General features: G+C 70.9%; 57 protein-coding genes (2 of these 57 only partly in view). 28 read left to right on the top strand and 29 right to left on the bottom strand.

The genetic code is table 11. From position 1 onward, the window contains the following. The 4 genes in view from ACWED2_RS12165 to ACWED2_RS12150 are tightly spaced (at most 42 nt apart) and all read left to right on the top strand, a layout consistent with a single transcriptional unit that may run on beyond the window. Positions 1-199, top strand: partial view of a hypothetical protein gene (locus tag ACWED2_RS12165; protein WP_449690489.1) — the 3' portion only. The gene continues 98 nt to the left of window position 1, outside the view; the window shows 199 of its 297 coding nt (coding positions 99-297); its start codon lies off the left edge, out of view; the stop codon is at positions 197-199. Between the two features lie 6 nt (positions 200-205). Beyond that, the gene (locus tag ACWED2_RS12160) at positions 206-1,225 is read left to right on the top strand and encodes an Acg family FMN-binding oxidoreductase (RefSeq protein WP_449690488.1); all 1,020 of its coding nucleotides are present in this window, start codon (positions 206-208) and stop codon (positions 1,223-1,225) included. 42 nt (positions 1,226-1,267) lie between these two features. Then, positions 1,268-1,477 (top strand): wax ester/triacylglycerol synthase domain-containing protein, encoded by a 210-nt coding sequence (locus ACWED2_RS12155; protein ID WP_449690487.1) that lies wholly within the window; start codon positions 1,268-1,270, stop codon positions 1,475-1,477. 14 nt (positions 1,478-1,491) lie between these two features. Continuing rightward, positions 1,492-2,265: a WS/DGAT domain-containing protein gene (locus ACWED2_RS12150; RefSeq protein ID WP_449690486.1), complete on the top strand. Its 774-nt coding sequence runs from the start codon at positions 1,492-1,494 to the stop codon at positions 2,263-2,265. Here the strand turns inward: ACWED2_RS12150 and ACWED2_RS12145 are convergent. Both ACWED2_RS12145 and ACWED2_RS12140 read right to left on the bottom strand, forming a co-directional pair. Then, entirely contained in the window at positions 2,215-2,628 is a 414-nt protein-coding gene (locus tag ACWED2_RS12145) for a hypothetical protein (RefSeq protein WP_449690485.1), read from the bottom strand. The two genes, ACWED2_RS12150 and ACWED2_RS12145, sit on opposite strands and share 51 nt — an antisense overlap. Beyond that, positions 2,625-3,035: a hypothetical protein gene (locus ACWED2_RS12140; protein WP_449690484.1), complete on the bottom strand. Its 411-nt coding sequence runs from the start codon at positions 3,033-3,035 to the stop codon at positions 2,625-2,627. The genes ACWED2_RS12145 and ACWED2_RS12140 overlap by 4 nt, the downstream gene beginning before the upstream one ends. 130 nt (positions 3,036-3,165) lie before the next feature. Between ACWED2_RS12140 and ACWED2_RS12135 the strand changes: the two genes are divergently transcribed. Both ACWED2_RS12135 and adhP read left to right on the top strand, forming a co-directional pair. After that, positions 3,166-3,774, top strand: coding sequence for an Rv1733c family protein (locus ACWED2_RS12135; protein WP_449690483.1), 609 nt, complete (start codon positions 3,166-3,168; stop codon positions 3,772-3,774). 73 nt (positions 3,775-3,847) lie between these two features. After that, positions 3,848-4,858, top strand: a complete 1,011-nt coding sequence (gene adhP / locus ACWED2_RS12130; RefSeq protein ID WP_449690482.1) for an alcohol dehydrogenase AdhP — start codon at positions 3,848-3,850, stop codon at positions 4,856-4,858. Between the two features lie 58 nt (positions 4,859-4,916). Here adhP and ACWED2_RS12125 read toward each other — a convergent pair whose 3' ends face one another. The 9 genes from ACWED2_RS12125 to ACWED2_RS12085 form a co-directional block, all read right to left on the bottom strand. Then, positions 4,917-6,509: a bifunctional 3-(3-hydroxy-phenyl)propionate/3-hydroxycinnamic acid hydroxylase gene (locus ACWED2_RS12125; protein ID WP_449690481.1), complete on the bottom strand. Its 1,593-nt coding sequence runs from the start codon at positions 6,507-6,509 to the stop codon at positions 4,917-4,919. Next, positions 6,506-7,357, bottom strand: coding sequence for an alpha/beta fold hydrolase (locus tag ACWED2_RS12120; RefSeq protein ID WP_449690480.1), 852 nt, complete (start codon positions 7,355-7,357; stop codon positions 6,506-6,508). Before ACWED2_RS12120 ends, ACWED2_RS12125 begins: the two co-directional genes overlap by 4 nt. Positions 7,358-7,361: 4 nt before the next feature. Beyond that, a complete protein-coding gene (locus ACWED2_RS12115) occupies positions 7,362-7,964 on the bottom strand; it encodes an amino acid synthesis family protein (protein ID WP_449690479.1) in 603 nt (200 codons plus the stop codon). 17 nt (positions 7,965-7,981) lie between these two features. Then, on the bottom strand, positions 7,982-8,440 hold the full coding sequence (locus ACWED2_RS12110; RefSeq protein ID WP_449690478.1) for a VOC family protein: 459 nt from the start codon (positions 8,438-8,440) through the stop codon (positions 7,982-7,984). An 11-nt stretch (positions 8,441-8,451) separates the two neighbouring features. Next, positions 8,452-9,465 (bottom strand): WD40/YVTN/BNR-like repeat-containing protein, encoded by a 1,014-nt coding sequence (locus ACWED2_RS12105; protein WP_449690477.1) that lies wholly within the window; start codon positions 9,463-9,465, stop codon positions 8,452-8,454. A 25-nt stretch (positions 9,466-9,490) separates the two neighbouring features. Further along, positions 9,491-10,285 carry an SDR family NAD(P)-dependent oxidoreductase gene (locus tag ACWED2_RS12100; protein WP_449690476.1) on the bottom strand — a complete coding sequence of 265 codons (795 nt, stop codon included), beginning with the start codon at positions 10,283-10,285 and terminating at the stop codon, positions 9,491-9,493. Continuing rightward, positions 10,282-11,763, bottom strand: a complete 1,482-nt coding sequence (locus tag ACWED2_RS12095; protein ID WP_449690475.1) for an aldehyde dehydrogenase family protein — start codon at positions 11,761-11,763, stop codon at positions 10,282-10,284. The genes ACWED2_RS12100 and ACWED2_RS12095 overlap by 4 nt, the downstream gene beginning before the upstream one ends. A gap of 23 nt (positions 11,764-11,786) precedes the next feature. After that, positions 11,787-13,337 carry an acetolactate synthase large subunit gene (locus tag ACWED2_RS12090; protein ID WP_449690474.1) on the bottom strand — a complete coding sequence of 517 codons (1,551 nt, stop codon included), beginning with the start codon at positions 13,335-13,337 and terminating at the stop codon, positions 11,787-11,789. A gap of 171 nt (positions 13,338-13,508) precedes the next feature. Beyond that, entirely contained in the window at positions 13,509-14,219 is a 711-nt protein-coding gene (locus tag ACWED2_RS12085) for an IclR family transcriptional regulator (RefSeq protein ID WP_449690473.1), read from the bottom strand. Between the two features lie 131 nt (positions 14,220-14,350). On the opposite strand from ACWED2_RS12085, the gene ACWED2_RS12080 reads away from it, so the two are divergent. The 9 genes from ACWED2_RS12080 (at position 14,351) to ACWED2_RS12040 (ending at position 22,173) form a co-directional block, all read left to right on the top strand. Then, a complete protein-coding gene (locus ACWED2_RS12080) occupies positions 14,351-15,829 on the top strand; it encodes an aldehyde dehydrogenase family protein (protein ID WP_449690472.1) in 1,479 nt (492 codons plus the stop codon). A gap of 30 nt (positions 15,830-15,859) precedes the next feature. Next, on the top strand, positions 15,860-16,486 hold the full coding sequence (wrbA, locus tag ACWED2_RS12075) for an NAD(P)H:quinone oxidoreductase (RefSeq protein ID WP_449690471.1): 627 nt from the start codon (positions 15,860-15,862) through the stop codon (positions 16,484-16,486). A gap of 10 nt (positions 16,487-16,496) precedes the next feature. Beyond that, positions 16,497-17,165 (top strand): DsbA family oxidoreductase, encoded by a 669-nt coding sequence (locus tag ACWED2_RS12070; RefSeq protein WP_449690470.1) that lies wholly within the window; start codon positions 16,497-16,499, stop codon positions 17,163-17,165. Then, positions 17,162-17,479 carry an NIPSNAP family protein gene (locus ACWED2_RS12065; protein WP_449690469.1) on the top strand — a complete coding sequence of 106 codons (318 nt, stop codon included), beginning with the start codon at positions 17,162-17,164 and terminating at the stop codon, positions 17,477-17,479. Before ACWED2_RS12070 ends, ACWED2_RS12065 begins: the two co-directional genes overlap by 4 nt. Continuing rightward, complete coding sequence (locus ACWED2_RS12060; RefSeq protein ID WP_449690468.1) at positions 17,476-17,874, top strand: carboxymuconolactone decarboxylase family protein; 399 nt, start codon at positions 17,476-17,478, stop codon at positions 17,872-17,874. The genes ACWED2_RS12065 and ACWED2_RS12060 overlap by 4 nt, the downstream gene beginning before the upstream one ends. Positions 17,875-17,915: 41 nt before the next feature. Continuing rightward, positions 17,916-18,221 carry a hypothetical protein gene (locus tag ACWED2_RS12055; protein ID WP_449690467.1) on the top strand — a complete coding sequence of 102 codons (306 nt, stop codon included), beginning with the start codon at positions 17,916-17,918 and terminating at the stop codon, positions 18,219-18,221. Further along, a complete protein-coding gene (locus ACWED2_RS12050; RefSeq protein WP_449690466.1) occupies positions 18,218-19,513 on the top strand; it encodes a flavin monoamine oxidase family protein in 1,296 nt (431 codons plus the stop codon). Before ACWED2_RS12055 ends, ACWED2_RS12050 begins: the two co-directional genes overlap by 4 nt. 165 nt (positions 19,514-19,678) lie before the next feature. Further along, positions 19,679-21,244, top strand: coding sequence for an APC family permease (locus ACWED2_RS12045; RefSeq protein ID WP_449690465.1), 1,566 nt, complete (start codon positions 19,679-19,681; stop codon positions 21,242-21,244). 17 nt (positions 21,245-21,261) lie between these two features. After that, positions 21,262-22,173: an LLM class F420-dependent oxidoreductase gene (locus tag ACWED2_RS12040; RefSeq protein ID WP_449690464.1), complete on the top strand. Its 912-nt coding sequence runs from the start codon at positions 21,262-21,264 to the stop codon at positions 22,171-22,173. 91 nt (positions 22,174-22,264) lie between these two features. Here the strand turns inward: ACWED2_RS12040 and ACWED2_RS12035 are convergent, their stop codons facing one another. The 3 genes from ACWED2_RS12035 to ACWED2_RS12025 all read right to left on the bottom strand — a co-directional run bounded on the left by ACWED2_RS12035 (position 22,265) and on the right by ACWED2_RS12025 (position 25,486). Beyond that, entirely contained in the window at positions 22,265-23,146 is an 882-nt protein-coding gene (locus tag ACWED2_RS12035; RefSeq protein WP_449690463.1) for a S1 family peptidase, read from the bottom strand. A 125-nt stretch (positions 23,147-23,271) separates the two neighbouring features. Continuing rightward, positions 23,272-23,925 carry a response regulator gene (locus ACWED2_RS12030; RefSeq protein WP_449690462.1) on the bottom strand — a complete coding sequence of 218 codons (654 nt, stop codon included), beginning with the start codon at positions 23,923-23,925 and terminating at the stop codon, positions 23,272-23,274. A 4-nt stretch (positions 23,926-23,929) separates the two neighbouring features. Further along, complete coding sequence (locus ACWED2_RS12025) at positions 23,930-25,486, bottom strand: sensor histidine kinase (RefSeq protein ID WP_449690461.1); 1,557 nt, start codon at positions 25,484-25,486, stop codon at positions 23,930-23,932. 179 nt (positions 25,487-25,665) lie between these two features. Here ACWED2_RS12025 and ACWED2_RS12020 point away from each other — a divergent pair, with 179 nt between their 5' ends. After that, complete coding sequence (locus ACWED2_RS12020) at positions 25,666-26,097, top strand: nitroreductase/quinone reductase family protein (RefSeq protein WP_449690460.1); 432 nt, start codon at positions 25,666-25,668, stop codon at positions 26,095-26,097. Between the two features lie 299 nt (positions 26,098-26,396). Here the strand turns inward: ACWED2_RS12020 and ACWED2_RS12015 are convergent, their stop codons facing one another. Further along, positions 26,397-26,921: a dihydrofolate reductase family protein gene (locus ACWED2_RS12015; RefSeq protein WP_449690459.1), complete on the bottom strand. Its 525-nt coding sequence runs from the start codon at positions 26,919-26,921 to the stop codon at positions 26,397-26,399. A gap of 71 nt (positions 26,922-26,992) precedes the next feature. Beyond that, entirely contained in the window at positions 26,993-29,413 is a 2,421-nt protein-coding gene (locus ACWED2_RS12010) for a LuxR C-terminal-related transcriptional regulator (protein ID WP_449690458.1), read from the bottom strand. A gap of 285 nt (positions 29,414-29,698) precedes the next feature. Between ACWED2_RS12010 and ACWED2_RS12005 the strand changes: the two genes are divergently transcribed. Beyond that, a complete protein-coding gene (locus tag ACWED2_RS12005; protein ID WP_449690457.1) occupies positions 29,699-30,304 on the top strand; it encodes a hypothetical protein in 606 nt (201 codons plus the stop codon). A gap of 152 nt (positions 30,305-30,456) precedes the next feature. Here the strand turns inward: ACWED2_RS12005 and ACWED2_RS12000 are convergent, their stop codons facing one another. From ACWED2_RS12000 to ACWED2_RS11990, 3 genes are read right to left on the bottom strand one after another with little or no spacing between them, the layout of a single operon-like run. Then, on the bottom strand, positions 30,457-31,002 hold the full coding sequence (locus tag ACWED2_RS12000; protein WP_449690456.1) for a nuclear transport factor 2 family protein: 546 nt from the start codon (positions 31,000-31,002) through the stop codon (positions 30,457-30,459). Between the two features lie 10 nt (positions 31,003-31,012). Beyond that, positions 31,013-32,362 (bottom strand): cytochrome P450, encoded by a 1,350-nt coding sequence (locus ACWED2_RS11995; protein WP_449690455.1) that lies wholly within the window; start codon positions 32,360-32,362, stop codon positions 31,013-31,015. After that, the gene (locus ACWED2_RS11990) at positions 32,359-33,144 is read right to left on the bottom strand and encodes an SDR family oxidoreductase (protein ID WP_449690454.1); all 786 of its coding nucleotides are present in this window, start codon (positions 33,142-33,144) and stop codon (positions 32,359-32,361) included. Before ACWED2_RS11990 ends, ACWED2_RS11995 begins: the two co-directional genes overlap by 4 nt. A 91-nt stretch (positions 33,145-33,235) precedes the next feature. Between ACWED2_RS11990 and ACWED2_RS11985 the strand changes: the two genes are divergently transcribed. Beyond that, the gene (locus ACWED2_RS11985; RefSeq protein WP_449690453.1) at positions 33,236-34,462 is read left to right on the top strand and encodes a hypothetical protein; all 1,227 of its coding nucleotides are present in this window, start codon (positions 33,236-33,238) and stop codon (positions 34,460-34,462) included. Beyond that, positions 34,459-36,087 (top strand): acyl-CoA synthetase, encoded by a 1,629-nt coding sequence (locus ACWED2_RS11980; protein ID WP_449690452.1) that lies wholly within the window; start codon positions 34,459-34,461, stop codon positions 36,085-36,087. The genes ACWED2_RS11985 and ACWED2_RS11980 overlap by 4 nt, the downstream gene beginning before the upstream one ends. A 21-nt stretch (positions 36,088-36,108) precedes the next feature. Here the strand turns inward: ACWED2_RS11980 and ACWED2_RS11975 are convergent, their stop codons facing one another. Further along, on the bottom strand, positions 36,109-36,687 hold the full coding sequence (locus ACWED2_RS11975) for a TetR/AcrR family transcriptional regulator (protein WP_449690617.1): 579 nt from the start codon (positions 36,685-36,687) through the stop codon (positions 36,109-36,111). A 51-nt stretch (positions 36,688-36,738) separates the two neighbouring features. After that, the gene (locus ACWED2_RS11970) at positions 36,739-37,644 is read right to left on the bottom strand and encodes an NAD(P)-dependent oxidoreductase (protein ID WP_449690451.1); all 906 of its coding nucleotides are present in this window, start codon (positions 37,642-37,644) and stop codon (positions 36,739-36,741) included. A gap of 88 nt (positions 37,645-37,732) precedes the next feature. On the opposite strand from ACWED2_RS11970, the gene ACWED2_RS11965 reads away from it, so the two are divergent. Next, positions 37,733-38,914 carry a cytochrome P450 gene (locus ACWED2_RS11965; protein ID WP_449690450.1) on the top strand — a complete coding sequence of 394 codons (1,182 nt, stop codon included), beginning with the start codon at positions 37,733-37,735 and terminating at the stop codon, positions 38,912-38,914. Here the strand turns inward: ACWED2_RS11965 and ACWED2_RS11960 are convergent. Genes ACWED2_RS11960 through ACWED2_RS11950 form a run of 3 tightly spaced genes read right to left on the bottom strand, consistent with a single transcriptional unit; the run spans position 38,911 to position 41,515 of the window. Then, positions 38,911-39,282: a carboxymuconolactone decarboxylase family protein gene (locus ACWED2_RS11960; protein ID WP_449690449.1), complete on the bottom strand. Its 372-nt coding sequence runs from the start codon at positions 39,280-39,282 to the stop codon at positions 38,911-38,913. The genes ACWED2_RS11965 and ACWED2_RS11960 overlap by 4 nt on opposite strands. Further along, the gene (locus tag ACWED2_RS11955; RefSeq protein ID WP_449690448.1) at positions 39,279-40,028 is read right to left on the bottom strand and encodes an SDR family oxidoreductase; all 750 of its coding nucleotides are present in this window, start codon (positions 40,026-40,028) and stop codon (positions 39,279-39,281) included. Before ACWED2_RS11955 ends, ACWED2_RS11960 begins: the two co-directional genes overlap by 4 nt. 11 nt (positions 40,029-40,039) lie before the next feature. Continuing rightward, positions 40,040-41,515, bottom strand: coding sequence for an aldehyde dehydrogenase (locus ACWED2_RS11950; RefSeq protein WP_449690447.1), 1,476 nt, complete (start codon positions 41,513-41,515; stop codon positions 40,040-40,042). Positions 41,516-41,576: 61 nt separating this feature from the next. On the opposite strand from ACWED2_RS11950, the gene ACWED2_RS11945 reads away from it, so the two are divergent. From ACWED2_RS11945 to ACWED2_RS11930, 4 genes are all read left to right on the top strand, one after another. Next, positions 41,577-42,773 (top strand): cytochrome P450, encoded by a 1,197-nt coding sequence (locus ACWED2_RS11945; protein ID WP_449690446.1) that lies wholly within the window; start codon positions 41,577-41,579, stop codon positions 42,771-42,773. After that, positions 42,773-44,374: an FAD-binding protein gene (locus ACWED2_RS11940; RefSeq protein WP_449690445.1), complete on the top strand. Its 1,602-nt coding sequence runs from the start codon at positions 42,773-42,775 to the stop codon at positions 44,372-44,374. The genes ACWED2_RS11945 and ACWED2_RS11940 overlap by 1 nt, the downstream gene beginning before the upstream one ends. Positions 44,375-44,720: 346 nt before the next feature. Next, entirely contained in the window at positions 44,721-44,918 is a 198-nt protein-coding gene (locus ACWED2_RS11935) for a ferredoxin (RefSeq protein ID WP_449690444.1), read from the top strand. A 187-nt stretch (positions 44,919-45,105) separates the two neighbouring features. Further along, positions 45,106-46,077: an NAD(P)-dependent alcohol dehydrogenase gene (locus ACWED2_RS11930; protein WP_449690443.1), complete on the top strand. Its 972-nt coding sequence runs from the start codon at positions 45,106-45,108 to the stop codon at positions 46,075-46,077. Positions 46,078-46,359: 282 nt separating this feature from the next. Here the strand turns inward: ACWED2_RS11930 and ACWED2_RS11925 are convergent, their stop codons facing one another. Together ACWED2_RS11925 and ACWED2_RS11920 are read right to left on the bottom strand one after the other, a co-directional pair. Next, a complete protein-coding gene (locus ACWED2_RS11925; protein WP_449690442.1) occupies positions 46,360-46,920 on the bottom strand; it encodes a flavin reductase family protein in 561 nt (186 codons plus the stop codon). After that, a complete protein-coding gene (locus ACWED2_RS11920; RefSeq protein ID WP_449690441.1) occupies positions 46,917-48,155 on the bottom strand; it encodes an acyl-CoA dehydrogenase family protein in 1,239 nt (412 codons plus the stop codon). The genes ACWED2_RS11925 and ACWED2_RS11920 overlap by 4 nt, the downstream gene beginning before the upstream one ends. Before the next feature lie 232 nt (positions 48,156-48,387). Here ACWED2_RS11920 and ACWED2_RS11915 point away from each other — a divergent pair, with 232 nt between their 5' ends. Next, a complete protein-coding gene (locus ACWED2_RS11915; RefSeq protein WP_449690440.1) occupies positions 48,388-49,293 on the top strand; it encodes a LysR family transcriptional regulator in 906 nt (301 codons plus the stop codon). 79 nt (positions 49,294-49,372) lie between these two features. Here ACWED2_RS11915 and ACWED2_RS11910 read toward each other — a convergent pair whose 3' ends face one another. The 3 genes from ACWED2_RS11910 to ACWED2_RS11900 form a co-directional block, all read right to left on the bottom strand. Continuing rightward, positions 49,373-50,461 (bottom strand): alpha/beta hydrolase, encoded by a 1,089-nt coding sequence (locus tag ACWED2_RS11910; RefSeq protein ID WP_449690439.1) that lies wholly within the window; start codon positions 50,459-50,461, stop codon positions 49,373-49,375. A gap of 104 nt (positions 50,462-50,565) precedes the next feature. Further along, positions 50,566-52,326, bottom strand: coding sequence for a sensor histidine kinase (locus tag ACWED2_RS11905; protein ID WP_449690438.1), 1,761 nt, complete (start codon positions 52,324-52,326; stop codon positions 50,566-50,568). After that, the gene (locus ACWED2_RS11900) at positions 52,316-53,002 is read right to left on the bottom strand and encodes a response regulator transcription factor (RefSeq protein ID WP_449690437.1); all 687 of its coding nucleotides are present in this window, start codon (positions 53,000-53,002) and stop codon (positions 52,316-52,318) included. The genes ACWED2_RS11905 and ACWED2_RS11900 overlap by 11 nt, the downstream gene beginning before the upstream one ends. A 250-nt stretch (positions 53,003-53,252) precedes the next feature. On the opposite strand from ACWED2_RS11900, the gene ACWED2_RS11895 reads away from it, so the two are divergent. The 3 genes in view from ACWED2_RS11895 to ACWED2_RS11885 are tightly spaced (each overlapping or abutting the next) and all read left to right on the top strand, a layout consistent with a single transcriptional unit that may run on beyond the window. Then, positions 53,253-53,723, top strand: coding sequence for a hypothetical protein (locus ACWED2_RS11895; RefSeq protein WP_449690436.1), 471 nt, complete (start codon positions 53,253-53,255; stop codon positions 53,721-53,723). Continuing rightward, on the top strand, positions 53,713-54,786 hold the full coding sequence (locus ACWED2_RS11890; protein ID WP_449690435.1) for a peptidoglycan-binding protein: 1,074 nt from the start codon (positions 53,713-53,715) through the stop codon (positions 54,784-54,786). Before ACWED2_RS11895 ends, ACWED2_RS11890 begins: the two co-directional genes overlap by 11 nt. Beyond that, positions 54,783-55,278, top strand: partial view of an ABC transporter ATP-binding protein gene (locus ACWED2_RS11885; RefSeq protein WP_449690434.1) — the 5' portion only. It continues 188 nt past the right edge of the window; 496 of the gene's 684 nt are visible here — the first part of the coding sequence; the start codon lies at positions 54,783-54,785; its stop codon lies off the right edge, out of view. Before ACWED2_RS11890 ends, ACWED2_RS11885 begins: the two co-directional genes overlap by 4 nt.

Here is a 55,278-nt window from a genome sequence, read left to right as displayed (position 1 = left end):
GGAGTCCTCACTCGGCGGTGAGCTCGTGCCGGCGCCGTCCCGCGTCCGCCGCTTCGTGGCCGGTATCCACTCCACCGGCAGGCCCGTCTCCGCGCCGGTTCCGGTGGATCTGTGCGGCGACCCGGGCGAACTGGCGGCCCGTCTGCTGCGCTACCGCCGCGACGAGTGGTCCGCGTCTTTTCTGGGCCGGACCGGGTGACTCGGCATGTCCACTGTGGAGGAAAGGCCCTGGAAGGCGGCCGAGACCGAACTACTGCTCCGGTCGATGATGAGTGCGCCGTCAGTGCACAACACCCAGCCGTGGCTGCTGGAGGTCGAGCCGGACGAGCTGCGGGTGCGCGAACGCGCCGAACCGGCCCTCCCACACCACGACCCACACGGCCGCGACCGCGCCGCGTCGTGCGGCGCGGCGGTGGCCAACCTCGAACTCGCCGTACGAACCCTCGGCCGGGCCGCGGAGACCGCGTTACTGCCCGACGCGGACGATCCGGGCCTGGTGGCCCGGATCGCCGTCGGCGCCGAGGCCGCACCCAGCCCAGAAGAACTCCGCCGGTACGGGGCGATCGCCCGCCGGGCGAGCCACCGGGCGCCGTTCGACGGGGTGGCTGTGCCGGCACCGGTGGTGCACAAGCTCGTCGACGCGGGCGGGTCGCCGGGCGTCGAAGCACGTCCCGTCCGGCCCGGCAGTGAGGTCGCCGTCGTCGCCCGGTTGCTGCACTTCGCCGCGGAGCACTTCCGGACCGACCGCGGCTACCAGCGCGAGCTGTCTCTCTGGACGATCCGGGACGAAGATGCCCACCGGCACGGCGTGGGAATCCCCGCCAGCCGGGTGCCGTCGGGTTCGGTGCCGTGGGCCGGGCTGGTCCGGCGCGCCACGGAGGTCCCGGACACACCGGAACTCGAGCGTCGCCTCACCGGTGAGACCCTGCTGGTTTTCGTCACGGTGGCCGACGCCCGGCTCGACCACATCCGCGCCGGGTATGCGCTGGAACGAGCCTGGCTCGCCGCGGTCGACCTCGGCCTGGCGGCGGGGGTGCTGACGCAGCCGCTGCACCTGGAGCCGGTGCGTTCTGCGCTGTGCGAGGACCTCGATCTCACGGGCTTCCCGCAGGCTCTCCTGCGCATCGGATACGCCGCGGAGACCGACCCGCCTTCGCCACGGCGGGGGGAGCAAGAGGTCCTGCGCGGCGGACCGGGATCGGCCGTCCGCCCACCGGGACGATGACCCCGCACATCGCGGCCGGCCGTCGAACGCGCCAATTCCGCGGTGTGTGCGCCGCCGGGGGACCGGCAGGCGGTCTTGGACGCGGCGCTGTCGCTGGTCTCGACTCCGCTGCCGCGTGATGCCCCGTTGTGGTCCGTGGTCTTGGTGACCGGGTTGGCCGACGGGGAAGCCGCGCTGGTGGTCGTGCTTGACCACGTGCTCGCGGACGGCGTCGGCCGCTGGCCGCGTTCGGCGGCTACCGCTGGTACCTGAATCACCAGCACCGGATGCACACGCTCGTCAGCCACGTGCGGGGTCCCGCTGAGCCGGTCACCTTCGGCGGTGCGCCGGTCCGGGCGGCCATCCCGCTCAGCGTGGGCGAAACCGGGAACCTGACCGTCGTCTTCGAAGTGCTCTCGTACGCGGGCACCCTGACTATCTCGATGCTCGCCGACCGCAGCCGGTGTCCGGACCTCGAGGCACTCGCCGAGGGCCTGAGCGCCGAGCTGGACCTGGTGCGCGGCGAAGCTGAACGGCGGCCTTTCGGCTCTCCACTCGTGGACCCAGGACCCTGCCCCACGCGGGACCGCGGGCCGATGCTCGAGGCAGGAACGGAGGTCACCATGACAACCAGCGTGAAAACCCGCCCGCCCGTCCGGTCCCGGCGTGCCGGTTACCTCGTGGGGGTGGTGCTCAACGGCGTTCTGCTGGCCCTGGTCAACGGCCGGCCGGGCTGGGAAGCCGTGCCGTTCCTGACCCCGGGATTCTCCTCGGTGGTGGGCCTGGTCGACCTCGCCCTGGTGGCCGGCCTGGTCACCGGTCTCGTCCACATCTGGTACGACCCCGCGTGGCTCGTCGCGCTCAACGGCGTCGTTACGTCCTGTGCTGGTCTGGCCGCACTGGTCCGACTCTGGCAAGTCTTTCCGCTCGATTTCGCGGGAGCGTCGTTCGACTGGGCGCTGGTGGCCCGGATCGTGCTGATCGTCGGGCTCGCCGGGACCTCGATCGGGCTACTGGTCCAGCTGCTGACCCTGGCCCGGGCCGGCGTGCGGCGGCACTGAGGGCAGATACCGCGGATGTGTTCGGGGGAGTACTCCGCTGCCGGGGATGGCTGCCGCTGGGTGAGACCTCGGGTCGCGAGCTCGCTGTTCCTCGGCGAGTCGCCGTCCGTGGTCGCGGTGGTGGGTGCGCGCGGTTTCCAGCTCGCGCCGCGTTCCCGCGGACAGCACGGGCAGGCCGGCGACCTGGGAATGCGGGTGCTGCCGGGAGATCCCGGCCGCAAGACCGTGGTTGCGGAACACCACGACCTGGGCGGCCGCGGGCCGCAACGCGTGCAGCCGGTGCTGCCACGCCGTCAGCACATCGGTGACCTCCGCTTCGGTGCCCGTCGCGAAGTCCCAGTCGTGCCGGGGCGACTCGATCACGATCTCGTGCTGGTCCGACAGCGCGTACGGTCCCAGACGCCGGCGGCGGGCTGGGAGGTGTCGACGTGGCACCGCCACACCGACCGTGTCCGCGTGGTGTCCGAAAAGGACAACACTGCGGCCGGCTGCGGATCGTGCACGAAGACGAAGTCACAGTCCGCAAAATCCGGATCGGTCGACAGCTCCTCGGCGTTGCGGAGAGAAGTCTCCTCGTAGAGCCGGATTTCGGCGTCCATGATCGGTTCGGTGCCGCCTTGGAGCGCGTTGTGCAGCTTCTTCCTCACCGCGAAGAAGGCCGGTTCACCGTTGATGATCTTCGACCGTCTGCATCCGGAGACCTCTCGCCCGGCGGGCCGGGGATTCCAGCGTCGGCCCGGCGAACCGGTGGCGCCAGGGCCCAAAGTCACCGGATCGGCGATGGCGGAAACGGCCGCAAGGCCCGCGGACGCGGGACTGTGGGCCCTGCGCCGTGACCGCGGGGGTCGGTGATGCTGGGCGCACCTCACGTTTTCCGAAGCTTGCAGAAGGCAGGAAACGATGTACGCGTCGATGTGGTTGATCCGGTTGCGGCACACTCTCTTGCCCGGGCGTGACACCGTGGCCCGGCCGTCGGACCGGATTCAGGCGGCCGTGCTGCTCGTCGTGGGTCTGGCGTCCCTGCTCGCCGGCGTGGGTGCGGTCCTGCTCGGAATCGGCATCCACGCGGCAGAAACGGCCGAGTCCCGCGATCAGATCGCTTCGCGCTACGAGGCGACGGCGGTTCTGCTGGCCGACGGACCGGCGCCTGGCACCGTTGGCCACAGCGGCACCCTGGGCGAATCCGGTCCGGCAAAAGCCTTTTGGCTGGCGCATGACGGGCAGCGGCACACCGGCGAGGTGGACGCCCCGGCCGGAACGGTCGCGGGCAACGAGGTTCCGGTCTGGCTCGACGGCACGGGCACGCCGGTCGACCGCCCGCTCACCCGGATTGCGGCGGTCGTCATCGCGACCGGGCTTTGGGTGGGCGTGGTGTTCGCCCTCGCCCTGGCCTACCGCGGAGTGGTCTTCGCGCTGGACCGGATCCGCCTCGCCCGCTGGCAGCAGGAGTGGTTCGCCCGGCAGCCCGGCCGCACCCGGCGGGATGACCAAAGTCCCGCCGGCTCGTGACCGTCGGCCACAGCGGCACCTCCATCGATCCGCGACCGTCGACTCGGTCACAAAATCACCCTTAGGAGCGAACATGAAGGCTGCAGTCGTCACGGATTTCTCGTCCGCGCTCGAGCTGCGCGAGGTACCGGTCCCGGAGCCCGGCCCGCAGCAGATCCTGGTCCGGTTGGAGACCTGCGGGATCTGCCACACCGACATCCACGCCGCTCACGGGGACTGGCCGGTGAAGCCGGCCCTGCCCCTGATCCCAGGCCACGAGGGCGTCGGCATCATCGAACGCGTCGGTGCCGGGGTGCCGGAGGACCGGATCGGGCAGCGGGTCGCGCTGCCGTGGCTCGGCTCGGCCTGCGGTGAATGCGGATTCTGTGTCTCCGGCTGGGAGACGCTGTGCGAGGCGCAGCAGAACACCGGCTATTCGATCGACGGCGGCTACGCCGAGTACGCCGTCGCGAACGCCCACTACGCGGTCCCCGTGCCCGACGGTGTCCCGCCGATCGAGGCGTCCCCGCTGACGTGCGCAGGCGTGACGACCTACAAGGCCGTCAAGGTCGGTGACGTCCGCCCGGCGGACCGGGTCGCGATCTTCGGCGTCGGCGGCCTCGGTCACCTCGCCATCCAGTACGCACGCATCGCGGGCGGCTTCGTCACGGCGGTCGACATCGAGCCCGGAAAGCTCGACCTCGCCCGCGAGCTCGGCGCGGACCGCGTCGTCGACGCGAGCGCGGGCGACCCGGCCGAAGCCGTCCAGGCCCAGGGCGGGGCGGACGTGGCGATCGTGCTGGCCGCGGCGCCGAGCGCGTTCGAGCAGGCGCTGCGTTCCCTCCGCCGCGGCGGCCGCCTGGTCTGCGTCGGCATCCCCGCGGGCGGCGTGCTTCCGGTCCCGATCTTCGAGGCGGTGATCAAGGGCATCTCGGTGATCGGTTCGATCGTCGGTACCCGGAAGGATCTGGCCGAGGTGTTCGCCCTGCACGCGGCGGGCCGGACGACCGTGACGGCCGAGACCCGTAAGCTCGAGGACATCAACGAAGCCTTCGAAGAGGTCTTGGCCAACCGCGTTCCCGCGCGTCTGGTGATCGAGTTCTGACTCGGTGACAGAGTGCTCCACCGAGCCGCCGGGCTTGCTTGGTCGTCAGCGCTTTTCCTCATTGCCGTTGCTCGCCGTCGAATCTCACGGCCAGGTTCGTGATCGCCGAGCCGAGTTCGTCCGCGGTGGTCAACGCCGCGACATAGCGGTCAGGGCGGACCAGCACGATGTCACGGCCACGGGAGCGGAACCACGGGCGAAGCTCATTGTGCACGTCTTCGACGACGATGGTGCCAGGGTCGACGCGGTGCTGCTTGTGGTGGCGCTCGCCGGCCCGGGATTCGACGATCTTGACGATCCGCGGGTTGAAGATCTTCATCGCGGCGAGCTCAGTGTCGCCGAGCCCGCTCAGCGGGTCGCATTCGAATCCGATCACGGCGAACCACGGTCCGAGCACGTCGTCGAGGCGGGGGTGCGTACCCGTGGCCGTCTCGACCCGTGGTTGGACGAACATGCGGCCCACGCCCGGGACGTCCGCACCGGCCACGAACCCGGCCTGGTAGTGGGGGATCGGCTTGAAGCGCATCTCCAGCACCCACCGTTTGACCGCCGGGGCGAGGGAAGCCGCGCGGAGGAACCAGTTGCGGGCGTGGGCCAGCGACCGCCGGGTCGGGCTGAGGATGCGGCCGAGCGTGGTGGACAGTTCGATCATCGCGCGGGCGTGTGGCCGGCGTTCCCGGTCGTAGGTGCCGAGAAGCGCGTGATCGGCCTGGTCGCGGACGATCGCCGCGAGCTTCCAGCAGAGGTTGGTGACGTCGCGGATGCCGGTGTTCATGCCCTGCCCGGCCCACGGCGGCATCAGGTGCGCGGCGTCGCCGGCCAGTGCGATGCGGCCGTCGGTGAAGCGGGCGGCGATGCGGGAGTGGTGGGTGTACACCCGGGCGCGGATGACGTCGACGACGTCCGGGTCGGCGACGTGCTGCCGGAGGAGGTCGCGGACGCGGTCCGGGGCGAGCATCTCGTCGGCGTCCTCGCCGGGGAAGAGCATGAACTCCCAGCGGCGGCGGTCGTCCGGGAGATGGGCGCAGACGTACGGGCGTCGCGGGTCGCAGTGCAGCGCGGTGTACGGGGCGTCCAGGGGATCGTTGGCGCAGTCGATGACCACCCACTTGCGCGGGTGGGTGGCGCCTTCGAGGGGGATGCCGAGCAGGCCGCGCACGGTGCTGCGGCCCCCGTCGGCCGCGATCACGTAGTCGGCGCGTACTTCACGGGAGCCGGCCAGGGAGAGCGTCACGCCGTCCGCGTCCTGCCGGATCTGCCGCAGTTCGGTGCCGAGCAGCACCCGCACGTGGGGGAACCGCCGCAGGCCGCGGCGCAGCACGGCCTCCGCCTCGGGCTGCGAGAAGATGTTGCGCTTGTACCAGCCGTGGTCCTGGGCGGTGGGACGGATGTCGGCCAGGCAGCGCCCGGAGGCGTCGAAGAACTTCAACGGCACGTTCTGGATGGCGCTGCGCAGCACGTCGCCGGCGAGGCCGACGGTCTGGAAGGTGCGCAGGGTTTCGTCGTCGACCCCGATCGCGCGCGGATACGCCACGACGTCGGATTCGCGGTCGATGATCAGCGTGGTGACGCCGTAGGTGCCGAGCAGATTGGCCGCGGTCGCCCCGACCGGGCCGGCGCCCACGATCGCCACCTGGACGCGGTCGGTCACGGCGAGACTTCCGTGAGGAAGCCGGTCACCAGCCGGATGAAATCGGCCGGGTTGTCGTCGTGCGCGTAGTGGCCGGCCTCGGGGATCTCCTGCCAGTGCAGCAGCCGCTGCCGGTCGGCCATTTCCCGGCAGACGGAGACCGGCAGGAAGTCCGAGCGCGCGCCGCGGAGGACGAGCGTCGGGCAGCGCAGCGCTTCCACGCAGGCCCACAGGTCGACCGGCCCGGCGGGGTCACCGCTGCGCCGGGCGGCGGCGATGCCCGCCATGTCGAGCTTCCATTCCCACCGCCCGTCGCCGCCGGGGCGGACGGTGTGCTCGATCCGCGACCTGAGCGCGTCTTCGGTGATGCCCGGCCGGGTGTCCCGCCAGTAGGCACGCACGGCCCCGAGCGAATCGAAGCCGGGCGGTGTGTCCCGCAGCTCGCGCAGGATCCGGTCCGCGCCCGCGGTGTCCGTCGACGAACCCGGCCCGATGTCCTCGACGACCAGGGCCGTGACCTGCTCCGGGTGCCGTGCGGCATAGGCGTATCCCACCGTGCCGCCCATCGAGTGGCCGATGATGCCAAAACGCGTGAGCCCGAGCGAAGCGACGAGCTTTTCCAGGTCGCCGACGTAGGCGTTGGTGAAGTAGTCGCGCTCGGGGTCCCACGCGCTCTCGCCGCGCCCGCGGAAGTCCGGGGCGATCACCGCGTGCGTGCTGCTCAACGCGCGGGCGACCGTGTCCCACGTGTGGGCGTAACTGCGCAGGCCGTGAAGCAGGAGGACCGCCGGGTTCCGGTCGTCGCCCCAGCGCAGGTAGCGGCTCTTGAGTCCATTGAGGACGATGTGGTGACTCGTCGGCTCGGTCATCGGGCTAGCGCAGCCCGTCCTCGCCGCGCACCTCGGCGGCGGTGAGGCCCCCGAGGCGGGCGTGCAGCCGGCCGCGGGAGGCGAACGCGAAGGCGATGACGACCTCGTCCGGGCGGGGCGCGTCGCCGAAGCCGATCGAGATCGTGTCGTAGTTCGAGCGCACGTACAGCGCGTCCTTGTGGGCCAGGGGAATGTCGATGACCGCCCCGGCCGCGCCGACCTTGCCGGTCGAGGGCACCCACGACTTCCCGCCGCCCACCGCCTCTCGCACCGGGTCCGCGAACACCTGGGTGAGGAACGCGTTGCCGTGCTCGTATTCGCCGAGCGTCCCGACGACGCACGCCTTGCCGTAGCTCTGGATCGGCTCGCCGCCGGCGGCTTCGACGGCACGGCGGCCGACTTCGCGCCCCAGTTCGTCCGACTTGGCGACGATGTCGCTCAGGTCCTCGCTGAAGCGACCGGCGTAGGGGTTGTGCACGGCCGCGGCCACGACGATGCGGCGCACCGCCGAGCCGTCGGCGGCCTGCCCGGTTTCGTTGGCGAGCACGTCTTCGACGTGGGTGAACCACTTCCGGACGTGGTAGGGCCCGAAGTTCGCGGCTGGCATGGGGGTGGACCTCCTGGTCACGGGTAGAGGGGTTCGAGTTCGACCGGCTCGCTGGGTGCGTTGTGCTCGCCGAGGATGCGCCGGCCTTCTTCGTCGTCGGTGACGGTTTCGGCGAAGAGCTCGAACCGGTTGCCGTCGGGGTCTTCGAAGTAGAGGCCGATCCCGACCTTGTGGTCGGTCGTCTTGACCACCTTGACGTCCTTGGCGAGCAGCATTCCGTACAACCGGCGCAGATCGTCGACGTCGCCCGCGATCTCCAGGCCGTAGTGCTGCAGACCCAGGCCACCCTGCTGCGCGCCCTCCTCGGCGCGGATGAGCGCGAGGTCGTGATGCTTGCGGCCGAAGGAGAGGAAGACCCACTGGGGGCCCCGGGCGGTGACTTCCAGGCCGAGCACGTCGGCGTACCACGCCGCCGACGCCTCGGGGTCGCGCACGAACAGGGACAGGTGGGTGCGGACGACCACGGGTTTGACCATGGGATTCTCCTTCAGTGGGTGGCGGCGGGTGCGTCGGCGGCGACGGCCGGGGTCCAGGCCACGTCGGTGATCTCGGGGAACTCCCGCCACTCCTTGGCGAAGGTGCGGCCGCCGTCGGTGGAGCGGAACAGGTGGCCGTACTTGGTGCCGGCGAAGACGAGGTCCGGGTCGCCCGCATGGGTGCCGAACGCCCAGACCGTCGAGTTGGCCGGGGTGTCGAAGGTGGACTCCCGCCAGGTCTGCGCGAGGTCGTCGGAGCGGAAGACGCGGGTCTGGGTGCCCGGTGTGCCGTCGCCGATGCCGAGCAGCACCGAGTTGCTGCCGGGAATGCGGGCGACCAGGCGGGTGTAGTAGATGCCCCACGTCGACTTCGTGCCGGTGCGGGTCCAGGTCGCGCCGTCGTCCTGGCTGACGAAGACGGCGTTGACGACGAGGCAGAGGATCGTCTTGGGCGGCCCGTCGAGCACGACGACGCAGTGGATGTCCGACGGCGCGACGCCGTCGGGGCTGTCGACGCGGTCCCAGGTGTCACCGCGGTCGCGGGTGAGCCAGAGGCCGCCTTCCTCGACGCCGAACCAGGCGGACTTGCCGTCGACGTGGTCGAAGACGGCGGTGAGGATCCGCGGCTTGCTGACCCCGGCGCAGCGTTCCGGCAGTTCGGGGGAGAGCCGGTCCCAGGTGCCCCCGCCGTCGGTGGTGCGGTACATGACGGCGCGGGCCGGTGCCCCGGTGCCGACCAGCATGCTGTCGGGATCGTTCGGGTCGATCGCGATCGACCACACCTGCGTGTCGTTGAACGGCGAGTCGACGCGCGTCCAGCGGGTGCCGCCGTCGTCGCTGCGGCCGAGCCCGACCTCGGCGCCGGCGAAGATCACTTCGGGCCGTTCGGGGTGGACGGCCAGCGCGCGCACCACGGAGTCGAACTCGAGTCCCTGGTCGAGGGGGATGCGGTTCCAGGTCGTGCCGTCGTCGTTGCTGCGCAACACACCCTGTCCCGCGGTGGCGACCAGAATGGTTCCCTGCATCGATGAGCTCCTTTCGGAAGAGGGGTCAGAGGAAGATGCCCCGGGTGAGGCCGCCGTCGATGCCGAGCGATTCGCCGGTGATCCCGCCGGTGGCGGGCGAGGCGAAGAAGCAGATCGCGTCGGCGACCTCGTCGGCGGTGAGCACCCGCCTGATGGGCGTGCGGTCGATGAAGTTCTGCTCGACCTGGGCGGCGGTGATGCCCTGGGCGGCGGCGTTGCGGGCGTACAGCTCGTGGATGTGCTCGGTTTCCACGACGCCGGGGTGCAGCGTGTTGATCGTGATGCCGTCCGGGCCGAGCTGGTCCGACAGCACCTTGGTCATGTGCACGATCGCGAGGTTGCGCATCCCCGAAAGGGCGTGGCTCGACCGGCCGGTGAGCCCGCCGATGTTCACGATCCGTCCGTAGCCGTGCGCGCGCATCAGGGGCACGACCGCTTTGACGCACCGGAAGTAGCCCACGACCTTGGTGTTCAGGTCGGCGAGCAGGGCTTCGGGGTCGGCGCTCGCGACGTCGTCGCGGACCAGCCCGGCAGGCGCGGCGGCGCCGTTGACGAGGATCGAGACCTGGCCGACCTCCGCGGCCCGTTCGGCGAGCGCCAGCACCGACTCCGTGTCGGTGGTGTCGGCGGCGACGGCCACGACCTTGCCGCCGAGTTCGGCCATGATCTCGTCCGCGGCCGCCTGGAGGACGGGCAGGCGGCGCGCGGCGATGACGACCGTCGCGCCGCGCTTCACCAGCGCGCGGGTGACGGCTTTTCCGATGCCCAGGCCGCCACCGGTCACGATGGCGACCTGGCCGTCCAGTTCCGTTGTGCTCATGAGAGGTTCACCCAGACGCTCTTGGTTTCGGTGTACTGCTCGAGCACACCGCGGCCCATTTCCCGGCCCCAGCCGGACTGTTTGTAGCCACCGAACGGCGATGCCGGGTCGGTGAGGTTGTAGCAGTTGATCCACACGGTGCCCGCCTTGATCGCGGCGGCGATCCGGTGGGCCTGGGTCAGGTCGTTCGTCCACAATCCGGCGGCCAGGCCGTACGGCGTGTCGTTGGCCTTGCCGATCAGGTCGTCGACGTCGGTCCAGCGCATGGCCACGAGGACCGGACCGAAGATCTCTTCCTGGACCACGCGCATGGCGTGCGTGGTTTCGGTGAGCACGGTCGGCTCGAGGAAGTGGCCGCCCACGTAGGCGTCGTCGAGGCCCGCCGGGCGCGAGCCACCGGTTTCGAGGGTGGCGCCTTCGTCCACTCCGGACTCCACATAGGACTTGACGGTGTCCAGCTGCCGGGCCGACACGAGCGGGCCCATCTGGCTGGCCGGGTCCTGCCCGGGGCCGACGACGATCCGGTTCGCCTCATCGACGAGCGCCGACATCACGTCGTCGTAGACGGCGGAGTGGACGTACAGGCGGGAACCCGCGGTGCAGGTCTGGCCCTGGTTGAAGAAGATCGCGTCGGCCGCCGCGGCCGCGACCGCCTTCGGGTCCGCGTCCGGCAGGACGATGTGCGGGGACTTGCCGCCCAGTTCCAGGGAGACCTTCTTCATGTTGCCGGTGGCGGCGATCGTGACCAGGCGGCCGACTTCGGTCGAGCCGGTGAAGGCGACCTTGTCGACGCCGGGGTGGGCCGCGATCGCGGCACCGACGACACTGCCTTCTCCGGTCAAGACGTTGAGCACCCCGGGCGGGAAACCGGCCTCCGCGACGAGTTCGGCGAGCCGCAGCGTGGACAGCGACGTCTCTTCCGCCGGCTTGAGCACCACCGCGTTGCCCATCGCCAGCGCCGGGGCCAGTTTCCAGGACGCCATCGACATCGGGAAGTTCCACGGCACGATCGCGCCCACGACACCGATCGGCTCGTGCACGGTGTAGTTCAGGATCCGCCGTCCACCGCGGGGTGACAGCGGGATGGTCGAGCCCTCGAACTTGCTGGGCCAGCCGGAGAAGTAGCGGAAGAGCTTCGCCGTGGTGGCGACGTCGACCGCGCGGGCGACCGAGACCGGCTTGCCGTTGTCCAGGGATTCGATGAGCGCCAGTTCGTCGGCGTGCTCCTCGACGAGGTCGGCCAGCCGGTGCAGCAGCTCGCCGCGCTGGAGCGGGGTGAGATCGCGCCAGGCGGGATCGGCAAGCGCCGCTCGGGCCGCCGCGACGGCGACTTCGACGTCTCCGGGACCGCCGCGGGCCAGGGTGGCGAGGGGTTTTCCGGTGGCGGGGTCGGTGGAAACGAGCCGTTGCCCGGTTTCGCCCGGCCGCCATCGGCCGCCGATGAACAGGCCGTGTTCGCGGGCCAGGAAGGAAGTCACTGCCGGGGGAATGTCCACTGTGGTCATAGCGCCATTTCGATCAGGTGCGGGCCGCCGGAGGCGACGGCGTCGGTGAAGGTGCGGCGCAGCTCGCCGGCGCGGGTTGCGCGGACGGCCGGTACGCCGAAGGCGGTGGCCAGCGCGACCCAGTCCACGCGCGGCTCGGCCAGGCTGGTCAACGCCTTGGCCTGCGGCCCGAAGTCGTCGTTGCCGTGGCGGCCGAGTTCGGTGCGCAGCACCTGGTAGGTGTGGTTGGCCGCGACCAGCACGACGACGTTCGCCCGCTCCCGGCTCATCGTCCACAGTGCCTGCGCGGTGTACAGGCCGCTGCCGTCGGACTGCAGCGCGACCACCGGCCGGTCGGGTGCCGCGATGGCCGCGCCCAGCGCGCAGGGCAGGCCCTGCCCGATGGCGCCGCCGGTGTTGGTCAGGATGGTGTGGGCGGCGGCCGAAGCGGACGCGGTGGAGAACGGGTAGCCGCTCGTCCCGCCTTCGACGGACACGATGGCGTGGTCGGGCAGGCAGTTCGCCACGACGCGGCCGATGGTGTGGCCGGACAACGGTTCGTCCGGGCCGGGCGGCTCGAAGGCCGCGGCCGGCGCGGCCGGGGCGTCGGCGCCCAGCAGGTCGGCGAGCGCGAGCAACGCCTCTTCGGCGTCCTCGTGCGGCCGCGCCAGCCGGACCAGCGTGCCCGGCGCGGTCAGCACGCTCGGGACGCCTTCGTAACCGAAGTACGCGATGGGGTCCTCGGCTCCCGCGACGATCACGGCCGCGGCCTCCCGCAACACCGCCGCGGCCGTTTCCGGGAAGTAGGGGAGCCGGTCGATGGCCGGCAGGCCGCCACCGCGTTCCGCGCGGGCCGGGAACGTCTCGCTGTACAGCGAAAGCCCGGTTTTCGCGGCGATGCGGCCGGCTGCCTCTTGTCCTTCACGGCTCAAGGCGTTCCCGCCGAGCAGCAGCACGGCCCGCGAGCCGGCGGCCCGCAGCCGCGCCGCGGCGTTCTCGACGGTGGCCTCGCCGACGGAGGCACGTGACGGTGCCGACGCGGGCTTCGCGGGCTCCTCCGGCAGAGCCTGCTGCTGGTGATCGGCCGGCACGATCACCGTCGAGACACCCAGCAGCCGGTGGGCGTCGTCGATCGCCGTCCGGGTCGCCTCGCCGACGCTCGCGCGGTCGGTCACGGTGTGGACCGTTCCCACCGTCGCGGCCAGGGCGGCGATGTCCGAGGTCAGCGGGGCGTCGTAGGGCAGGTGCCAGCTCGTGTGGTCGCCGACGATGTTGACGACCGGCGTGTTCGCCCGGCGCGCGTTGTGCAGGTTCGCGAGGCCGTTCGCCAGGCCGGGGCCCAGGTGCAGCAGCGTCAGCGCGGCCTTTCCGGCGATGCGGGCGTACCCGTCGGCGGCGCCGGTGCAGACGTTCTCCTGCAGCCCGAGCACGGCGCGCACCCCTGGCACCCGGTCCAGCGCGGCGACCAGCGGCATTTCCGTCGTGCCCGGGTTCGCGAAGCACACTTCCGCGCCGGAGTGCGTCGCGGCACGGACGAGCGCTTCGGCTCCGGTGACGTCGTCTGCCACGACTTCTCCCGTTCTATTATCGAACAAGCTGTACGGATATCGGCAAGGGTAGCCGTCAGCGCGGCGATGGGGAAGCCCCGTCGCCGGACGAGATGTGTGGTGACGCAACAAGGCCTCGTGAGTGGTAATTCGGGTTCTAACCCGAATTACCACTCACGAGGCTTGGGGTGACTAGGACTGGGCGGCGGTCTCCGTGGTGAATTCGCCGGACAGGCGCTGCGCCGCCTCGGCGGCCGCCGAGGTGACCAGCTCGGGGATCCGCGGGTCCGAAACGTCGACGCCGAGCTGCACGACGCCGATGCTGGCCGTCGCCCAGTCGGACGTCTTGATCGGGGCCGCGATGCCGACCGCGCCGCTTTGGAGGGCGCCGGTCGTGAGCGCGTACCCGCGGCTGCGCGCGAGTTCGACCTCGGCGCCGTCATCCGCGCTCGCCGGTCGGCCGGCCAGGATGGCGACGCCGTCGGCGCCGACGTCTAGGGGGTGCCGGGCACCTTGCCGCAGGGCGAGGTGGAACAGGCTGCGCGTGGGCTCCTCGGTGAGCAGGATCAGCGCCTGGTCGCCGTCGGCGATGGTCAGCAGGGCGGTGCTGCCGGTGTCCTCGCTGAGCCGGCGCAGGATCGGCAGCACCGTGGCCTGCAGCCGGGGACGCAGTTTGCTGGCGAGCTCGGCGATGCCGATCCCCAGCACGTACCGGGTGTCGATCCGGCCGACGAGACGGTGGGCTTCGAGCGTGCGCAGCAACCGGTAGACGACCGCCCGGGCCGTGGAAAGCGCTTCGGCCAGCTCGGCCGCGGTCAGCCCGTCGCTGTGGCCGGCCAGCAGGCTCAGCACGGTCAGTCCTCGGTCGAGGGTCTGGGAGGTCTCCCCGCTCGGCGAGTTCATCGTGAGGGTCCTCCGTCGGCGGCCGGTTGCTGGTGATGGTTTAGCACAGCGGGCCGGCGGCCCGTGTGATTGACCGGCGCCGACCTCGCTCCTATAGTACGACTATCGAGCAGTAAGGACGGTAATCGAACATGTCCCGACGTTCCGCTGTCGAAGACCTCGCCCGCAGCCTCCCCGTGACCCCCTTCGTGGCCGGCCACTGGCAGCACCCCACGCAGCACACCTTCGACGTCGTCGACCCGGTGACCGAGCGGCCGCTGGTCACGGTGGCCGAGGCGGACGCCGCGACCGTGGACGAGGCCGTCACCGCCGCGCGCGCCGCGCTCGACGGCGGTGCGTGGGCCCGGCTGGACGGCGCCGCGCGTGGCCGGCTGCTGCTCGACTTCGCGCAACGGATCGAGGACCGAGTCGAAGACTTCGCCGATCTCGAGTCCCTCGACGTGGGCAAGCCGGGCATCGAAGGCCGGGTGATCGACCTCCCCCAGGCGGTGGCCACCTTCCGGTACTACGCCGGGTGGGCGGACAAGCTGACCGGCCAGTCGATCCCCACGTCCGGCTACCAGGGCCGGCGCACGCTCAGCTACACCGTCCGGCAGCCCGTCGGCGTCGTCGCGGCGATCACGCCGTGGAACTCGCCGACGATGATCGGTTCCTGGAAGATCGCGCCGGCGCTGGCCGCCGGCTGCGCCGTGGTCCTGAAGCCGCCGGAGGACGCGCCGCTGACGTCCCTCCTCCTGGCGCAGCTGGCCGAGGAAGCGGGCTTCCCGGCCGGGGTGTTCAACGTCGTCCCCGGCCGCGGCGCCACCACCGGCCAGGCGCTCGTCGACCACCCCGGGGTCGACAAGATCTCCTTCACCGGGAGTCCCGAAACCGGCCGGATCGTCGCCGCCGCGGCCGCGAGGACCTTCCGGCCCACGACGCTGGAACTGGGCGGCAAGAGCCCGCAGATCGTCTTCGCCGACGCCGACCTGGAGGCGGCCGCGGCCGGGGTCGCCCTCGGCATATTCGCCAACCAGGGTGAAGTCTGCGCCGCCGGCAGCCGGATCCTGGTCGCCCGGTCCGTCCACGACGAGTTCGTGGACCGCCTCGCCGCGCACGCCGGCAAGCTGGTGCTCGGCGACCCGTTCGACGAGGGCACCACGATGGGCGCGCTGATCAACGCCGAGCAGCGCGAGCGCGTCCTGCGGTACATCGGCATCGGCCGGGCCGAAGGGGCGACGCTGGTCGCCGGCGGCGGGCAGCCGGAGCGCAGCGGCTACTTCGTGGAGCCGACCCTGTTCGCCGACGCGTCACCCGGGATGACCATCGCCCGCGAGGAGATCTTCGGGCCGGTGGGCACGATCATCGCGTTCGACGGCGACGACCAGGCCGTGTCCATCGCCAACGACAGCAGCTACGCGCTCGCCGCGACCTTGTGGACCACCGATCTGAGCCGGGCCCACACCGTGGCGGCGCGGGTCCGGGCCGGGGCCGTCGCGGTCAACGGCTGGTCGCCGCTCGACGCCCGGCTGCCGTGGGGCGGCTCGAAGCTCAGTGGCCTGGGGCGTGAGCTGGGCTGGGCGGGCCTCGAAGCGAACACCGAACTGAAGACGATCACCGTCGTCCTCTGACTTCCTGCCATCCAAGGAAAGGAGTGCCGCATGGGCACCCGCATTCTCGTCACCTACTACAGCGCCACCGGTTCGGTGCACCGCCTGGCCGAGGCCGTCCGGGACGGCGCGGAAGCGGCCGGCGCCGAGGTCCGGTTGCGCCGGGTCGCCGAACTCGCCCCGCCCGAGGCGATCGCCTCGAACCCCGGCTGGGCGCGGCACAAGGCGGAGACCGACGACGAGGTCGAGGTGGCCACGCTCGCCGACCTGGAGTGGGCCGACGGCTACGCGTTCGGCACGCCCACCCGGTACGGTGCCCCGGCCGCGCAGCTGAAGCAGTTCATCGACACCGCGAGCAGCCTGTGGCAGGAGGGAAAGCTCGCCGACAAGCCGGTCACGACGTTCGTCTCCTCGGCCGAGCGGCACGGCGGCCAGGAAGCCACCATCCTGTCCCTCCACAACGTCTTCTACCACTGGGGCAGCGTCATCCTCCCGCTCGGCTACACCGACGACATCGTCTACGCGGCCGGAGGAAACCCCTACGGCACGTCGTGGCCGGCCGGGTTCCCGTCCACCATGCCCGACGACGTCACCCTGGACTGCGCTCGTTACCAGGGCGGCCGCCTCGCCCGCTTCGCCGAGGTCCTGACCGCCGTGCGGTCGGGCGCACCGGCGTGACACCGGTGCCATGACCGTCGAAGTCGACGTCTGGTCGGACCTCCACTGCCCGTGGGCGTACGTCGCCGTCCACCGCCTGCGCCGGGCCCGGGACACCCACGGGCTCGACGTGGTGTTCGTGCCCCGGGCGTGGCCGCTGGAATGGGTCAACCGCCGGGGGACGCCGCGCGACATCGTCACCACGGAGACCGCGGTGCTGGCCGGCCACGAACCGGCGCTGTTCGCCGTCTACACCGGCGAGTCCTGGCCCTCCACCTTCCTGCCCGCGTTCGAGCTCGTCGCCGTCGCCCGGCGGCTGTACGGTGCCCGCGCGGCCGAAGACGTCGACTTCGCGCTGCGGCTGGCGTTCTTCCGCGACGGCGTCGACGTCAGCATCCGGGCCGGGCTGGTCGAAGCGCTGGTGATCGCGAGCGGGTTCAACGCCGACGTGGTCCCGGCGGTGGTCGTGGAGGCCTGGCTGCGCACGAACCCGCGCGCGGACGTCGCCGAGGACTTCCAGGCGAGCGGCGGTCTCCCGATCCAGGGGAGCCCGCAGATCTTCTGGCCGGACGGGTCGACGACCCACAACCCGGGCATGACCGACCACCGCTGGCACGGCGGTCTCGTCCACATCGGACACACTGATCCGGACGAGCCCGAGCGCCTGCTGCTGACCAGGACCGCCGGGAGCCGGAAGTGATCGTCGAAGAGCGCAACTACCTGCTCGTGCCCGGCGGAGCCGGCCGGTACCTCGACGCGTGGTACCGGCTCGGCCGCGGCCCGCAGGTCGCGCACCTCGGTGACCCGCTCGGCGTCCACACCGTCGAAGTCGGCGCCCTGAACACCCTGGTCTACCTCTGGGGCTTCACCGATCAGGCCGACCGGGCGGTCCGGCGGGCCCGGCTCGCCGACGACCCCGGGTTCGCCGCCTTCCGCGGCGAGGTCCGTGCCCTCCTCGTCGCCCAGAGCAACCGCATCCTCGTCCCCGCCACGCCCCCGGAAGGCCGCTCATGACTCCTACCGCCGCCCAGCGCTACCTCGACGAAATGGTCGCGAAACGCGGGTACGTGCTCGACTACCACAAGGTCATGGCGGCCAACGACTTCCCGGTGCTGCAGGCCGCCGACAACCTCGTCGGCGCGGCGTACCTCGCGCAGCGCCGGCTGGACCGCCGGACCAAGGAGCTCCTGTTCGTCCTGAGCCTGACCGTCCTGCGCGCGGACAAGGCGCACATCCAGAGCCACATCCGGGTCGCCCTCGGGCTGGGCGTCGAGCCGCAGGAGATCCTCGAAGCGATCGAGATCGCCCTCCCGGAGGCGGGTGTCGTCGCCTTCCAGCACGGCTTCGACGCGTGGCGCGAAGTGGTGAACGCCGAAGCACTCGAACCGTCCGCCCAGGTGCAGCCCTGAGGGCGACCGTCCATAATCCACCGAACCCGAAGGAGTCCCGGATGCCGAATTGTGTCGAGTTCGTCAAGTTCCGAGTGAAGGAGGGACAGCAACCGGCCTTCCTCGCGCGCCGGCCCGAAGCCATCGCGGCGGTCCGCAGAGCTCATCCGGACCTCATCGGCGCGCCGGTGCTGGCCGAGCACGCCGACGGCACGTGGACCGACGTCTGGATCTACCGGAGCGCCGCGGCCGCCGAGCGCGCCAACGCGGGCGCGGGCGACATCCCGGAGTTCCTCGCGATGGCCGAACTGCTGGAGGACGTCCAGGTCGAGGCTTCGAGCATGCCGGACGAGGTGACCGGCCCGTGAACCACGACGTCGACGTCGTAGTCGTCGGGGCCGGGTTCGCCGGGCTGACCGTCGCGCGGGAACTCGGGTGGATGGGCGCGCGGGTGGCCGTGCTCGAGGGCCGCGACCGGATCGGCGGCCGCACGTGGACCGACACCCGGATGGGCGAGCAGCTCGAGATGGGTGGCGGGTGGATCCACTGGATGCAGGGGCACGTGTGGTCGGAGGTGACCCGGTACAAGCTGCCGATCGCCGAAACAGCGTGGCCGGACACCGCGCACTGGCTGGTGGGCGGCGCCCGGCGCAGCGGCAGCGCGGCCGACCTGATCGAGCGGATGAACGACGGCATGCGCCGGTCCATGGAGGACTGCATGGAGGTGTTCAAACGCCCGTACGAACCGACCGCCGGCGACGGCTGGCGGGACCTCGACCGGCTGTCGATCGCCGACCGGCTCGCCGAGCTCGACCTGGACGACGAGGCCTACGCCCTCTGCGACGCGATGTGGAGCCAGAACTTCAACGCGCCGGCCGCCACCGGGGCGCTCACGCAGGCGTTGCGGTGGGGTGCGGTGAGCAACGGGGACTGGCAGCTGCTGCTGGACATCTGCTCCCACTGGCGGTTCCGCGACGGCACGGTGTCCCTGGCGAACGCGATCAGGGCGGACGTCTCCGGCGACGTCGAGCTCGGTGTCCACGTGGCACGCATCGACGAGCGACCCGACGGCGTCGTGGTGACGACCGCCGACGGGCGCGAGATCGCGGCCAGGGCGTGCGTGGTGACGGCGCCCCTCGGCGTGCTCGGGAGCATCGAGCTCACTTCAGCCCTGCCACGCCCGGCCCAGCAGGTCGTGGCCGACGGGCAGAGTTCGCAGGGGTTCAAGCTGTGGGTGCGGGCGCGGGGAACCGACCGGCCGTTCATCGCGATGGCCCCGAGCGACGAGCCCCTCGCGCTCATCCAGTGGGAGCACGCGTTCGGCGACGGCGGCGAGTTCACCGCGTTCTCCTTCGGCACCGACGCCCGGAAGTTCCCGGTCACCGATCTCGAAACGGTCAACCAGTACGTGCGCAGGCTGGTGCCCGGGATCGAAGTCACCGACTTCGCCAGCCACGACTGGGTCGGGGATCCGTACGCCCGGCAGACCTGGGCGATGCTGCGGCCGAACCAGCTCGAAGGGGTCCAGGCGCTCGCCACGATGCCCGGCCGCGTCACCTTCGCGGGCGCCGACTACGCCCACGGCTGGTGCAGTTTCATCGACGGGGCGATCGAAAGCGCGATGCGCGCGGCGAGGACACTGCGTGAACGTGTCCTGTAACGGCCTGCCGCGGTCAGGAATTCGTCTCATCGCGGCCTGAACGGAAAATATTCGGCGGAACGCCGGTTGGTGTGTCGTGCTCACGGCGCACCAACCGGCTTTTCTGTTTTCCTGCACTTAACAAAAGCCTTCGAATCGTGCGTCGACCACCCTTGACATGGTCTGATGCCCGCCGCATGCTGTGTACGCAACGCGCACTCAGCGTTCGATTATCGTTCATCAGCAATTCGCCAGTCCTCAGGGAGTTGTCGCATGACCGTCCCTACCCATCGTCTTCCCCGAGTTCTGACCTGGAAGTCCGGCGCCTTTCTGGGTTTGACGACAATTCTGGGCGTCTTCACCACGGTCGGTTACATGATCGGACTGGTCGGCGCCTGGGCCGTGATCGCGATCTGGGCGGTTTCGATGCTCGTCGCGACCGCGCAGGCGTTCCTCTACGCCGAAATGGCGACGATGTTCCCGAACATGGCCGGCGGCGTCGCCGCCTATGCCAACGAGGGGCTGCGCCGGTACACGGTGTTCGTCGGGCCGATCGTGTCGTGGGGCTACTGGCTGGGCTACTCCCTGGTGCAGGCGGCCATCGCGCTGATCTTCGGCCAGGTCGTGCAGGCGCAGTGGTTCCCGACGCAGACCTGGGGCGTCGACGTCCTCGGCGTCCACGTCGGGCTCCCGCACGTGCTGGGGGCGGCGGCGCTGGTGAGCGTCTTCCTGCTCAACATCTTCGGCATCCGGCCCGCCGCCCGGGTCACCTCGCTGGGCGTGATCATCTTCACCGTCTTCGTCGCGATCATGGTGGTGCTGCCGTTCCTCGAGGGCAAGTGGTCGCTGTCCGGCCTGACCTGGCGGCTCGACGACCCGAAGCTCGCGCTGGTGCTGCTGTACCTCGCGGGCTGGACGACCTACGCGGTGGAGGGACCGTCGCTGTTCGCGCCCGAGTACCGCAGCCCGGGTACGGACTGCCCCAAGGCGATCCGGGTGTGCGCGATGCTGATGATCGGCGTGTTCACCATCGTCCCGTTCGTCGTCTCCGGCACGCTGGGGGAGAAGGCCATCGGCGACAACCCGAACGGTTACGCCGTCGACGTCATGAACTTCCTGTGGCCGGGTAGTTCGTCCCTGGTGGTCGCGGTCGTCGCGATCGGGCTGTGGGTCACCCTGGTCGGCACGAGCGCCCAGGCCGGGCGGGCGCTGCTCGGGATCTCCCGCAGCGACCTGACCGTGAAGCAACTGTCCACTTTGAACAGTTACGGCATGCCGGGCCGGGCGCTGGGTGCCGACCTCGTCGTCAACCTGCTCATCCTGTTCCTGGTGGGTAACACGGTGGCGATCGTCGCGGCGAGCAACCTCGGGTACTTCATCTGCTGTGGCCTGGCGTGCTGGGCGTATGTGCTGCTGCGCCGTGACCGGCCGGAGTGGCCGCGGCCGTACCGCCTGTCCCGGAAGTGGGGTGTGGTCGCGATCGCGCTGGGCGTCTTCGACCTCGTCGTCGCCGCGGTCGGGATCACCAACCCCGACCTGGCCGGCCGCGGCGGGCTCAAGGAGACCCTGATCTCGCTGGTGCTGCTGTTCGTCTGCATCCCCCTCTTCCTGCTGCGCCGGCTGTGGCAGGACCGCGACCGCGAGTTCGCGTGGCGGGAAGACACGCCGGCGCTTCCGTCCGACGAGGGGCAGGCGACCTCGCCGGGTGAATCGGAACAGCCGGAAGCGGACCCGGCCGGGAAGCCGGCATAGCACCGGAGCCGGCGTCCATGCGCTTCGGAGTGCACCTGCCCAGCAACCACGGGTGGCGCCACGTCGAGGACCTCCTCGACGTGGCACGGCTGAGCGAGCGGCTCGGGTACGAGTCGGTGTGGGTGAGCCAGCACGTGTTCCACGCGGGCTACCTCGCCGGCCGGCTCGGCGGGCGCCCCTACTACGCGCCGCTGCCGATCTTGGCCGCGGTCGCCGCGGTCACCACGACGGTGCGGCTCGGGACCTCGGTGCTCGTGCTGCCGTACCACCACCCGGTCCTGCTCGCCAAGGAACTCGCCACCCTCGACGTGCTCTCCGGCGGACGGCTCACGGCCGGGGTCGGGGTGGGAGTCATCCGCGAGGAATTCGACGCGCTGGGCGTCGAATACGACACTCGCGGCGCGCGGACGGACGAAGCTCTTCGAGTGCTCAAAGCGCTGTGGGCGACGCCGCGACCCGCTTTTTCCGGCCGCTTCCACCGGTTCGCCGGGCTGGAGTTCAGCCCGGCACCGGTCCAGCGCCCGCACCCACCGATCTGGATCGGCGGCTCAAGCCGTGCCGCGATGAGACGAGCCGCGACGTTCGGGGATGGCTGGCACCTGTTCCGCCGTCCCACCGAGGGACTCCGTGAGGCGATCCACCGCGTCCGGGACTTCGCGGAAGCGGCCGGTCGCGACGGCCGGGCGCTCGTGGTGTCGGTTCGGTGCGACCTGGAAATGCCGGGCACTGCAGCGAATCCCGACTACAACACCTCCCTGGGCAGCCGGTTCCGGCTGCGGGGGACACCGGAACAGATCACCGAGATGGTCGGAGAGTGGCGAGATGCCGGCGTCGGGCACCTCGTCCTCGCGGTCAACACCGCCGACCCGAACGTGGTAACGGATTCCATCGGCGCCTTCGCCGCTGAGATCGCCCCCGAATTCGGTTGAGCCCGAGCGTTCGCGGAAGACCCGTGCGGTGCTGGAGATCCCCGGTGCACCGCACGGGCCGCGCACCCCCGTGCGCAGGTTGGTGGCGGAGTCAGCCGCCGATGCCGGCTCCGAGGGCGAGGAGGGCGGTGGTCACCGGCTGGAAGAACGTCACGCCGCCGGTTCGGCAGTTGCCGGAGCCGCCGGAGGTGATGCCGATGGCGGCGCCGTCGCGGGTGAACAGCGGTCCGCCGCTGTCGCCGCCCTCGGCGCACACCGTGGTCCGGATGAGCCCGGTGACCCGGCCTTCGGGGTAGTTGACCGTGGCGTTCAGCGAGGTGACGCGGCCCTGGTGCAGGCCGGTGGTGCTGCCCATCCGGAGTACCTGCTGATCGACCTTCGCCGCGGCGGCCTTGGTGATGGCGATCGTCCGGCCGCCGCCGACGTCGACGACGCTGGGTGCCTCGGTCGCGGTGTTGTTGTAGGTGAGCAGGGAGAAGTCGCCGGTGCCGGGGAACTTCGCCTGCTGGACGGTGGCGATCGATCGACCGCCCGGTGTCAGGGACCATTGCCGTCCGGCGGTGGCGCAGTGGCCTGCGGTGAGGATGCCGGGGTTCCCGTCGCTCGTGGTCACGTTGAACCCGAGGGAGCACCGGGCCCGGCCGGTGAAGATGGCGTCGCCGCCGCCCGCGAACAGCTGGAGGACTCCGGGGGTTCGCTCGACCCGGAATTGCTGCCCGCGGGTGGCGGCCATGAGACGGTCCCACTTCTCGCCCTGGACGGTGCTGTCGGCCGTGACGACGGTTTGCCCGGTGTCCGCGTCGATCGACCAGGCGGTGCCGGTCATGGCGCGTGCCGCGGTGCCGCTGTCCGCGGGCTTGGTGCCGGCTGCGTCCGCATGGGGGATGGCGATGGCGGCCGTGGCGGCCGCCACGATGGCGGCGGCCGCCGCGAAGAGTTTGATTCGGCTCGGCTTTCGGTGCCGGGAAGGCATTTCGCACACCTCCGTGCTCGGGGATCGGGGTTCTCACCCGGCTCCACGGGGCGCCCTGCCGCCGAGTTCAGGGTTTCGGCGTTGCCGAGACGGTCGGCTCGTGTCAAGCCCCCGACCGTCTCGGATCAAGTAGCCGGCAGGATGCCTGCCTCGTGCGAGATGATCGCTGCGCGTACCCGGTTGTCGCAGCCCAGTTTTCCGAGGATCCGGCTGACGTGGGTCTTGACGGTGCCCTCGCCCATGAAGAGCTGCCGGGCGATTTCGGCGTTCGACCGGCCGAGTCCGAGCTGGATCAGGATGTCCCGCTCCCGGTCCGTCAGCGTGCTCACGAGCCGGCACGCCTCGCTGTTGTCGGTGGCGACGTACCGGTCGATGAGGTCCTTGGTGATCCGCGGCGACAGGACGGCGCCGCCGCGGGCAGCGGCTCGCACCGCCTGGATGAGCTCCTGCGGACCGGTGTCTTTGAGGAGGAACCCGGCCGCGCCGGCGCGCAGGGCCCGCGTGATGTAGCCGGGCTCGCCGAACGTGGTGAGCATGACGACTTTGACCGCCGGTGCGAGCCGGGTCAGCTGCTCGAGCGTGGCGAGGCCGTCGACGCCGGGCATGCGGATGTCGACGAGCGCCACGTCGAGTGGCAGGCGGCAGGCGAGGTCGACCGCTTCGCCGCCGTCGCCTGCTTCGGCGACGACCTCGATGTCTTCGGCGTGCCGCAGGACGAGGCGGATCCCGGCGCGGAGCAGGTGCTCGTCGTCGGCGAGCAGGACGCGGATGCGGTCCACGGCGTCAGACCGCCGGCAGGGGGAACCGGGTCTTGTCGACCAGGACGTCGGAACGGAAGCAGTAGCGTTCGATCATCGTGGAGTCGTCTCCGGTGTAAGTGAAGGTGTACGAACAGTCCGCGCCCGGCAACGCGGGAGGTTCCGCGCCGCGCGCGGCCCGGTGGGCCAGGGAGTCGTCCGGGCCGACCGAGTCGGTGACCTGGCCGCGGGTGGCGCCGATACCGATCGAGTCGAACCGGTCGTCCATGCCCGGTGCGTAGGAGAGCATGGAGAACACGACCACCAGGATCGCGACTGCCCCGGCCAGGCCCGTGGCCAGCACCACCGCCTGGCCGAGGCGGGCCCAGCGGTCGTCCGGTTCCTCGCCGGTTTCGGGTTCGGCGCGGCCGGCGCCGGGTGGGGTGACGGCCAGCGGCACTTCGGCCGCCAGCCGGAATCCGCGGTTCGGCAGGGGACCGGCGGTGAGGGTGCCGCCCAGCAGCCGGACCCGTTCGGCGACGCCGACCAGGCCGAGGCCGGAGCCTGTTGCGCCGGTGCCACCGCGGCCGTCGTCGACGATCTGCACGCGGATCCGGGCCGGTCCGCGGTCCACGATGACGTGGGCTTGCGCGCCGGGCGCGTGCCGGTGGAGGTTGGTCAGGCCTTCCCGCACGATCCGGTGCACCGCTTGCCGGACCGGCGGTGTGCTGTCGGTCAGGTCGTCGCCGTGCCAGGTCAGGCCGACGTCGGTGCCGCCGGCCTGGGCTTGGCGGACGAGCCGGCGGACGTCGGAGTGGGTGCCGGTGTGGTCGATCGGCTGGGTCGCGCGGGCTTCCCCCTGCCGCAGGATGCCCAATGTCGCGCGCAGCTCGTCCATCGCGATCTGCACGGTGTCCCGGATCAGCCGGGCCGGCTCGGTGGCCTCCACCGGGCGTCCCGCATCGAGCTCGAGACTGCCGGCGTAGAGGGAGATGAGGCTGAGGCGGTGTCCGAGCAGGTCGTGCATCTCCTGCGCGATGCGGGACCGCTCCTGGAGCCGGGCAGCCGATGCGGCGAGCCGGGTCTGTTGCCGGAGGACGTCGATCAGCCGTTCCCGCTGGGCGAGAAGCACCTGCACGACGGTGGGCCCGACGACGCACAGCACCGCGATGAGCCCGAACCCGCCGAGTGCGATCTGCCACTGGAAGTGCGACCCGATCACTCCGATCGTGACGGGGATCAGCGCGGCCACGGCCAGCGCGGTACCCCGCGACCGGGCGGACCGGGTTCGTGCGGCCACGCCGTAGGACGTAACCGCAAGCGCGACTCCGGCAGCCGGGTACCACCCCACCAGCAGCCCGGCAGCGAGAAGCGCGAGCACCGGGAACCGGCGGCGGGCTGCGGCGAGCACGATCGCGGCACCCGCGACGAGCATCCCGGCGTCGGGTTGTTCCCAGGGGGTAGGACTCCAGGCCACGGTGATGTACCGCGTGGCCAGGTAAGTGACCCCGCCGACGAAGACCAGCGAGGCCAGTTCCGGGCCGCAAGCCGCCGCTCGTGAGGTGAGCCGGAGTGCACCGGGCGAGAGAGGGAAGCCGGTCATACCCGGTTCCACGTACCGCACGCCACCGGCGGTTCGCCGGATCCGGGATGGGAACGCACGCTCGGGACCGATCTCGATCGCACGAGCCAGGGTCCCGCAGGCAGGCACACCGCCAGTCGGAACGGGGCAGCGGGAGCGGGTCACGCTGCGGCCGGCGCACCTGCTGGAGACCGGCTTCCGTGGCGCTGACCCGCTACACCCGGGCGTCGACCACCAGCGACAGGACGCTTCACGCGACCCTCTCAGCACCAGGAGCCTGGCGTAATGCCATTGAGCGGAGACTATGCGCCGAGTCCGTCCGATTTCGCCCGCAAGCAGGCGGCGCCAAGACCGGCAAGCTGCGCAAGACCCCGCTGATGCGGGTCGAGCACAACGGCGAGTACGCCGTGGTCGGCTCGCGCGCCGGCGCGCCGCAAAACCCGGTGTGGGTCCACAACCCGCGCAAGGACCCGCACGTCGAGCTGCAGGACGGCACGGAGAAGCACGACTGCGTGGCCCGCGAGATCGAGGGCGACGAACGCGCGGTCGAAGCAGCGCCCGACTACGCCGACTTCGAGAAGAAGACCGACCGGCTGATCCCGGTCTTCGTCCCGACGCGCACACCGGAGTGATCGCCGCGCCGGGGCCCGCATTCACGCGGGCCCCGGCACCCGGCATCCGACGCACACCCCGCTTCACCCACTGATCTCACGAACGGCCCTTTCCGGCCGCGTGGAAAGGCAGAACCTCATGCGCGCAGTCCGCTGCTCGACGTGGGGCTCGGGAACGTACCGGACGGGTAAGAGCGTGGCCCAGAATCGTCTGGATTCGTTGCAGCATAACGGACAAGGGCGTCACGGACCGAGCGCAGCGCAGCCCGAACCGGTCGGGAAGATGACCGTACGGACGTGTCCGGTCCCCCAACGCTCGATCAGCGGGTGTAGGTCAGGGCGAGCACACCGGTGCTGAACGTCCTGGACTCGGTGAGCGTCAGGGGCAGTTCGGTGCCGATGTCGTCGAACAGCCGGGCGCCCTTGCCGAGCACGATCGGGTGTACGAGCAGGTGCAGTTCGTCGAGTTGGTCCGCGACTAGCAGTGAGCGGACGAGGCTGACGCTGCCCGAGATCATGATGGTGCCGCCGTCGCGGGCTTTCAGGTCGGCGACCTGGTCGCGGGTGATGACAGTGGTGTTGTTCCAGTCCGCCTTCGCCAGGGTGGAGGAGACGACGTACTTGGTGATGTTGTTCATGAACTCGGCGCCCTCGTCGGCGCGGTCGGGCCAGGAGGCGGCAAAGCCTTCGTAGGTCTTGCGGCCCAGGAGCATGGTGTCGGCGCCGGACATGGTGGCTTCCACGTCCTTGGCCATCTCGTCGCTCCAGTACGGGAAGTGCCACTGGCCGGGCTCGTCGGTGACTCCGTCGAGGGAGGTGAACAGGCTGGCGACGATGGTCCGCATGTCGGTGTTCCTTCCGGTTTCGGCTGGTCATCAGCTTGCCGGGGGAGCCGTGCGCGGGGCATCCGTGGAGCTCACGGACCCGACCACGGATTCCATTCCGTGCTGCGGGCGGCGGCGTCGCGCAGGGAGCCGTACCAGGACCGCCAGACGCCGTCGACCAGGCCGGTGAACTCGTCCGGCCGCAACAGTGCGGCCGCCGCGGCCGGGTCACCCCGGCGCAGCAGCACCCAGGCGTCGAAGAACGCCATCGCCCGCGGGTCGTTCGGGGCGCGACCAGCGGGTGCGAGGTCGTCGACGACCCTGGACCACAGTTCCTCCTCCTCGGTGGCTCCCTCGATCGCGTACACCGTGGCCAGGGCCTTCGCGCCACGGCGCAGGGTGCTCAGCCGGGGCCGGCCTGCTTCCTGCCAGGCGTCGAGGAACACCACGCCGTGGTCGCGGGCCTCGTCCCACTCGCCGCTCAGCGTTGCCACGACGATCAGCCGGTACGTGGCCAGGTGCCCGGAGTCGCGGTTCTGCGGCAGGTCCCGGCAGCGCTGGGCCATCTCCCGGGCGACGGTCAGCTCCTGGGCGGCGATCGCGGCGTCGGTCGCCATGCCGTACGCGTCGTTGATCTCATAGCCCAGGTCGGCGTCCAGGGGTAGCCGGTCGAGCAGTTCGGTACGCCGTCGGGCGGCGGTCAGCGCCGCTCCGGCGTTTCCCTGGCTGAGGTGGACCACGGTCAGCTGGTCCAGCGCGGCGCTCATGACCAGCGGGTCGCCGCTGTGTTCGGCCAGCCGCAGCGCGTTGCCGGTGGCCGCGACGGTCGAGGGGTCGTGGACGGAGCCCGCGAACGCCTCGGCGGTCGCGACCCTGGCCACCGCGACGGGGTCCTCACCCGCGTACCGCCGGGCGTCGGCCAGGGTGGTGCGCACCGTGTTCGGGTCAGGGGCCGCGGTGATGATGCCGGCCGACCGGTGGACCAGCTCGACCACCCGGGCCAGCTCACGGGCCGCCAGCTCGGGCCGGCCGGCGAGCAGGGCGGCCTCACCTGCGGCGCGCCTCAGCCGCAGGGCGTCGTCGCCGGCGTGCCGGGCCTCGGCGGATCCGGCGGCGAGCCGCAGGGCGTCGAAGCGGGCGCGCGGGGTGGCGGCCAGCTCGGCCGCCCGCTCGGACCGCAGCTGCGCCTCCGCCAACCACCCCCGCCGGTGGCACAACGCCGCGAGGAGTGTCGCCGCCTCGGCGGACGACGTCCGGGTCAGGGCCCAGCGCAGCTCGTCGGCGATCCGGTCGAAACCCGCCCGCCACTCGGCGTCCTCGTGGTCCGCTGCCAGCAGGGTGGTGCCTTCGGTCAGGAACCAGCGCAGGTGCCGGTCGCGGATCTCGGCTTCCTCGGCCGCGAGCAGTTCGGTGCCGTACTGGCGGACCGACTCCAACGCCGCGTAGTGCGTCCTGTCGCTGGACGGGACCGTGGTGAGCAGGCTGTGGTCGACCAGGGTCGCCAGGCCGGCGAGCACGTCGGCGGTGGGCCCGCCGGTGACGGCCGCCGCGGCGGCGAGCCCGAACGCGGTCGCGAAGACCGAGGTCCGCTGCAGCACGGTTCGTGGGTGCTCGTCGAGCAGTTGGTAGCTCCAGTCCAGTGCGGACCGCAGTGAGCGGTGCCGGTCGTCGACCCGCCGGGCCCCGGTCAGCAGGGTCAGCTGGTCGACCAGCCCGTCCTCGACACCGTCCAGGCCGACCGCGGCCACCCGCGCCGCCGCCAGCTCGATGGCCAGCGGCACGCCGTCCAGCGCCGCGCAGATCCGGCCGATCCGGTCGCCCGCGACCTCGGTGGCGCCCGCTGCCTCCGCACGTGCCACGAACAGCCGCTCAGCCTCCGCCGGAACCAGACCTCCTACGGGGAAGACCCGCTCGAACGGGACCGACAGCCGGACCCGGCTGGTCGCGAGCACCGTGATGCCCGCGCTGTGCCGCAGCAACCGCTCCACCAGCACCACCACGCCGTCCACGACGTGCTCGCAGTTGTCCAGGACCAGCAGCAGCTGCCGGTTCTCCGCCCACGTCGCGAGGTTCTCCTCAGCCACACCCAGCCCGGCGGCCACCGCCTGGGGCACCATCGCGTCCCCGGCGACCGGCACCAGGTCGACGTACCGCACACCGTCCCGCGACACCACGTCCTCGGCCACCGCCAACGCCAGCCGGGTCTTGCCCACGCCGCCCGGTCCCACCGCCGTCACCAACCGGTTCCGGGCCAGGACTCGGGCCAGCGCCTGCCGCTCGGTCAACCGGCCCACCAGGGGCGTCAACGCGTGCGGCACCTGCGGCGCGTTCGCGGCGGCGACCTCGCCGGCCATCGCGGCCAGGGCACGCCTGTCGCTCACGCCGAGCTTGCGCAGCAACGACGAGACGTGGCTCTCGACCGTACGGATCGAGATGAACAGCCGGGCGGCGATCTCCGGGTTGGTCAGGTACTCCCCCAACGCCGTCAACACCTCGGCCTCACGCGGCGACACCCGCACACCCGCAACCTCATGATCCGGCATATCCCCAAGTACACACGACCAGTGATGGCAAGTACGACACTGGGGGATTGTTCCAAGATCGGTGTTCCGGTCCGACACACCGGGCTGAGGTCCGGCGGGATGGGCACCGCCATTGCTGACGTGCCGTTCGCGTACAAGCGCGTCGGCGGAGTCGGAATCAGCCTGTCGGACGCCTGGACGTCGGCGTTCTGGAGCCTTCGGGCAAGGCTGGTTCGGCGTTGACATCGCGGTGAAGGGGCCCCGTAGACTCGCGCCATGGCCGAATCGACCTCGGTGCCTGCTGGGCAGGTCGTGGTACTGGTCGACCGCTGGCCGGATCCGGCGCCGCCCGTCGAGTTACCGGTCCGTGGCCCGCTGCGAACGACCAGCCGCGCCGTGCTCGTGGTGCTCCTCGTCCTTTGCGCGGTGGGGAGCGTCGAGGCGATCGTCCTGCTGTGGACGGAGCCGACTCCCGGCTGGTGGTTCTCCCTCCTCTTCACCCTCCTGTTCACGGCCCTCGTTGTCGTGCTGTGGATCGCGTATTTCGCCGCCGTCGCCCGGAGCGCTGAGCGCACGCGTGCCCGCGTTCGCTGGGCGGAGGCGACGGATCGTGCCGAGTTGCTCGACGGCACGGTCTGCGCGCGCACGGTCTCGACCATCGAGGATGGCGGTGTCGACAGCTTCACGCTCGTTGTCGACACCGCGAAGGGACAGGTGTGCGCGATGTGGGAGCGCGCGACCTCGCGATCGCCGATGCTCCTTCGGACTCAGGTCCCGGGGGTCGGCGCGCGTGCCCGGGTATGGCGGCTCCAGGACGCGGACGGCGACGCACCGATAGTGATCGAGGTGTGCGATCCCTCGTTCGAAGAACAACGGCGATAGCCTGTTGCCCCGGGGTGTCCGTGCTCACCCGGGACGGCTTGGCCGATCAGCGCGGTTACGCAGCCGGTCACCGACGGTCTCGGCGAATAGCGTGCGGAGTTGTACCGGCCCGGCCGGTCACGCCGCGGCAGGTGACCGCGGTGGGCGGGGGCTCACCAGATTTCGACCGGTGCCCCACCGCGGGGGTAGTGGCCGGGTTGGGGTTCGGCGGCGCGTTCCATGCGCTTGCGCATTCCGTCGGACAGGGAGCCGTCCTTGAACATTTCCATGAAGAGGGCGGCCGCGTTGCCGAAGTCGTAGAAGTCGCGTTGCCAGGACCACTGCCAGTCGCCGGCGTAGCGGAACCAGCTCCCTCCGATGCCGGCGACCGTGTAGGGGGAGCCGTCGGGACGGCGTGCGTCGGCGGTCTGTTTCCAGAAGCCGACGATTTCGCCGCTGTGGTCGTCGACGAGTACTTTCTGGTAGGGGTAGGTCCAGCCGTCGAGGCCGTACATCTCCGTGCCGAGGGCGTGTTCGCGGATCTCCTCGCGGCCGACGGCCATGAACTCGTCGTCGGGGCCGTTGTACCAGCCGTAGGTGGCGTCCACTGTGTACATGTCGGCGAGCGGTCGCCAGTCGCCGGTCTTCTCGCAGCGTTCGTTGGCCTCGAGCCAGCGCCGGACCATCTCGTCCAGCTCTTCACGCGGGAAAGCGGTCACGTTTCCTCCACTATGGACGTTTGCGGTAGCGGACGTGGCAGGGCTGGGCCAGCTGGACGACCATCTTGGAGTGGTCGTTGCGGTAGGTGTCCGGGGATTGGGCCAGTTCGAAGGTGTAGTCACGGAGCAGCACGGAAAAGATGGCCTTGAGCTGCAACATGGCGAACGCGGCGCCGACGCAGCGGTGTCGTCCGGCGCCGAAGGGGATCCAGGTCCACCGGTTCGCCAGATCCTCCTGGCGTGGTTCGGCGTACCGGGCCGGGTCGAAGGCGTCCGGCTCGGGGAAGTCCTCCGGTATCCGGTTGGAGATCGCGGGCGTGACGCCGACGTAGTCGCCGTGCCTGATCGAGTGCCCGTTCACCGTGAAGTCGCCGTTCGCGACGCGCAGCAGCAGGATCAGCGGGGGGTGCAGGCGCAACGCCTCCTTGACCGCGGACTCCAGCTTCGGAATCGCGCGCAGGGCCTGGAAGCTGACCGTCGAGCCATCGGCGTAGAGCCGGTCCAGTTCGGCGACGACGCCCGCCAGCACGTCGGGGTGGCGCAGCAGTTCGATGAGCGTCCACGCGGCGGTCCCGGAGCTGGTGTGGTGCCCGGCGAACATCATCGAGATGAACATCCCGGTGATCTCGTCGGCGGAGAAGCGGGGGCCGCCGTCGTCGTCTTGGACCGAGATCAGCACGTCGAGCATGTCGCGGTCCCCGCGCGCCGGCGGTGGTCCCGCGGCGCGGGCGTTCATGATGCCCTGGACGAGGTCGACGAGCCCGGCACGGGCTTCGTCCCGGCGCCGGAAGCTCTCGATCGGCGCGTACGGGTCGACGAACGCGAGCGCGTCCGTGCCCCGCTCCAGCTCGTGGTAGAGCTGGGCGAACCGGCCGTCCAGTTCGTCGCGGAACTTCGTCCCGATCAGGCAGGCGGAGGAGGTGTAGATCGTCAGCTCGGCGAAGAAATCGAGCAGGTCGATTTCGCCGGCGTCGCCCCAGCCGGCGACCATGCGGTCGATCTCGCGGGAAATGGTCTTCGCGTGGCCCTTCATGTGCTCACCACGCAACGCCTGGTTGTGCAGCATCTCCTTGCGCCGCTCGGGCGGGGCGTCGAAGACGACGCCCTCGCCGAAGATCGGCTTCATGAACGGGTACGCCTCGGCTTGGTCCAGTTCTTCGTCGCCGGCGCGGAAGAAGAACTCGTTCGCCTCGGCACCGGACAGCAGCACCACCCGCCGGGTGCCGAGGTCGAACGCGCCGACGGCACCGCATTCCTCGCGGATCCGGCGCATCAGGCCGATGGGGTCCGTGCGCAGTTCTTCGAGGTGCCCGTGTTCGGCCCGGCCGCCCGAAACCCGTTGCGGTTCGCGCGGGTTCATGCCGGGTCCTCCCGTAGCGGTGCCTCGGGTTGTACTTCGACGAGGGTGAGGTGGACACCGCGCGGCGCGGACACGACCGTCGTCACGGCGGCGGCGATGTCGGCCGCGCGCAGCATGTAGGGGTGGCGGGCGAAACCCCAGCGCTGCCAGTCCTCGAGCATGGTCAGGGTGGCCTGCTGGTCCCAGCCGGCGGCCAGGTCCGACACGGTCGGGCCGGGCCGGACGATCGACGCGCGCACTCCGGTGCCCTCGAGCTCCATCCGCATCGCGTAGGCCATCGCCTCCAGCCCGGACTTCGCCGGCACGTAGGCGCCCATGCCGGGGCGGGGCGACGGCACCACGTCGGAGCCGATGAAGACGACGTCCCCGCGTCGCCGGCCGACCATGTCCGGCACCACCGCCGACACCAGGCGGTGCGCACCGATCAGGTTGACGCCGACCTGCTCGGCGAACCGGTCGGTGTCCAGTTCGTGGATCGGTGCGGGCGCAAGTCCGCCCGCACCGGAAACCAGGATCTCGATCGGGCCGAGTGCTTCCGTCGCGGCGGCGACGAACTTGCGGACCGACGCGTCGTCGCCCACGTCCAATGACAGGCCGACCGCTTCGCCGCCGGCCGCGCGAATCCGCTCGGCGACCTCGGCGCACTTTTCCGCGCGGCGGGCACCGAGTGCGACCGGGTGTCCCGCTTCGGCGAGCGCGACCGCGGTGGCGGCACCGATGCCGGACGACGCCCCGGTGACGATCGACGGCCGCTTCTCCGGGTGTGGTTCGAATCGAGGCATGACGTCAGCCACTCCCTGTGCTAGACATGTGTCCAGACGGTAGTACGGACAACTGGTGATCACAAGGCCGTAGGAACCGGAGGGCCGTTACGTGTCGAGCAGGTATGCGACGTTGCGTCGTGAGCAGCTGGCCGTTCTGCTGCCGGAGCTGTTGCTCGCGGGACAGTTGATCGACCGGTCGGGGATGGCGTGGTGCATCGGCGCGTTCGGCCGGGCGGAGATGACGCGGATCGCCATCGAGGAGTGGATGGCCTCGAGCCCGATCTACACGCGCCGGATGCAGCGTGCGCTCGGCTACGAGGGCGACGACGTGGTGACGATCTTCAAGGGGTTGCAGCTCGACATCGGCGCGCCACCGCAGTTCATGGACTTCCGCTACACCGTGCGCGACCCGTGGCACGGCGAGTTCCGGCTCGACCACTGCGGGGCCCTGATGGACGTCGAGCCGCTCGGGGACGAGTTCGTGACCGGGATGTGCCACGACATCGAGGACCCGACGTTCGACGCGACCGCGGTCGCCACCAATCCCCGGGCGCGGGTCCGGCCGATCCATCGGCCGCCGCGCCGGCCGGCCGGACGGCACCCGCACTGCGCGTGGACGGTGGTCATCGACGACGCCCATCCACCGGTGAGCGAATCGCCGGGCTGTTGCAGACTCAGGAGTTCTCACGCGGCCACGATCGAGCTCGACCCGATCGACGCCGCGGACGACGGCCGTGCCGGCTACGCCGGGCCGCTGCTGGCCGATCTGGTGTTCGCCGAGTTCTCGAAGTCGGCGCTCGTGCGCATGGCCGACGAGGTCTGCCTGCAGATGCACCTGCTCAACCTCGGCTTCGTCCACGCCGTGCGGCAGCGCACCGACGCGGCGCAGGCGCGGCAATTGTGCGTCAAGCAACTGACCGGGATCGCCGGCATCGCCGCCGAGCGCCTGCACCGTGCGCTCGGCCTGCCCGGTGGTGTCGAGGGTGCGCTGCGGGTGCTCGGGCTGCACCCGCTGCTCAACCCCGCCGCCTACGTGCGCGCCACGGTCGGCGACACGGTGACCGTGACCGCCTCGCCCGGGCATTCCGACGGCGCGTGGATCTCGCTGTGCGGCCCGGACGAGGTCAGGCCGCTCCAGGCGATCGTGCGTGCCGTGGACCCGCGCCTCGACGTCGAGGTCGACGGTGCCCCGTCGGAGTGGATCGCGCGGGTCGTGTGGCGTGACGAGCCCGCGAAGGAGTTCGACGAAGTGGCCGTCACCAGGATCAGCACCGGCTCGTCGTTCACCTTCCGGCCGCGCAGGGCGCTCCCGATCACCCCGGTCGGCCGGTCATGACCCGGTTCACGCTGGCGGGAGTGTTCGACACGGTGGCGCGGGCGGTGCCCGGCCAGGAGGTCATGGTCTGGCGTGACCGCAGGCTCCGCTACCGGGACCTGAACGCCCGCATCGACGGGGTGGCGCACTTCCTGGTCGCGCGGGGGCTGGGGTGCCACACGGAGCGAGCCGAGCTCGCCTGCCACGAGTCCGGGCAGGACCACATCGGGTTGTACCTGCGCAACGGCAACGAGTACCTCGAGTGCATGGTCGCGGGCTCCCGGGCGAGGGCCGTGCCGTTCAACGTCAACTACCGCTATGTCGACGAGGAGCTGCGGTACCTGCTCGCCGACGCGGGCGCGCGGGCGCTGGTCTACCAAGCGGAGTTCGCGCCGCACGTCGCCGCGATCCGGGACCGGTTGCCGGGGCTGGAGGTACTGGTCCAGGTGGCCGACAAGAGCGGGAACCCGCTCCTGCCCGGCGCCGTCGACTACGAGTCGATCGTGACCACCGCGGCGCCGTCCCGCATGCCCGAGCCGGACGGCGACGACCTCTTCCTCATCTACACCGGGGGCACGACCGGGATGCCGAAGGGCGTGCTGTGGCGCCAGCACGACGTGTACCTCGCGGCGATGGGCGGCACCCCCTTCGGCACCAGGACGCCGTTCGCGGGCTACCCGGAGATCGCCGACGCGGCGAGGCGGGCGGCCGGCGGCGTCCGGTTCCTCATGACCGCGCCGTTCATCCACGGCGCGGCCCAGTGGTCGGCCTTCCACGTCCTCAACTCGGGCGGCACGATCGTGCTGCCGGCCGGCGTGCGGCAGCTGGACTGGGCCGACGTGCTGCGCACCGTCGAGCGGGAGCGGGTGGTGAGCGTGCCGGTCGTCGGAGATGCCATGGCCCGTCCGATGATCGAGGAGATCGAGACCGGGCGGTACGACCTGAGCGGGCTGGTGGCGGTCAGCAACGGTGGCGCGCCGCTCACCCCGGCCGTCCGCGCCCGCCTGCTCGCGGCACTGCCGAAGATCGTCCTGCTGGACGCGGTCGGCTCGTCCGAGACCGGCATCCAGATGAGCCACTTCGCCGGTGCGCAGCCGGACTCGACGGTCTTCACCCCGGATGAGCACACGACGGTCCTGGACGAGTCACGCCGGCGTGAGCTGCGCGCGGGGGAGGGCGAAGGCTGGCTCGCGAGTCACGGCCGGGTGCCGCTCGGCTACCTCGGCGACCCGGACCGGACCGCGGCGACGTTCCCGGTGCTCGGCGGCCGTCGGTACAGCGTGCCCGGCGACCGGGCGGTCCGCCTCGGCGACGGCTCCGTGCGGCTGCTCGGCCGGGCCGCGACCACCATCAACTCCGGCGGGGAGAAGATCTTCGCCGAGGAGGTGGAACGCGGCCTGGCCGCGCACCCGGCCGTGCGCGACGTGCTCGTGGTCGGCCGCCCGTCGGCCCGCTGGGGAAGTGAGGTCGTGGCCATCGTCGTGCTGTCGGCGGCGGTCTCCGATCAGGAGTTGCTGGCCGAGTGCCGCCGTCACGTCGCGGGGTACAAGGCGCCGAAGGCGATCCTGCGCCGGCCGGAGATCGTGCGGTCGCCGAGCGGGAAGGCGGACTACCGCTGGGCTCGACGGCAGGCTTCCCCAGGGTGAGCCGTTTCGACCGGCCGTGCGCTAGTGCTTCGGGCGCCGGCGCGTGTCGGAGAGCAGGAGGTCGGTCACCTTGCCGAGCCGCTCCGGGAGGTCCTCGAAAGCCAGGTACCCGGTGCCGGCGAGGACCACCGCCCCCACGAAGGCCATCGTGAAGGTCTCGCGCGCGGTCGGTGACATGGGGCCGATCGCTTCGGCTGCCCGGCTGAGCATCGCGGTGCCGATCTGGTCGCGCAGCAGCCGGACTTCGGGGTCGTCGGCGAGCAGGGCGGTGGTGCAGGCCCGGCTGAGTTCGGGTTCTTCGGTGAACACCTCGGTGATGCTGCGCACCGCGTCGGCGAGTGCGGCCGCCGGGGACCGGCGTGGTTTGGCCTGCGGTTCCGGGGAGTTCTGCACCTGCTGCCACAGGATCGCGCACACCAGGTGTTCCTTGGAGGCGAAGTAGGTGTACGCCGTCGCGGGGGACACCTCGGCGCGCTTGGCGACCGAGCGGACCGTGAGGTCGCTGTACGGGACGGTGCGGACCTCGTCGAGTGCGGCCGTGAGCAGGCGTTGGACCGTGTCGGCCCGGCGGCCGTCGACGATGCGCCGTACGGGTTCCATCACGCGGCCGTGCTCTCGCTCATGTCCACATGATACCTGTCCGAACAGGTGTCAAGGACGAGGTCGGGGGGCTGTGTCGGCCACCGGGTCGCCGAGGCCGAGCGCGGCGGCGAGGTGCTCGAGCGCCAGGCGGGCGAGCGGGGTGTCCACGCCGAGTTCCTCGGCGAGCGCGATGGCGAGGGTGAGATCCTTGTGCCCGAGGTCCCGCACGTGCGACAGGATCGGGTACCAGCCGTCCTCCGGCGCGACGGGGGCCGTGGTCGGGCGCAGCATGATCGCGCCCGGGCCACCGGTGATGGCGTCGGAGTGCCGCACCACCTTGCCCAGTGCGAGCAGGTCCAGGCCGGCCGCCTCCGCGAGGCGCTGGGCTTCCGCGGCCGCGGCGAACGACACGAAGTGCAGCAGGTTGCGGGCCAGCTTCGCGCGGGTGCCGGCACCGGGCGGGCCGGCGTGCATCGTGTGGCCCGCCCAAAGCGCGAACACGTCGCGGCAGCGCCCGAACGCGGCGTCCGTGGCGCCGACCATGACCGCGAGGTCGCCCTTGACGGCGCCGGGGGCGCCGCCGGAGACCGGTGCGTCCACGATCTCGATGCCTTGTGCGCCGTGGGTCCGGGCCAGCCGCGTCGCGGTCGTGGCGGCGATGGTGGAGTGGATGGCGACGACCGTGCCGGGAGCGGCGGTCTCCAGGAGGCCTGCCGGCCCGGAGAGTACGGCCTCGACCTGGGCGTCGTCGCGGACCATCAGCGAGATCACGCCGGCGGACCGGGCCACCTCGCGGGGACTGCCCGCCGCGCGGGCGCCGGCCTCGACGAACGGCTGGAGGGCCTCGGGGCGCACGTCGTGGACGACAAGACCGCCGGGCCAGGCCAGCAGCCGCCGCGCCATCGGCGCCCCGATCCGGCCGAGCCCGATGAAACCGACCGGCTTCGCCGCAGCTCCCTCTTCGCGAGTGGACATGTGTCTGGACTGTAGTCCGAAGGATGGGACGGGGTCAAAGGTTTGCCGCCGCCGTCCGGTCAGAGTAGTGTCTGGACATGTGTCTAGTATGACGTTCAACCCGTACGACTACGACTTCCACGAGGATCCGTACCCCACGTACGCGTGGATGCGCGCTCATGCGCCGATTTACCACAACGAGGAGCAGGATTTCTGGGCGCTGTCCCGGTATTCCGACGTGACGGCGGGGTTCCGTGACAACGTGCGCCTCTCCAGCGCCAACGGCGTGTCGCTGGACCCGGCGGCGTACGGGCCGCACGCGCATCGCACGATGTCGTTCCTGGCCATGGACGAACCGCGCCACCTGCGGATGCGTGCGCTGGTGTCCCGTGCGTTCACCCCCCGCCGCGTGCTCGAGCTGGAGGGGCGCGTCACCGAGCTGACGCGGCAGCACCTCGACGCCGCGCTGGAGCGCAAGGAGTTCGACTTCATCGGGGAGTTCGCCGGAAAGCTGCCGATGGACGTGATCTCGGAGCTGCTCGGGGTGCCCGTCGCCGATCGGGACCGGCTTCGTGGGCTGGCCGACGTGGTGATGCACCGCGCCGACGGCGTGCTGGACGTGCCGCCGCCGGCCATCGAAGCGGCCATCGAGCTCGCCACGTACTACGCGGACATGCTCGCGCAGCGGAAGCGCCGCCCCGGCGACGACCTCGTGTCGGCCCTCCTGGACGCGGAGATCGACGGCGAGCGGCTCACCGACACCGACGTCATCGGGTTCCTGTTCCTGATGGTCGTGGCGGGGAACGAGACGACCACCAAGCTGCTCGGGAACGCGCTGTACTGGGCGTGGCGCAACCCCGGCGAGCGGGCGCGGGTGCTGGCCGACGCGGCCCTGGTACCGGCGTGGATCGAGGAGACGCTGCGCTACGACACGTCGAGCCAGATCGTCGTGCGCACCGCGGCGGCGGATCTCGGCTACCACGGGCGGACGGTTCCGGCGGGAGCGCGGGTGTTGTTGCTGATCGGGTCGGCCAACCGGGACGAGGAAGCCTTTCCCGGTGGGGATTCCTATCGCATCGGCCGCGATTTCGAGCGTCAGCTGGCGAGTTTCGGGGCGGGGGTGCACTTCTGCCTGGGCGCGTCGCTGGCGCGGCTGGAGGCCCGGGTCGCGCTGACGGAGACCGTCAGGCGGGTCGCGGACTACGAGGTGGACGACGCGGCCGCGGAACGCGTGCATTCGACGAACGTGCGGGGTTTCGCCACCCTGCCCATCCGGATGACCACCCGCTAGGAATTGTGCTTGCGGTCCTTGTCGTGTTTCGCGATCACCTTTTCGACGGCCGTGAACATCTTGGTGCCCAGTGGCCAGCCGACGTAATGGGTGAGGAACAACACCGCTTCGCGCAACTGTTCGGCGTCCAGTTCTTCGTTGTGCAGCGCGGCGGTGGCCTGGATGGTGGCGATGTCGTCGAGACCCTGACCGGCGATCGCCCCCAGCAGGAGCAGCCGCCGGTCGCGCAGGGAGAGCCCCGGCCTGGTCCAGATCTCGGCGAAGAGGTGGTCGACCGTCTGCGCGAAGAACTCGCCGGGCTGGTCGGGCATCTCCCAGCCGTAGACCTCGCGCATCATGTCCAGGCCGCGCTTGCGCTTGTCGTTCACCGCATGACCTGCCCGCCGTCGACGTTGAAGATCTGCCCGGTGATCCAGCCGGCCTCGGCGGACAGCAGGAACAGGCACATGCCGACGAGATCGGCCGGGGTGCCCATGCGCTTGATCGGCAGCCGGTCGATCAGCTGCTTGACGATCTCGGGCGGGGTGACGGCGCGGGTGGCCTCGGTGTCGGTCGGGCCGGGGGCGATCGCGTTGATGCGGATGCCGGAGCCGCCCAGTTCGGTCGCGAGCTGCTGGGTGAGGCCGTTGACGCCGGCCTTCGCCAGTCCGTAGAACGACGAGTAGGTCCAGGCCGCCGTGGAGGACTGGTTGACGATGGCGCCGCCGCCTCGTGCCTTCATGTGCGGTACGACGGCGCGGGTGCATAGCAGCACTCCGTCGAGGTTCACGCCCATGAACTTCTTGTAGTAGTCCCAGTCCACCGCGAGCAGCAGGTTCAGGTTCATCCCGCCGTAGATCGCGGCGTTGTTGACGAGGAAGTCGACGCCGCCGAACCGGTCCACTGTGGACGTCGCCATCGCGGTGGTCGATTCGGGGTCCGAGACGTCGACCCGGACGCACGCCGCGGCGCCTCCGTCCGCGGTGATCTGCTTGGCGACCTGCTCGCCGAGTCCGGCGTTCAGGTCCGCCACGACCACGCTCGCCCCCTCGCGCGCGAGGGCACGGGCGTAGGCCTCGCCGATGCCTTGCGCCGCGCCGGTCACGATGGCGACCTTGCCGTCGAAACGACTCATTGAGCTCTCCTCTACGCGGGTTCGGCGATGAGTTTGGTTTCCAGGTACTCCTCGAAGCCGGCCACACCCATCTCGCGGCCGATCCCGGATTGCTTGTAACCGCCGAAGGGGGCGTCGGCGGAGTACCACACCGCGCCGTTGACGCTGAGGGTGCCGGTGCGGATCCGGGCGGCCACGGCCCGGGCGCGGTCGAGGTCGGTGCCGAACACGGCGCCGGAGAGGCCGTAGGGGGAGTCGTTGGCGATGCGCACCGCGTCGTCGTCGCCGTCGTGCGGCAGGATCACCAGCACCGGCCCGAAGATCTCTTCCCGTGCCACCCGCGCATCGTTCGTCAGGCTCGCGATGAGCGTCGGCTCGATGTAGAAACCCCGGCTGCGCCCGGCCGGACGGCCGCCACCGCAGACGATCTTGCCGCCCTCTTCCGCGGCCAGCGCGAGGTAGCTCTCGACGCGGTCGCGCTGGCGGGCCGAGATCAGCGGCCCGCAGACCGTCCGGCCGTCGGCGGGGTCACCGCACCGGATGCCGCCGAGCACCGCGGCCGTCGATTCCACGGCTTCGTCGTAGCGGGCCCGGGGCACGAGCAGGCGGGTGCTGAGCGCGCAGCCCTGCCCGGCGTGCGTCGACACCATGAACGCCGCCATCGCACAGGCGCCGGCGAGGTCGGCGTCGTCGAGCACGATGCCGGCGGACTTGCCGCCCAGTTCCAGGAAGACCTTCTTCAGGGTCCGGGCAGCCGCCGTCATCACCGCTCGCCCGGTGGCGGTGGACCCGGTGAAGGAGACGAGGTCGACGCGGGCGTCCGCGGTGAGCCGGCCGCCGATGCCGTGATCGGCGGAGGTCACGATGTTGACCACGCCGGGCGGGATGTCCGTCTCTTCGGCGATGAGCTCGCCCACGGCGGCGGCGCACCAGGGCGTGTCCGGTGCGGGCTTGAGCACGACGGTGTTGCCCGCGGCGAGCGCCGGTCCGAGCTTGGCGAACGTGATCTGGTGGGGGAAGTTCCACGGCGTGATCGCCGCGACGACGCCGGCGGGTTCCCGCAGGACCGTGCGCCGGCTGCGCACGCCCATGGGCGCCGCGACGCCGAGGTCCTGGCGCCAGGCGTAGCCGTCGGCGAGGTCGGCGAACCAGGTGAGGTCGCCGGCCGGGATGTCGAACTGCGGGCCGCGGGTCAGCGCGACCGGCACACCCGCTTCGGCCACGGTGAGCGCACGGAGCTCGTTGCCGTGGGCCATCAGCGCCTCGCTGAGCTGACGCAGGCAGTGTGTCCGCAGCGCGGTGTCACGCGACCAGTCCGTGTCGTCGAAGGCGTGGCGCGCGGCCCCGATGGCCTCGTCCAGGTCGGCCGCGTCGGCGTTCGCCGCCGTGCCGAGCACCTCCTCGGTCGCCGGGTTGACCGTGGGGAACTCCCCGGCCCGGCCCGGTCGCCGCACACCATCGATCAGCAGGTTCGCGGAGTCGCGCGGCCGGAGGTCTCGACTGGACATGTGTCCAGACGATAGTTTGCAACAGTGTCCAATGCAAGCGAGAGCGAGGGAAGTGACCGGGATGAGCGTCGACGCTCCGGACATCAGTCTTCTTGACGGCGCCTTCTACGCGGGTGACCCGTATCCGGCGTTCGCGTGGCTGCGGCGCAACCAGCCCGTGTACCGCGATCCGCGCTCGGGCGTGTGGGGGGTGACCCGGTACCACGACATCAAGGCCGTGGCCATGGCGCCTGCGCGGTTCTCGAATGCGGGAGGCATCCGTCCCGACCAGCCCGCCATGCCGTACATGATCGACATGGACGACCCGGAGCACCGGCGGCGCAGGCAGCTGGTCGGCGCGGGGTTCCTGCCGAGGGCGGTGGCCGCGCGGCGGCCCGTGATCGGCGAGATCTGCGACTACCTGATCGACCGCGTGTGCGAGCGGGGAGAGTGCGACTTCGTGCGGGACCTCGCCGCGCCGCTGCCGCTGTTCGTGATCGGGGACATGCTCGGTGTCGAGCCGGCGGACCGCCCGGATCTGCTCCGCTGGTCCGACGACATGATGGGTGCGCTGGGATCGCCCGATCCCGCCGACCTGTCCCGCGCGATGACGGCGTTCAGCGAGTACACCGGCTACATCGCCGAGCGGGTCGCCCGGCGACGGCGGGACGGCGACCAGAGCGACCTCATCGGCGTCCTCGCCAACGCCGAACTCGACGGGGAGCGGCTCGCCGACGACTCGATCACCATGGAGAGCCTGCTGATCCTCATCGCCGGGGACGAGACCACCCGGCACGTGATCAGCGGCGGCATGGAGGCGTTGTTCGCCCACCCGGACCAGTACGCGCGGCTGCGTGGCGAGCGCGGCCTGCTGCCCGCCGCGCTCGAAGAAATGCTCCGCTGGGTGTCGCCGATCAAGAACATGGCCCGCACCGCCACCGCCGACACCACCATCGGCGACGCCGGGATCCGGGCGGGGGAGACGGTGCTGCTGCTGTACCCGTCGGCCAACCGGGACGAGGACGTGTTCGACGAGCCGGCGGAGTTCGACATCACCAGGCGGCCGAACGACCACGTCGCCTTCGGCTTCGGACCGCACTTCTGCCTGGGCAGCCAGCTCTCCAGGCTCGAGCTCGGGGAGATGTTCGGCCGGCTGCTCACCCGGTTGCCCGATCTCGAGCTGGCCGGGGAAGCCGCGATCCCGCTGCCCCGGCGTCCGGCGAACTTCGTGTCGGGTATCGAGTCGATGCCCGTGACGTTCACGGCGGGGCCGCGCTGATGTCCGGACGGTGGGACGCCGAGGCCGACGTCGTGGTCGTCGGTTTCGGCGGAGCGGGCGCCTGCGCCGCCATCGAGGCCGCCGACCGGGGCTGTGCGGTCCTGGTGGTGGACAGGTTCCGCGGCGGCGGGGCGACGGCCATCAGCGGCGGCATCGTCTATGCGGGCGGCGGAACGCGGCACCAGGTCGAAGCCGGCTTCACCGACAGCGAGGAGGCGATGCTGGCCTACCTCGAGCTGGAAACCGGCGACGCCGTGTCGGAGGTGACCCTCAAGCGGTTCTGCGCGCAGAGCGCCGAGAACCTGCACTGGCTGGAGAGCAACGGCGTTCCGTTCGACGCCGGCATGGCGCCGAGGAAGACGTCCTATCCCACCAACGACTACTACCTCTACTACTCGGGCAACGAGCTCGCGCCGCCGTACCGCGACCGGACGCCGCCCGTGCCGCGCGGCCACCGGGCGCACGGCGCCGGCATGTCGGGCCGGACGCTGTTCGCCGCGCTGCGCGGGGCGGTGGCGCGCCGGCCGATCGAAGTGCGCTACCAGACGGCGGCGTCCCGCCTGCTCACCGACGAGTCCGGCCGGGTGATCGGCGTGGAGTGCCGGGAAATCACGACGCCGATCGCCCGCTGGGCGCACCGGCTGATGTCGCAGGCCAACCGCAAGCTCAACGTCTACTACCGGCCGGCAGGCCGGATGCTGGACCGGCCGATCCGCCGGATCGAGGCCGAGCGGGGCGTCGTGCGGCGGTTCCGGGCGCGCAACGGTGTGATCCTGGCGGCGGGCGGGTTCGTGTTCAACCGGAAGATGCTCGCCGAGCACGCGCCCGCGTACAAGGGCGGCTCGTCACTCGGCACGATCGGCGACGACGGAACCGGCATCCGGCTGGGGGTCGAGGCGGGCGGCGTCGCGGACCGCCTGCACCGGGTCTCCGCCTGGCGCTTCTTCAACCCGCCGATCGCACTGGTCGAAGGCGTGCTGGTGAACCCCGAAGGCGAACGGGTCTGCAACGAGACGCTCTACGGCGCCAAGATCGGCGAGCACATCGCCCGGCAGACGAAGTCCCGGTCCTACCTGATCGTGGACCGGCGCATCCTGGACGAGGCGAAACGCCAGCTGCCGGAGCAGACGCTGTGGTTCCAGTGGATGCAGATGAAGTACCTGTTCCTCGTCGGGCACGTCAAAGGGGACACGCTCGAGGAACTGGCCCGAGGGATCGAGGTCGACCCGGACCGGCTGCGTCAGACGATCGATGCGTACAACGCCGCCGCGCGGGCCGGGAAACCGGACGCGATGGGCAAGGACGCCGGCCACGTCCGTCCACTCGAGACCGGTCCCTACTACGCGCTGGACTGCTCGCTGCGTACTCAGCCGGGCTTTCCCTGTCCGATCATCACCCTGGGCGGGCTCGCGGTGCGGGAGGAGACCGGTGCGGTGATCCGCGCGGACGGCAGCGCGATACCGGGACTCTACGCGGCGGGGCGGAACGCGGTGGGCGTCTGCTCGGAGTCCTACGTCAGCGGCCTGGCCATCGCCGACTGCGTGTTCTCCGGACGCAGAGCGGGGGCGACGGTCGCCGCCGCGGCGGAGGAGCCGAAGTGAGCGGGCCGCGCCGCACGACGCGGGTACGTCCAGCCCGTTGGCGGTCGACAAGCAGGCGTCGGCCGTCTCGGTGACCATGTCGGCGACGCGCAGTCGGTGGAAGTGGATGTCGCTCACGATTGCCCTCTCGTCTGTCGACGGCATCGATTGTATGGACAAACATCTGGACAGCTGTCCAGTGCTCCGGGCTTGTCTCCTCCGATTGGTCAGAGTACTGTCTGGACATGTGTCCAGCGGCCTTGTGTCCGATCGAAGAACCGCCCGGGGTCTCCGTCGAAGGGCGAGCTGGTCGTCCAGTTGGCGCGGCCGTGTGCCGTGACTTACCGCCGTCGCCGTCGGGTGTGTCGTGAAAGTCGAAGCTGACCTGGACCTGTGCCAGGGGCATGCCATGTGCGAACTGGAGGCGCCCGAGGTGTTCGCCGTGCCCAAACGGGGCAAGGTCGAGATCCTCGACGAAACTCCACCGGGCTCATCGCACAACGATGTGCGGCGAGCGGTCGCGAGCTGCCCTACCCAAGCGCTACGAATTTCCCAGGACAGCTGATGTCGCGCGTCGCATCGCCCGGCCCGCCGGCAACGAACCTCGGACCTGTCATGGGACACGCCTGCGCCGGTCCGAAGGTGGCCATCACGTCGAAATCACCCAATCGTACCCGCCGGTGAATGGCCTACACCTTACAACGTATGGTTACCTTACGTGGTAAGGTGGAAAAGGGGTGAAAGGGTCTTATATGAAGGCTGCGGTGCACACCAGGTACGGCCCGCCGGAAGTCGTCCGGATCCGCGAGGTGGACATGCCGGCGGTCGGGGACCGGGACGTGCTCGTCCGGGTCCACGCGACGACGGTGAACCGGACGGACTGTGCCTACCGGGCGGCCAAGCCCTTCTTCATGCGACTGCTCACCGGGCTCGCCCGCCCCCGGCGCACGATCATGGGAACCGAGTTCGCCGGGGTCATCGAAGCGGTCGGCCGTGGTGTCACGTCCTTCTCGGTCGGCGACCGGGTGTTCGGGTACAACGAGGGCGCGTTCGGCGCGCACGCCGAGTACCTGTCAGTGCCGGAGGACGGGTCGATCGCGACCATGCCGGCGGGCGTGACCTTCGAGCAGGCCGCTCCCGGCACCGAGGGGGCGCACTACGCACTCGCGTGCATCAGGCACGCGGGAACCCGGGCCGGACAGGACGTTCTCGTCTACGGCGCGACCGGCGGGATCGGCTCGGCGGCCGTGCAGTTGCTGAAGAGTCTCGACGTCACCGTGACCGCGGTGTGCGGCACGGCGAACCTGGCGCTGGTGAAATCCCTGGGCGCGGACCGGGTCGTCGACTACACGGTAGGGGACTTCACCGAGGACGAGCAGACCTACGACGCGGTGTTCGACGCGGTGGGCAAGAGCACGTTCGGCCGCTGCAGACGACTGCTCAAACCCGGTGGGGTCTACCTGTCCTCGGAGCTGGGGCCCTGGGCCCAGAACCTCATGCTGGCATTGGTCACCCCGCTGCTGCGCGGCAGGAAGGTGAAGTTCGCGTTTCCGCGGGACGACCAGGCCATCGTTGGCCACCTGCGAGAGTTGATGGAGTCCGGGGACTTCACGCCGGTCATCGACCGTCGGTATGCGCTCGACCAGATCGTCGATGCCTACCGGTATGTGGAGACCGGACAGAAAATCGGCAACGTCGTGATCACCGTCGCGCAAGTGGACTGACCGACGGCGTCGTGGACGGCCCTCTCAGCTTCTGGCAAGCTGCGGTACCCGGCACTTTGCCGACCTTGTGATCACCCAAGATGAAGGCCAGCTCGGGTGCCGCGAGGTGTCCGACCCCCAGGGCGCGCAGGGCGTGAGCGAGCCGCGTCACGCGTGCGGCCAGCTTTCCGTAGGATAGGGGTCCACCGTCGTGCACGACGGCGGTGGCCTCCGGTGCCATGCGGGCACGTCGTGCGGGCCACGAGCCGAGCCCTTGATCGCGCATGGTGCGTCTCCCTTCTTTCAGAGCCAGTCGGGCCACGGGTAGCCGGCCGGTTCGTCGTGGTCCCGGCGGGGCGGCAACGGGGCGAGCCGCCCCCGGGAGAAGACCAGCGGTGCGGCGCCGGGCTTCTCCACCCCGAGCTCCCGGACGCGGCCGAGGACGAAGTGGTGGTCGCCGACGGTCCACACGTCGGCGATGTCGCAGTCGATCCAGGCCACGACGCCCGCCAGGACGGGGCTGCCCGAGGCCGCGTCGCGCCACGGGTGGCGGTCGAAGACGCCGGGTGCCTTGGCGCTGACGTCCCGGCAGAGGCCTTCCTGGCCGGCGGCCAGCACATTCACGCAGAAGGCGTTCCCGGCCCTGATCCTGCGCCAGGTCACGGAGGAGCGGCCGGGGAAGAACGCGACAAGCGGAGGGTCCAGGGACACCGAAGCGAACGAGCCGATCACCAGGCCGACCGGGGTGCCGTCGGGTTCCTTCGCGGTGACCACCGTGACACCCGTCGGGTAGTGGCCGAGCACGTGCCGGAACCAGCCCGGGTCGCCGCCGGGCGCCGTCGCGGCGGGCGGCGAGGAGTTCACGCCCGGGTCTCCAGCCCGAGCAGAGAACGGGCATACCCCGTGGCAAACGAGCCGTGCTGCGCGTTGATGTGCGTCTTGTACGTGGCGACGTCGCGCAGGTACCGCTGCATGCGCTCGCCGTTCGCCAGCGCGCTGGAGCCACTGGCCGAGGCCAGCATCTCGACGGCCTGGCAGGCGAGCTGGCCGGACTGCCGGGCCGTGAGGGAGAGGGCCTGGTCGTCCAGTTCGGAGAAGGGCTCGCCCCCTGCCAGGCCCCGGGCGGCGTACGCGGTGTAGTCGTCGGCGACCGACAGGACGATCCGCTGCGCGCTGTCGGCCAGGGCCGTGGCCAGGCCGAGGTTGCGCTGGTGTTCCGGATCGTGGCTGCGCGGCTTGAAGGGCGGCATCGGGCTGTTCTTGGTGGTGATGATCCGCTGGTACTCGTCGACCGCGGCCCAGGCGGTGCCCGCGACGATCGAACACAGCTGGATGTTGAAGAACGACAACAGCCAGCCCGCGTACATCGGGTTGCCGTGCAGTTCCACACCCGGCCCGTCGGTGGCGTCGTTCGCCACGTAGATCCTGGACACGTACTCATCCGGCACGAGGACGTCCTCGGCCACGACGCTGTTGGAGCCGCTGCCGCGGAAGCCCAGGATCTCGCCCCAGTTGTCGAGCATCCGCCAGCCCGACGGCACGAGCACCAGGCCCGGCGTGGGCATGCCGCCCTCTTCGTCGACGATGAGCACGCCACCCATGAAGTGCGTGGAGACGTTGACTCCGGAGGCGTAGTCCCAGCGGCCGTTGACCAGGTACCCGTCGGGGGTCCTCGTCGCGGTGGCGGTCGGGGCGACCGGCAGCGGGGCCCGGAAGTCACCGTCCGGCCCGAACACCGCGCGCTGGGTGCTCTCGGGGAAGCGGCCGGCCACCACCAGGCTGTGGGAGGCGGCCAGACACAGGTTCCAGCCGCTGGACGGGCAGCCGCGGGCCACCTCGGTGACCATCCGGGAGTAGGTCCGCAGGTCGAACTCGTAGCCGCCGAAGCGGCGTGGCTGGAGGGACCGGTAGAAACCCGCCTCCAGGAACGCCTTGTGCGTGTCCTCGGAGATCCCGGTCCGCTGCTCGGTCTCGTCCTGATGATCACGGAGCCAGGCCCGCATGCCGGCGGCCCGGCGCACCAGTTCCTCCGGTGTCAGGTCCGGCTCCGGCTGCGGAATCTCGATGATTTTCCCGGCTGCCTCGGTTGTCTCGGACAATGCGCACCTCATCCTGGCTGCTGTTCTGAGTCGGCCTGAAGGGAGTGTTGGCAGCGCGGCGAAGGACCGTCCAATGCCGGTCACCGCGGGCTTGATGAGCGCCGTGCATCACAGCAGGTCGGAGGGGGTGACGGGAATGGCCCCCACATTTCTGCCTCGTGACGTGCGGGGAAGCGCGCTGTAGCCTGGCGCGAACGACAACGCCGTGGACCTCGCCGTTCTGGAGGGTTGAGTGGAACTCCGGAGCCTGCGCCATTTCTCGGCGCTCGCCGAGACCTTGAATTACCGGGTCGCCGCCGAGCGTCTGTACCTCACCCAGCCCGCGCTGACGCGATCGATCGCGGCCCTCGAGCGTGAGCTGGGCGTCCAGCTGTTCGACCGCGACAAACGGCATGTGGCGCTCACCGCCGACGGCGCGGAACTGCTCGAACGGGCGGGCGAGGTGCTGGCCGACGCCGACCGGCTCGCCGCGGCCGCAGACGCCATCAGGGCCAGGCGACGGGACGAGGTGCGGGTCGCGCTCTACGGGGTGGCGCTCGCGGAGCTGACGCATCCGGTCATCGAGTCGTTCTGCGAGCGGTATCCCAGGGTCAGGATCCGGGTGCACGAAGCGGACTTCCACCAGGGGCTCGCCCCGCTGCTGGCCGGCGAGTGCGACGTGGCGCTGTTGTGCCTGAGCGCCGACATGCCGGGCCTGACCCGCGTACCGATCTTCACCGAGCCCGTTTCCCTCGCGCTGTGGAAGGGGCATCCGCTGGCCTCGGCCGCCGCGGTGGACATGACCGAGGTCTACGACCAGCCCTGGGTCACCCCCCACCCGGAAGACGACCTGTGGGTGGGGGGACGCCACGGGGACCACGACGCCCCGACAGTCGGCTCCCACGCCCGCTCGGCTCTGGACATGGCCTCGAAGATCGCCTACCAGCACATGGTGGGGCTGATGCCACTGTCGGGCGCCCGGATGTTCCCGCCCCACCCGGGAGTGGAGACCGTCGCCCCGAAAGAACCCCTCGATGCAGTGGCCGCAGTCGCCTATCCGAAGACGGGCCACTCGCCCGCCGCCCCGGCGTTCGCCGAGGTCGCCCGCCGGGTGGCCCGACGCGCGACCGGCGTTCCGTACGCCGAGATCTCCCGGTAGGAGGGGTGTCGGCGGGGTCAGGCCCAGGTCGCGTCCGCCGGTCCGATGCCCACGATGAGCACATCGGTCTCCGCCGTCGTCATCGGGCGTCCTGCTCCACCGCTGCCGGCCGCTTGCCCAGCCAGCCCATCAGCGCCTCCGCTACCTCGTCGGAGTTCTTCTCGCCCATGGGCAGATGACCGTTGCCGGTGATCCCCAGCTCCGGCAGGCGCAGCAGCTCGGCGTCCGCACCGGCCTGCGCCAGATAATCGGCGACGCCGTGCCCGGACGGCGCGAACGGCGAAGTGTCGGCCACGACGACGGCGATCGGGATGCCCTTCAGGTGGGGCAGGGACCGGACGGGTTCGTCCTGCACGAGGCAGTCCGGCAACCCGTCGGCTCCGGCTGCCCGGGGCTTGGTGCGCAGCTCTTGCGGATCCCGGACCGGCGGCTCGTAGGTGATCGGGGCCGCGGTGAGGCCCCAGTCCAGCCGGCCGAAGCCGGGCAGCTCGGTGAACGGCGGCCCGATCGGCTCCACCGCGATGATCGCCTTGACCAGCCCGGGCCGGGCGTCGGCCACGAGCCACCCGAAGGGGCCGCCCATCGAATGGGTGATGAGCACAGCCGGCCCGATGCGGTCGAGCAACTCGGCCCCGCAACGCCGCATCTGCTCCTCGTTCCCGGTGAACGTGGGCAACGCGGGTCCCTGGCTCGCCATCAACTGGTCCAGCGCGGAATCGTCGCCGATCTCGCCGCTGCCGGGCCATTGGCTACCGGGTCGCCCCGCCCCGTCGCAGAACAGCCAGCGGATGAACTCGTAGGTCGGCGCCGCGCCCTTCATGGGCCCGAGGACATCGGGGTGGTAGGGGGAGCGCCCGTGACCTGGACGGTCGACCACGTACACGGCGTAACCGGCCTGGAGGAACCGGGTGGCCCAGCCGGGGCGCCCGTCCGGCGTCGACAGGTAGTCCGTGCCCTGGCCACCGCCCCCGTGAACCATCACCACGGGCAGCGGATGCCGGAGATCGGCCGGGATCTGGTACTGGACGTACATCGCGGCCTCGGCGGCGGTCCCGGCCTCGGTCGGCTTGCGCCCGGCACCGACCCAGAACGCGCCCTGCTCGCTGATCGTCAACGGCGAGGCGGCACGGGCCGGCTCGGCGGTTCCGGGTGCTGGGGAGCTGGTCATCGGCGAACCTCCGTCACGGCTTCTGCGCCCATGCCCAGCACTATCGGTGACCGGCTCCGGGGCGGTCCAATGCCGGTCGGGGACGCCGTGATGCACGGCGCTCATCAGCGTCCCCGAGGGCTTTGGCGTTCCGCAGGGCCGGACCGTGGTAGTCGCAGGGTGAACACCGCACCCGAGGGCGAGCTGACGGCGACCGTGCCGCCGTGCGCGGTGACCAGGTCCCGCACGATGGCCAAACCCAGCCCGCTGCCGCCGGTTTGCCGGGCACGGGACTTGTCGGCGCGCCAGAACCGGTCGAACACGAACGGCAGGTCTTCGGGCGGGATGCCGGCTCCGGTGTCGGCGACTTCGAACACGACTTCGTCGCCGTCGGCCGCCGCGCGTACCGTGACCTGCCCACCCGGTGGGGTGTACCGCAGCGCGTTGCCCACGAGGTTGCCGATGGCCTGGCGCAGGCGCACCGGATCCGCGATCAGCACGAGGTCCGGGTCGGCCACGGCGGCGGTGAGGGTGACGTCCGGGGCGTCCGGGGCGTGCGCGACGATGACTTGGTCGACGAGGTCGGTGACCCGCATCGCTTCGGGATGGATCCGCAACTGCCCGGCGTCGGCGTCCGCGATGTCCCGCAGGTCTTCGATGATGTGGTGGAGCAACGCGGTGTCTTCCAGGAGGGAGTGGGTCAGCGCGCGGTCCAGTGGGAGGTGCCCGTCCTCGGCTGCTTCCAGCCGGCCGCGGACGGCGTTGAGCGGATTGCGCAGTTCGTGGGCGATGTCGCTGATCATCGTGCGTCGTTGCTGCTCGATCTGTTCGCGGCGCTTCACCAGCGTGTTGAACGCCTCGGCCAGGTAGCCGATTTCGTCCCGGGAGGTCACTGGTGCGCGCTGCTCCCGGCGCACGGCTTCGGTGAGCGCGCGCAGGGGCCGGGCCAGACGGGAGGTGACGGCCACCATGACGAGCATGGCCAGTCCGACCACCCCCAGCGTCAGCAGGGTGATGCGGGCGGAATTCGCGGCCGACAGCGGGAACCCGGACCGGGGCTCTCCGTCGGGACCGAGCACGAACAGCAGTGCGGGCGGGGCGACGTACCCGGCCAGTTGTGCCCGGCGTGCGGAGTCCGCGCACGACTTCGCCGCCCACGTTTGGTTGCCTGTCACGGCGAAGCCGAGCGTGACCACGGCGGGCTCGGTGGCGCCTTGGTGGCTCAGGCAGGTGGCGACCAGCGTGTTCAGCTCGGCGAGCGCCCTGGATTCGGTCGGGGTGGGCTGATCCAGTGCGTCCGTGTTGCACTGGGTGCGGACGAAGTTGCCACTGGGCGGGCTGACGACCGGCCGTCCCGACGGCAGTTCCCGGACCTGTGCGGGAACTCCCGTGTCCTGCAGGCAGAATTGCGCCAGGGCGGCCGCCGTCTGCAGGCTGATGCGTTCGTCTGCGGTCAGGGCGTACGGCCCGACCACGCGGGAATCGATTCCGCCGGGTGAGGTACCGGGCAGCAACGCCGGGTCCACGTGGAGCGGGTCGACCACCGCGCGGGGCTGCTCGGGCAGCGCCACCGCGCCGCCGGCGGAGTCGGCGATCGCTGCCCGCGCGGGCGTCGTCAGCACGATTCGGCGGCCGGTTTTCGCCGCCAGCAGGCGGACGGTGTCGCCGGCGCCGCTCCAGGCCGGGTTGCGCGACGCATAGCCGATCAGCTCGTCGTAGACGGACGCGTCGGCGGACAACGCTCGCCCTTGTTCCCGGCGGATTGCCTCGGTCGTGCTTTCGGCCGCCAGCCACGCCGTCGCGGCGATGGAGCTGACGGCGATCAGTGCGGAAACCCCCGTCAGCCGGACCACCAGGCCGCGGTGGCGGGCGAACCTAGTCCGCATCAGTGAGCTTGTACCCGACGCCGTACACCGTCACCAAGCGAGCCGGGCGGGCCGGGTCACGCTCGATCTTGCGGCGCAGGTTGAGCATGTGCACATCGATGGTCCGGGTCGTGATGTAGGCGTCGGTGCCCCGGGTCAGCTCCAGCAGCTGCTCCCGGGTGAACGCGCGGTCCGGCTGGCCGGAAAACACCTCGAGCAGCGCGAACTCGGCATGGGTGCACTCCACCGGCCGGCCTGCGAGATGGACGGTGTGCCGCTGCCGGTCGACCACCAGATCCCCGACCCGCGACAGAAAGCCGGTCTGTGCCCCGAATCGCGTCCGGCGCAGCAGCGTCCGCGCGCGTGCCACCAGTTCGCGGGGGCTGTAGGGCTTGGTCATGTGGTCGTCGGCCCCGAGGTCGAGACTGCGCAGCAGGTCGTACTCGGAGTCGCGCGCGGTCAGCACGAGCACTGGGACGTCGGACTCGGTGCGCAGGGTGCGGCAGACGTCGAGGCCGTCCATCCCCGGCAGCATCACATCGAGTACCAGCAGGTCGGGCCGGCGCGCGCGAGCGCACGCCAGCGCCTCCTGACCGTCGTGCACGACTTCGACGGTGTGCCCTTCACCTTCCAGGTAGAGGCGGATCACCTGGGCCTGGTGGGGATCATCCTCGGCGACGAGTACACGGGAAGACATCGCCCCAACGTATTCGCCGCGGACATCATTCGAACAGCGCCTTAACCGGATGCTGACGAGATCCACCAAAGCTGTTCCCATGACGAGCAGTGACGACCGGGGCTTCGCCCCGGGCCGGGGGCTCCGCCACCCGGACCCCCCGAGATGCAGTTTTTCCCGACGGCTGAAGCTGAGCCTGTGCGTGGCGGCGGCGCTGTGCGCGACCGCGGCCTGCGGAGGCTCGCCTGAACCAGCGCCGAACGTGGCCTCCTTGCCCACCGGCAAGACTTCGGCGAGCACCGGGGCGACCACCGGGTCCACAGTGGACCGCCACCCGCACCAGACGCTCGACACCACCGACGCCGAATGGTGGGGCTGGACCCAGGTGTACTGGAAGTGTCTCAAGGACCACGGTGTCCCCTACGTCGAGAAGGAACCGGGGACACTCGCACCGAAAGACAGCGAAGCCACGATCCGGGGCCGGAACCCGGCCTACGACGGCGCCTTCGACCAGTGCGAACCCATCAAGCCGCTGCCCGCGCCGGAACTTTCACCCGACACCAACCCGCACTACCTGGACGGCTACCGCAAGGAGATCGCCTGCCTCAACAACCACGGCCTGAAGGTCACCCCGCTGCCCAACGGTGGCGGCTGGAACTACGACGGCCAACCGACGATGTCCCAGGACGAGCAGGCCAAAGTGCAGTTCGACTGCCGCAAGGAAGCCTACCGTGCGGGGTAAGACGATCACGATCACCGTCGTGGCCGCGGTCGCGGCGGTCACGGGAGGCGGAGCCTGGTGGTTCGGCACCGCGCCCGCTCAGCCGACGTCGGCGGCGCCGGCGGCGCCCGGCACCACGCAGGTGCGCCGGACGGACCTGTCCACCAGTACTTCCACGGCGGGGAAGCTCGGCTACGGCAACACCCGGATGATCAAGGGAACCAGCCCCGATGTCGTGACCTGGCTGCCCGCCACCGGCGCGACGGTCGACCGGGGCGGCCAGCTCTACCGCGTCAACGACAAGCCGGTCGTGCTGTTCTTCGGCAGCACCCCGCTGTATCGCAAGCTCGACAGCCCTGACCTGGCCGGCAAGGACGTCAAACTGGTCGCGGACAACCTCACCACGCTCGGGTACCGCATCGGCGCGCAGCCCCGCGCCGGCAAGGGCGAAGCGGTCCTCACGCAATCCCTGATCGACGCGATCAAACGGTGGCAGACCGCCCAAGGCGTGGAGCCCACCGGTGTGGTGGACGTGGGAGACGTGGTCGTTTTCGGGGGCCCGGTGCGCGTGGGCGCGATCCAGGCGCAGCTCGGCGATCCGGCGACGAACTCGCTGTTCCAGGTGAGCGCCACGACCAAGTCCGTCACTGTCGAGATCGACGCGACCGATGTCGGCTCGCACAAGGCCGGGGACAAGGTGACGGTCAAGATGCCCGACGGGAGCACAGCCGGCGGTTCGGTCAGCTCGGTGGGGACGGTGGCCAAGGGCGGCAACTCCTCCGATGGCGGCGGTGACGGCTCACCGGCCTCGCAGCGGGTGGATCTCGTCGTCGCCCTGGACGATCCGGCGAAGGCCGGTTCCCTGGACTCGGCGTCCGTGCAGGTCGCGTTCCCGGCCACGAGCAGACACGGCGTGCTCGCGGTCGCCGTCGGCGCGCTGCTCGCGCTGAAGGAGGGCGGGTATGCGCTTCAACCTCCCGGCGGCGCGCTGGTACCGGTCACGACCGGGCTGTTCGCCCAGGGCATGGTGGAGGTCAGCGGCGCCGGCGTGGACGAGGGCATGATCGTGGTGACCGCGTCGTGACCCCGGTACTCGCCGTCCGCGGGGCCGGCATGACCTACCCGGGCGGGGTGCGCGCGCTCGACGGTGTCGACCTGACGATCCGGGCGAGCGAACTCCTCGCGATCGTGGGGCCGTCCGGCTCCGGCAAGTCCACTCTGCTCACCGTGATGGGTACGCTGGACCGGCCGACGTCGGGCACCGTCGAGGTGGACGGCCAGGACGTCGCCGCCCTGTCCGACCGGGAACTGTCCGCGCTGCGCGGCCGCCGCATCGGCTTCGTGTTCCAGCAGTTCCACCTCATCGACGGCCTGAGCGCGGCCGCGAACGTGGCCACCGGCCTGCTCTACGCGGGGATACCGCACCGCCGTCGCCGGGCACTGGCACTGGCTGCGCTGGAGCGGGTCGGCTTGGCCCACCGCGCCGATCACCGGCCCGGTCAGCTCTCGGGTGGGGAGCGGCAGCGGGTGGCGATCGCCCGCGCCGTGGTCAAACAGCCGGCGCTGCTGCTCGCCG

The sequence above is a fragment of the Amycolatopsis sp. NPDC005003 genome (genome assembly GCF_053600695.1).
Note: the sequence above shows the minus strand (reverse complement) of the source record. Positions and strands in the feature narration are given on the sequence as shown.

Coding starts and splice junctions, on each gene's coding strand:
- ACWED2_RS12160 (WP_449690488.1), top strand. CDS start 206: ATGTCCACTGTGGAGGAAAGGCCCTGGAAGGCGGCCGAGACCGAACTA.
- ACWED2_RS12150 (WP_449690486.1), top strand. CDS start 1,492: ATGCACACGCTCGTCAGCCACGTGCGGGGTCCCGCTGAGCCGGTCACC.
- ACWED2_RS12135 (WP_449690483.1), top strand. CDS start 3,166: ATGTACGCGTCGATGTGGTTGATCCGGTTGCGGCACACTCTCTTGCCC.
- adhP (WP_449690482.1), top strand. CDS start 3,848: ATGAAGGCTGCAGTCGTCACGGATTTCTCGTCCGCGCTCGAGCTGCGC.
- ACWED2_RS12120 (WP_449690480.1), bottom strand. CDS start 7,357: ATGACCGAGCCGACGAGTCACCACATCGTCCTCAATGGACTCAAGAGC.
- ACWED2_RS12115 (WP_449690479.1), bottom strand. CDS start 7,964: ATGCCAGCCGCGAACTTCGGGCCCTACCACGTCCGGAAGTGGTTCACC.
- ACWED2_RS12110 (WP_449690478.1), bottom strand. CDS start 8,440: ATGGTCAAACCCGTGGTCGTCCGCACCCACCTGTCCCTGTTCGTGCGC.
- ACWED2_RS12105 (WP_449690477.1), bottom strand. CDS start 9,465: ATGCAGGGAACCATTCTGGTCGCCACCGCGGGACAGGGTGTGTTGCGC.
- ACWED2_RS12100 (WP_449690476.1), bottom strand. CDS start 10,285: ATGAGCACAACGGAACTGGACGGCCAGGTCGCCATCGTGACCGGTGGC.
- ACWED2_RS12085 (WP_449690473.1), bottom strand. CDS start 14,219: ATGAACTCGCCGAGCGGGGAGACCTCCCAGACCCTCGACCGAGGACTG.
- ACWED2_RS12080 (WP_449690472.1), top strand. CDS start 14,351: ATGTCCCGACGTTCCGCTGTCGAAGACCTCGCCCGCAGCCTCCCCGTG.
- wrbA (WP_449690471.1), top strand. CDS start 15,860: ATGGGCACCCGCATTCTCGTCACCTACTACAGCGCCACCGGTTCGGTG.
- ACWED2_RS12070 (WP_449690470.1), top strand. CDS start 16,497: ATGACCGTCGAAGTCGACGTCTGGTCGGACCTCCACTGCCCGTGGGCG.
- ACWED2_RS12060 (WP_449690468.1), top strand. CDS start 17,476: ATGACTCCTACCGCCGCCCAGCGCTACCTCGACGAAATGGTCGCGAAA.
- ACWED2_RS12055 (WP_449690467.1), top strand. CDS start 17,916: ATGCCGAATTGTGTCGAGTTCGTCAAGTTCCGAGTGAAGGAGGGACAG.
- ACWED2_RS12045 (WP_449690465.1), top strand. CDS start 19,679: ATGCCCGCCGCATGCTGTGTACGCAACGCGCACTCAGCGTTCGATTAT.
- ACWED2_RS12040 (WP_449690464.1), top strand. CDS start 21,262: ATGCGCTTCGGAGTGCACCTGCCCAGCAACCACGGGTGGCGCCACGTC.
- ACWED2_RS12035 (WP_449690463.1), bottom strand. CDS start 23,146: ATGCCTTCCCGGCACCGAAAGCCGAGCCGAATCAAACTCTTCGCGGCG.
- ACWED2_RS12025 (WP_449690461.1), bottom strand. CDS start 25,486: ATGACCGGCTTCCCTCTCTCGCCCGGTGCACTCCGGCTCACCTCACGA.
- ACWED2_RS12015 (WP_449690459.1), bottom strand. CDS start 26,921: ATGCGGACCATCGTCGCCAGCCTGTTCACCTCCCTCGACGGAGTCACC.
- ACWED2_RS12005 (WP_449690457.1), top strand. CDS start 29,699: ATGGCCGAATCGACCTCGGTGCCTGCTGGGCAGGTCGTGGTACTGGTC.
- ACWED2_RS11995 (WP_449690455.1), bottom strand. CDS start 32,362: ATGAACCCGCGCGAACCGCAACGGGTTTCGGGCGGCCGGGCCGAACAC.
- ACWED2_RS11990 (WP_449690454.1), bottom strand. CDS start 33,144: ATGCCTCGATTCGAACCACACCCGGAGAAGCGGCCGTCGATCGTCACC.
- ACWED2_RS11980 (WP_449690452.1), top strand. CDS start 34,459: ATGACCCGGTTCACGCTGGCGGGAGTGTTCGACACGGTGGCGCGGGCG.
- ACWED2_RS11975 (WP_449690617.1), bottom strand. CDS start 36,687: ATGGAACCCGTACGGCGCATCGTCGACGGCCGCCGGGCCGACACGGTC.
- ACWED2_RS11970 (WP_449690451.1), bottom strand. CDS start 37,644: ATGTCCACTCGCGAAGAGGGAGCTGCGGCGAAGCCGGTCGGTTTCATC.
- ACWED2_RS11965 (WP_449690450.1), top strand. CDS start 37,733: ATGACGTTCAACCCGTACGACTACGACTTCCACGAGGATCCGTACCCC.
- ACWED2_RS11955 (WP_449690448.1), bottom strand. CDS start 40,028: ATGAGTCGTTTCGACGGCAAGGTCGCCATCGTGACCGGCGCGGCGCAA.
- ACWED2_RS11950 (WP_449690447.1), bottom strand. CDS start 41,515: ATGTCCAGTCGAGACCTCCGGCCGCGCGACTCCGCGAACCTGCTGATC.
- ACWED2_RS11945 (WP_449690446.1), top strand. CDS start 41,577: ATGAGCGTCGACGCTCCGGACATCAGTCTTCTTGACGGCGCCTTCTAC.
- ACWED2_RS11940 (WP_449690445.1), top strand. CDS start 42,773: ATGTCCGGACGGTGGGACGCCGAGGCCGACGTCGTGGTCGTCGGTTTC.
- ACWED2_RS11930 (WP_449690443.1), top strand. CDS start 45,106: ATGAAGGCTGCGGTGCACACCAGGTACGGCCCGCCGGAAGTCGTCCGG.
- ACWED2_RS11910 (WP_449690439.1), bottom strand. CDS start 50,461: ATGACCAGCTCCCCAGCACCCGGAACCGCCGAGCCGGCCCGTGCCGCC.
- ACWED2_RS11905 (WP_449690438.1), bottom strand. CDS start 52,326: ATGCGGACTAGGTTCGCCCGCCACCGCGGCCTGGTGGTCCGGCTGACG.
- ACWED2_RS11900 (WP_449690437.1), bottom strand. CDS start 53,002: ATGTCTTCCCGTGTACTCGTCGCCGAGGATGATCCCCACCAGGCCCAG.